Genomic DNA, 57,064 nt, shown 5'->3' with positions numbered 1-57,064 from the left:
CCAGCGCCGGGCCTGTTCCAGCGGATCATCATGGAGAGAGGCTTCCGTCAGCCCGTCGGCATGATACTCTTCGCGCACATCTTTCATGTCTGTTCCCATTGCCCGTCAGAATGTGCGGCCAGTATAGCGCCCCCATCGTGAAGGGAACGAACCGGGATCAATTTCATGCTGGACACCTCAGAAGAAAATCGCCGTCGGCACACTCTCGACCCTCACCAACCAGTGTGGTTGTTTGGCTACGGATCACTGATCTACAAGGCGGACTTTCCTTTTCTCGAGCGCCGCCCCGCCACCATCCAGGGCTGGACACGCCGGTTCTGGCAGGGCTCACATGACCACCGAGGCACTCCGGAGCTTCCCGGCCGGGTCGTTACCCTGATCGAGAGCCCCGGCACCGCCTGCGTGGGCATGGCCTACCGCATCACCCCGGACACATTCGGGCATCTGGATCATCGGGAGAAAAACGGCTATCTGCGCTTCCAGACGACCATGACCTTTGCAGACAACCAGCAGGCCGAGGGGCTGGTGTATATCGCTACGGCAGATAACGCTGCCTTCCTTGGGGAGTCCGATGAGAAGGCCATTGCCGAGCATATTGCCCGCAGCCACGGCCCCAGTGGCAGCAACCGTGATTACCTGCTGCAGCTGGCAGACGCGCTGCGGCAACTGGAGGCCAGCGATGAGCATGTCTTTGCCATCGAGAAATACCTGCGGGAGACAAACCAATGACTCGGTGTGAATGCCGCTCCGGTCGTGACTATGCCGACTGCTGCCAGCCACTCCACCAGGGGCACCCCGCCAGCCATCCGGAAGCGCTTATGCGTTCACGATTCTGCGCCTTTGCCCGGGGAGACACCGATTACCTGAGCCGCAGCTGGCATACCGAGACTCGCCCCACCAACCTGTCGCTGGATAGCGACGAGCACTGGGTCAATCTTGATATCCTGGACAGCGATGAAGACGGCGACAATGGCAGCGTCCACTTTCGCGCCATCTGCCGGATCGGGCAAACATTCAGTGTACTGGAAGAAATTTCACGCTTTGTTCGCGAAGGCGGGCACTGGTTTTATCTGGCGGGCAAGCCTTCTGTCACCCCCCTGAAGCCAGGCCGCAATGACCCCTGCCCCTGTGGCAGCGGGAAAAAATTCAAGAAATGCTGTGGCTAGCTCCCGCACGAGCCCGCCTCCATTTCAATAAAAATGGAGCGCACCGTCCTCCACCGGTTCTTCCAGCAGCATGTGCCGGTCACGGGCATAGTGGTTCATGACTTTCCAGGGATGGTGTCGCCCCTGACGCGGCAGCTTGTGGCTGGAACGCTTCACATACCCCGACGCAAGCGCATCCATGATAGAGGTGTCATCCCGTTTCAGGGTGTCATCGGCGTTTGGCACCGCCACCCCGTGCCCCTCCAGCTCCATATGATTCAACAAGCGGCAAACATAGGCCGAGGCGATATCTGCCTTCAGGGTCCAGGAGGCATTGGTATACCCGAATATCCAGGCCATGTTCGGCATGCCTTCCAGCAACACGCCTTTGTAGGTCAGCCGCTCACTGACGTCAGCCGGGGCTCCGTCAAGACTCAACGTCATCCCTCCCAGCACCTGTAAATTCAGACCGGTAGCCGTGACGATGATATCGGCCTCCAGCTGCCGCCCGGACTGCAACTGGATGCCCGTTTCGGTAAAGGTCTCAATCTGGTCCGTGACCACCGACGCCTTGCCTTCTCTCAAGGCGTTGAACAGGTCACCATCCGGCACCGCGCACAGCCGCTCATCCCAGGGCATATAGCGGGGGGAAAAATGGGCCATGTCGACCTGCCCCTTGAGTTGCCGTTTCACATTTCCCAGCAACACACGTCGCACCGGGTTGGGATAGCGTTTTGCTGCCCGGTACAGCAATCGTTGCAGTTTGATATTGCGCCAGCGAGCCAGCCCAAAGACCCAATCGGGAGGCAGAAACTTTTCCAGCCACTCAGACAGCTTGTCCTGCGAAGGCAGTGAAAAAATATACGATGGAGAGCGCTGCAACATGGTCACATGAGCCGCCTCGCCAGCCATGGCAGGCACCAACGTCACCGCGGTGGCACCACTGCCAATCACCACCACTTTCTTGCCGGCATAGTCCAGCCCCTCAGGCCACTGCTGGGGGTGAATGCATTGCCCGGCAAAACGTTCCTGTCCCGGGAAATCCGGCAAATAGCCTTTGTCATAGTTGTAATAGCCAGTACAACCAATCAGAAAACGGGCCGTCACCGTCTCGTCTTCGCCGTTATCTTCATTCACCATCGACACCGTCCAGCATTGCTGCTCCGCGGACCAGTCGGCGTTGAGGGTTTTGCGGCCAAAACGAATGTGCGGGGTGATCTCAAAAGTATCAGAGGTATTGCGAATATAATCCCGAATCGAAGCACCATCGGCCAGCACCTTGAATTCATTCCAGGGTCGAAATCCGTAGCCAAAACTGAACATATCGGAATCAGACCGGATACCCGGATAGCGGAACAGGTCCCAGGTGCCACCGATGGCCTTGCGCCGCTCGATCAGCATGAAGGTTTTTTGCGGGCATTCGCGCTGCAGGTGGCAAGCCGCACCGACTCCGGACAGGCCCGCACCAATGATAAGAACATCCACCTCCGGCTTCTTGTGGTTCGCCATACCGCTCTCCCGACCGTTTTCTGGAATGTACTGCCTATAGCAACGCAACCACCTGAGCGCGACAACTGTTTTTTGTAACCGCGCCCCGACCAGAAGGATCCCAGACAACGGCCTCCAGACCAACACGCCAATCGCGACACTCTCCAGGCAAAATCGGCCTTTTTGGCACAATTGCCACATACATTCACAGCAACAATGGGTAGGCTGACTTTCTTTGTATTCATTCGCCAAGGGAGTTCTCATGAGTGATTCAACCTATGACGTGATTGTCTTCGGTGCCACCAGCTTTGTGGGCCAGATTCTGTGCCAGTACCTGACTGATACCTATGGTGTGGATGGCGAACTCAAATGGGCTGCGGCAGGACGCTCTGAAACCAAATTGCAGCAGGTCAAAGAAGCTCTCGGCAGCAAGGCGGACAAACTTGCACTGATCACCGCCGACGCCAATGACGATGCCAGCCTGGAAGCATTGTGTGCGAACACCGCCGTGGTGATTTCCACGGTAGGACCCTACGCACTGTACGGCGAACCCATGATTCGTGCCTGCACGAGCACGGGCACGGATTACTGCGATCTCACCGGCGAAGCGCAATGGATCGCCGACATGCTGGAAAAATACGAAGCCGCCGCCAAAGCCAGCGGAGCCCGCATTGTGCATTGCTGTGGTTTCGACTCCATTCCTTCTGACATGGGCGTCTTTTTCCTTCAGCAACAGGCGAAAAAGCAATTCAACGCACCGGCGACGCGCGTTGGCATGCGCGTCAAGGTAGCCAAAGGCGGCGTATCGGGTGGCACCGTGGCCAGCATGATGAACATTGCCGAAGAAGCCGCTGGCGACCCGGAGCTGCGCCGCAAGCTGGCTAACCCTTACCTGCTATGCCCGGCGGACCATGGCCTGACGGCCCGCCAGCACAGTATTGCCATGCCCGAATACGACGACGACTTTCGCGCCTGGGTGGCTCCGTTTGTCATGGATGCCATCAACAGTCGTATCGTGCATCGCTCCAATGCCCTCAACGGCTACAGCCCCGCCATGACCTATAACGAGGGTATGCTTACCGGCGATGGTATCGGCGGGCGGCTAAAAGCCCTGGGTATCGGCGTCGGAACCGGTCTGTTCTTCGGTGCGGCCGCGCTGGCACCCACCCGCTGGGCGCTGAACAAGTTTGTGGTGCCTCAGCCCGGAGAAGGTCCCAGCCCGGAAGCCCAGAAAGCCGGTTTTTATGATATTCGTCTGGCCGGACACACGGATCAGGGCGACACCCTTACCGTCAAGGTCACTGGCGATGCGGATCCGGGTTACGGCTCCACTGCCAAGTTGTTGGGACAAGCCGGCGCCTGTCTGGCCAAGGACATCCCGGACGATGCCCCCGGCGGCTTCTGGACCACCTCTTCGCTGCTGGGCGAAAAACTGCTGTCACGGTTGCAAGCCCACGCCGGCATGACCTTTGAGGTCATCTGATCACTGCCTTGCACCGCTTGCCTGGACATCGCCCTCGGCAGTCAGGCAAGCGGCTGTACCGGAGCCTTTCTGACAGACATCCGTGGTTAACGGATTACTGCAGTTGGAAATCCTTTACTGGCAACGGCTCCGGTGCCGTGTCTCCCAACGCTTCGGCCACCGAGATTTCGTGGATCCGGCACAGCGCATCCAGCGGTAAATCATTCGGGTCCCGGCCAAACGGGGTTTCAAGATGTTCTGACAATCGGTCAATGCCGAAGAAGGTATACGCGACCACTGCCACCATCACCGGCGTCGCCCACCCCAACGCCCCGACCAGAACAAACGGCAGCAGGTAGCAATAGACGTAGGCAGTGCGGTGCACCAACAGGGTGTAGGCAAACGGCAGAGGGGTAGAGGCAATGCGCTCGCAGGCCGCCTGGATGCCACTGATCGCAGTCAGTCTCTCATCCAGCACCTTGAACGCCACACTGTCGAGCGCGCCGCTCTGGTGTTGCACTGCCAGCCCCTCACCGGCAAGTGCCAGAATTGCATCGGCCCGGTTCTGCTTGCCGGCCAGTGTCTCGCTGTCCTGCTCCGACAACCAGCGCGCCGCCTCTGCCGTGCCATCTTCTTCCCGCAGCTGGCCTTTCAGCGCATGGGCATGGGCAAGCATCTGGTGCAATAACCGCCGTCGTGGCGCCTCTGCCAGCAACGCCCGACTGGCCCGGGCCAGACTGCGAATCTCGTAGACCATCTGCCCCCACTGTTTGCGCGCTTCCCACCAACGGTCATAGGAAGCGTTGTTGCGAAAGCCCAGCAAGATGGACAGCACAATCCCGAGCAATGTCACCGGCATGATCGTCAGACTGCCCAGCTCCACCACATGCCAGCGACTGAGCGCAGTCCATACCACCGAGAACAACGCCACACAGAAAATGTGCGGCAGGATTTCCGGCACCACTGATCCTCGCAGGGTAAACAGCAGGGCAATAGCATTGGGGCGATCACGAACAATCATGGGGCGGGTCCGTCAGCAATAAAAAAGGCGAGCAGCGAACCCATGATACGGGATTCGCTCGCGGCTCGCCTTTTGCGGTCAGCGCTGCCAGCGCCGTGATCTATGTCTTGGGCACGGCCGGGGCCGGCGCCCCCGCCAGGGCACGATAGACATCCACCATGGCCTTGACCTGATCGGTGCGGCTGCGCACCTCTGCGTCACGGATTTCGGTCAGCTCCTGCTCCGCATCGAGCACTTCAAAGTAGCCAATAAAGCCCCGCTCGTAGCGGGTGCGGGCCAGTGCGGCGGCCTGCCGGGCATCCTCTGACGCCGAGGCAAGACGCGAAACCCGTGTCTGCAGTTGCTGATAACGGACCAACCGGTTTTCTGTTTCTTCCAGTGCCGCCAGCACGGCTTGCTGATAGGACGCCAGCGCGGCCTGGCCTTCGGCATCCCGTGCATCAATACGCGCCCGCACCTTGCCGTAATCCAGAAAGGTCCAGTCCACCCCCAGTGCCACTCGGCGCGACTCCGACGCTCCCTGAAACAGGTCGCCCGGTTCGGCGGCCACCGAGCCCAACAACCCGCTTAGCGTGAAACGCGGATACAGGTCAGCGGTGGCGATACCAATGCGTGCCGTTGCCGCCGCAAGGCGACGTTCGGCAGCGATGATGTCCGGCCGCCGGCGCAGCACATCACCGGGGCTGTCCACCGGAATCACCGGGACACTGCCGGGCAACGGCTTGAGCGGCACTAAACGCTCCAGCAAGGCCGCCGGGGGCTGCCCGGTCAGAACGGCAAGACGATGCATGTCCGCGCGCAGCGCCGCCTCCAGCTCCGGGAGGGCGGCTCGTGTGCGCGCCAGCTGGGCCCGCGCCCGAACCTTGTCGAATTCCGTCGCCCGACCGGCATCGGCCCGGGCCGTGACAATGGCCAACGTCTCTTCCTGCAACGTCACGTTCTGGTTGGCCACCTGTAAACGCTGCTGCAAGCCACGCATGTTGAAGTAGGTGTTGGCCACCTGTCCTGCCAGGACCACCTGTAGCGCCGCCAGATCCGCACCGGTGGCCTGCAGTTCTGCCGCCTGCGATTCACTGGCCCGACGTAAGCGCCCAAACAGGTCCAGCTCCCAGCTGGCATTCAGTCCTGCCTGGTAGCGCTCCACCCGCTCTGGGCCACCCAGCTGCTCCACCGCTGACAGGTGCTGCTCTGCCCCCGCTGCCGACGCCGTCAGTGACGGCCACTGCTCACGGCGGGCACCGTACAGCAACGCCGCAGAGCGCTCGTATCGTGCCAGTGCCACCTGCAAATCCAGGTTGTCGGCCAGGGTCAGGTCGAGCAGCTCTGACAGTAGCGGGTCATCAAACCCCTGCCAGAATTGCTGCTCGACGTCCGCGAAGGCCCCGCCATCGTGAAGCGCCTGAAAATGGGCCGGCGCCGGCGTCTCCGGCACCTGGTAGTCCGGACCCACCGCGCAACCTGACAACAGCAGGAACGCCGCAAGCATTGATGATCTAGTCATGTTGCTTTCCTTCATCATGTCTCAGTGATTGCCGTCAGAAAGGGCAGGCGTAGTGTCAGGGTCATGGGCTACCGGCGGCTTGCTGCCAGCGAGCTTGCGCAACACCACATAGAAAACCGGTGTCAGGAACAGACCGAACAGGGTCACCCCCAGCATGCCGAAGAACAGCGCGATACCCAGGGCCTGACGCACTTCAGACCCGGCACCACTGCCCAGCACCAGCGGCAGCACCGCGGCAGTGAACGTGATGGAAGTCATGATGATCGGCCGTAAGCGCAGGCGGCAGGCTTCCAGCGCGGCATCCACCACACTTTTGCCTTCCATCTCCAGTTCGCGGGCGAACTCCACAATCAGGATGGCGTTCTTGCAAGCCAATGCGATCAACACCACCAGGCCCACCTGGACGAAAATGTTGTTGTCGCCACCGAAGAACCACACCCCCATCAACGCAGACAGCATGCACATCGGTACGATCAGGATCACCGCCAGTGGCAACGTCCAGCTTTCGTAAAGAGCCGCCAGCACCAGAAACACCAGCAGGATCGAAAGCGGGAAGACCAGCAAGGCGGCATTGCCCTGGGTGGCCTGCTGGTAACTCAGGTCGGTCCACTCAAAACTCATCCCCGCAGGCAGAACCTGCTCGGCAATGCCATTGAGAACCGCCATGGCCTGAGCCGATGACAGCAACCGCGGGTCTGCTTCGCCGGCCAGGTCAGCGGCCGGGTAACCGTTGTAGCGCAACACCGGATCCGGTCCGAAATCTTCGCTGATAGTGACCATGGAACCGATCGGCACCATCTCGCCGTTCACATTGCGGGTCTTGAGGTTGGCGATATCCTCGACGCTGTCACGGAACGGCGCATCGGCCTGGGCCACGACCTGCCAGGTACGGCCAAAGCGGTTGAAGTCGTTCACGTAGCTGGACCCGAGATAGGTCTGCAAGGTATCGAACAACTCCGTCAACGGCACTCCCTGGGCCTTGGCTTTGAGACGATCCACCTCGGCATTCAGCTGCGGCACATTGGCCTGGTAACTGGTAATCGGGAACCCCATGCCCGGGGTCTGGGATACCGCCCCCTGGAAGGCATTAACCGCATCCTGTAGCGCGCCATAGCCCAGGTTGCCGCGGTCCTCGATAAACATCTGGTACCCGGATCCGTTACCCAGGCCCAGAATCGGTGGCGGCATGAAGGAAAACGCAAACCCTTCTTTCAACGCGCCCACTTTCTGGTTGATCTCTGCATTGATCTGTTCCGCAGTGCGGCTGCGTTCTGAAAAAGGCGCCAGCGGAAAGAACACCAAACCGGTATTGGAGGTGTTGGTGAACTGCAGGGCATTCAGCCCGGGAAACGCCACCGCATGGGCGACGCCCTCGGTGTCCAGGCCGATATCCACCACCTGTTGCAGCAGTTGATCAGTTCGTTCCAGCGATGCCCCTTCCGGTAATTTCACCCCGGCAATCAGATACAGTTTGTCCTGAATGGGAATAAAGCCAGGCGGAACAGCCTTGAACATCAAACCGGTGCTGGCCAGCAGCAAGGCATAAATCACAAACACCACGCCACGATGATGCAACGAGCGCGAAACACCGCTCTCGTAGCGCTGTGAACTGGCATTGAAGAACCGGTTGAAGGGCCGGAAGATCCAGCCAAACAAGCTATCGATAATGCGCGTCAGTCGGTCCTTGGACGCGTCATGAGGCTTGAGCAACATGGCCGCCAGCGCCGGTGACAGGGTCAGGGAATTAATGGTGGAAATCACCGTGGAGATGGCAATGGTCACCGCAAACTGCCGGTAGAATTGCCCGGTCACCCCATCCAGAAACGCCATCGGCACAAAGACCGCACACAGCACCAAACCAATGGCCACAATGGGCCCGGACACTTCTTTCATGGCCTGGTGCGCAGCGGCCAGGGGCGCCAGGCCCTCTTCGATATTGCGCTCCACGTTCTCCACGACCACGATGGCGTCATCCACCACGATGCCAATGGCAAGCACCAGTCCGAACAGGGTCAGGGTATTGATCGAGTACCCCAGCAAATAAAGCGCAGCGAAAGTCCCGACCACCGACACAGGTACCGCCAGCAATGGAATGATCGAGGCTCGCCAGGTCTGTAAAAACAGGGTGACCACCAGCACTACCAGCAACACGGCTTCCAGCAGGGTCTGGATAACCGACTTGATGGAATCACTGACGAAAATCGTGGTGTCATACACCGTTTCGTACTTCACCCCCTCAGGAAAGCGGGTGGCGATTTCGTCCATGGCGGCAATCACCTGCTCACGGATCTCCAGCGCATTGGCTCCGGGGGACTGGAAAATACCAATGGCCACGGCATCCTTGCTGTCCAGTTGCGAGCGCAGCGTGTAATCCCCTGCCCCCAGTTCCAGCCGGGCCACATCCGACAGCCGCACGATTTCGCCCGAGGCACCACTCTTGATCACGATATCGGAAAATTCTTCCGGCGTGCTTAACCGCCCCTGCGCGTTGATCAGAGTCAGGAAGTCACTGCCGGGCATGGGTTCCGCGCCCAGCTGACCGGCGGACACCTGCACATTCTGTTCGCGCATGGCGCCGACCACATCGCTGGCGGTCAGCCCCCGTGCGGCAACCTTGTCGGGGTCCAGCCAGGCACGCATGGCGTAATCGCCACCCCCGAAAATCTGCGCTTCGCCCACGCCGCGAATCCGGGCCAGCACATCACGCACATGCAAGCGCGCATAGTTGCGAAGATAAAGCGTATCGTAACGGCCATCCGGCGAGGTCAGATGCACCACCATCAGGAAGGTGGGCGACTGTTTCTGCGTGGTAACGCCTTGCCGGCGAACATCTTCCGGCAACCGGGCCAGGGCCTGGCTGACCCGGTTCTGCACCCGCACGGTGGCATCATCGGCATCAATATCCGGACGGAATGTCACCGTCATCTGCAGCACCCCGTCGGAGCCCGCTACCGACTTCAGGTACATCATGCCTTCCACCCCGGTGATCGCTTCTTCCAGGGGCGTTGCCACGGTTTCCGCAATGACCTTGGGGTTGGCGCCCGGATACACCGTACGCACCACCACGGAAGGTGGCACCACTTCCGGGTACTCACTGATGGGCAGACTGGGGATCGAGATGGCCCCTACCGCAAAAATGATGATCGACAACACCGCGGCAAAAATCGGCCTGTCGACAAAGAATCGTGAAAAATTCATGGCAATACGCCTCCTGCCGGCCAGGCGCGAGCCTGCCGGATTGTGTCGTTCCCGGAGTTATTGCGTCAGGCCGGCAAGGGCCAGCCTGATCGCCAATGTGGATGAGAAGTTATGGGGTCGCGTGTCTCAGGGTTGTGCTGCGGCGATGGCACTGGCCTGGCCAGCCGGGGCGGCAGGTTCACGCATCGCTACCTGTCTGGGCTGTACCGGCATGCCATCACCAAACACTTTCTGGAGACCGTTGACGATCACCTGGTCACCCTGCTGCAAACCACGACGAATCACCTGCAGATCATCGACCTGCCGTCCGGTTTCGACCTGCCGCCTCGCCACGGTATTGTCGCTGGCCACCACGTAGACGAAACGACGGTTCTGGTCAGTCAACACCGCCTTGCGGTTCACCATCACGGCCTGATCCAGCTTTGCCACAGGCATTTCAACACGGGCGAACTGGCCGGGCTTAAAAATGCCATCCGGATTGGCCAGCTCCGCGCGGAACTGCAAGGTCCCGGTGCTGCGATCCAGACGGTTGTCGATAAAATCCAGCGTGCCCCGATGGGGATAGCCACTTTCCCCTGCCAGCCCGATGCGTACCGTCGGCGACGGAGCCAACGCTAGCACCGGCTGACTTTCCAGGGCAGATTGTTCGTCGGCCTCGAAATACACGTGCAAAGGGTCCACCGATACCACTGTGGTCAGCAGTGTCTGGTCCGCGTTGGCCAGGTTGCCACGAGTGACCATGGCGCGGCCTGCCCGGCCACTCACCGGCGCCGTCACACGGGTGTACTGAAGATCCAGCTCGGCGGTATCCAGCGCCGCCTGCGCCGCATTGACCAACGCCTTGGCACTCAGCAACGCGGTGCTGCGTTGGTCATACTCTTCCTGGGAAATGGCCCGGCTTTCCAGCAAGGTGCTGGCTCGCACTGCCTCACTACGCGCCTGGGTCAAACGGCTACGCGCCTGTTCCAGCTGCGCACGAGCGGCTTGCACCCGTGCCTGGTAAGGGCGGGGATCAATCTGGAAAAGCAGATCGCCCTCCTCGACCAGCGCCCCTTCCTCAAAGGCAACCTTGTCAATATACCCACTGACCCGGGGCCGTAACTCCACCGTTTCCGGTGACACCACCCGCCCGGTAAAGGACTCCCACAGGGTCACCGGTTCTGCTATCACGTTTGCCACATCAACCTCCGGTGCCGGCATTGGCTGTTGCCCGGCTTCACTTCGGGCATCACAACCCGCCAGAAAAATCACCGCCATCAGTGCCGCGAAAACACCCCAGTACAACCCGGCCCCAGTGGCCGTTTCTCCACTTATCGTTTCCATTTCCGTGACTCCCGCTATCACTCTTTGTGAGTCCAACCGGACTGTCCATTTCGACAATCCCGATCACCCACGTACAAAGCAGACCAATCTGCTATGACTGCGCACTCTATTTCCTCAAGCTAACTTGAGGTCAACATTGTTTTTGCCTGTTGCTGTGACGGGCAAAAACATGGAAAGCATGTCGAAGAGGCGAAGAATGGCTGCGCAGGCTGCGGCAAGAATTTCCAACCGCCCGTCGTGCAACCCTGGAGCGAAAGCGTAGGCCCGGGAGCAGGAATCCGGGTAGCGGGTTCCTGTTCTATGATTGCCCATTTCTGTTTTGGCAAAGGATCAGCACCTCATCAGGGGACCAGGTTTGTCCCGAGTTACGCCACGGTGACGGTAGAGTTTCAGGTAAGTGACCACGGCCGGCGCCGTCTTTCTTAGACGGAAAACCGTTAAAAAACCGGAAAATCCCGCTAAAAATGGGGCATACGGACACAAGAAAGGAAATCCACGTGCGAAATCGAGACACAGGCGCCAGACACAATCGACTGCCCATTCCTGCGGCCAGATAAAGTCCACTTGCCAGTTTCTGCGCAGTCATTGCCTATTTCTGCAGAAAATGTCTGAATGGGGACACAGCCCGACCCTGCCAGCCCTATACTGGCTGCCACAGGAGGCCACCATGACATCACGCACCCCTGAATTACCCAGAAACCTCAGCGCCACGCCTCAGCAGCAACTGACCCAGGTAGTCGAACGATGGGCCCGTGAGCCCGGCATGCACGAGACCCCGATTGAAGGTGTCTCCCTGTACCGTTCAGATGGCCTCACCAGCTGCAATTCCACGGTGTACGATCCCTCGCTGATTTTTATTCTCCAGGGCACCAAGACCGTTACGCTGGGCGACCGGGAAATTGTCTACGGCCCCATGAGCTATTTAGCCAACTCGGTGCATCTGCCGGTGCTGGGCCAGATTGTGGATGCCTGTGAAGCCCGTCCCTATCTGGCCGCCAAAATCAGCATTGATCCCCAGGAAGTCACCGATCTGGTGCTGGAGCTCGGTGACCGGGTGGCACAGATGGATCCCGATGCCAGCTGCTCCGAAATGGGCTGCAGCCTGTGCATGACACAGATGGACCCGGCCATGCAGGGCGCCCTGTACCGCCTGCTCGGATTACTGGATTCACCTGAAGACGTTCCGGTACTGGCACCACTGGCTCGGCGGGAAATCATTTACCGTTCCCTGATCGGCGAACTGGGACCACGGATGCGCAAGTTTGTTGCTGCCGATTCCCAGGCCAATCGCATTTCCCGGGTTATTTCGACCCTCAAGGATCGCTACGCTGAACCCCTGCGGGTCAAGGAACTGGCCGACTCTGCCAACATGAGCGAGTCCAGCCTGTTTCACAGTTTCAAACAGGTTACCCGCATGTCACCGCTGCAGTTCCAGAAGAAACTGCGCCTTCATGAAGCCCGTCGCCTGATGCTGACGGAAGGGCTGGAGGCGGCCACCGCCAGCTACCGGGTCGGCTATGAAAGCCCCTCCCATTTCAGCCGTGAGTACAGCCGGATGTTCGGCGCCCCGCCCAAAGCGGACGTTTCGAAATTACGTGGCGAACAGATCAGCGCCTGATCTGGCCCATGGCAAACGCAAGAGGCCGCCTCCATCCCTGGACGCGGCCTCTTTTTTATCGGTCCGAATCTGGCTCGGCTTGTGCCCGAACCGCAATACTCAGCTCTTGAGCCGATAACCGGTTTTGAAGATCCACCACACCAGGCCAAGACAAATGGCCAGGAACAACCCGGTCATCCCCAGACTGACGGCGATATGGACATCAGCAGTCCCAAAAAAGCTGTAGCGGAAACCGCTGATCAGGTACACCACGGGATTGAAAAGCGTCACCGTTTGCCAGAATGGCGGCAGCATATCGATGGAATAAAAACTCCCACCGAGGAAGGTAAGCGGGGTAATGATCATCAATGGGATGATTTGCAGTTTTTCAAACGTATCAGCCCATACCCCAATGATAAAACCGAACAGGCTGAAGGTGATCGCAGTCAACAACAAAAAGCTGATCATCAGCACCGGATACTGCACTTCATAATCCACAAACAACCGGGCAGTGATCAGAATCAGGATACCCAGGATAGTGGACTTGGTCGCCGCGGCGCCCACATAGCCAATAACAATTTCCACGTAGGAAACCGGTGCCGAAAGCACTTCATAAATGGTACCCGAGAAGGTAGGCATATAAATGCCGAATGACGCATTGGAAATGCTCTGTGTCATCAGGGACAGCATGATCAACCCGGGAATGATGAACGCACCGTAGCTGACACCATCAATCTCGACCATGCGCGAACCAATGGCAGAGCCGAACACCACGAAGTAGAGCGACGTGGAAATCACTGGCGAGGCAATACTCTGCATCAAGGTTCGCCAGGTACGCGCCATTTCAAACGTATAAATCGCCTTGATGGAGTAAAAATTCACTTTCATTGGGCGCTCCCCGATTGTGCTGACGCGGTGCTGTTCACCAGATCCACAAAGATATCTTCCAGTGAGCTCTGCCGGGAATGCAGGTCCTTGAACTCGATGCCTTCATCACTGAGCTTGCGCAGCAGCTCGGCAATCCCGGTGCTCTCCTGATTGGCATCGTAGGTGTACACCATGGCATAGCCGTCATCGCTGAGCTCAAGGGATTCGTAATTCAGCGAGCCCGGCAAAGCGGACAGAGGCTCGGCCAACTGCACCGTCAATTGTTTTCGGCCCAGCTTTTCCATCAGGCGCGCCTTGTCATCCACCAGAATGATTTGCCCCCGGTTGATAATCCCGACCCGGTCCGCCATTTCTTCGGCTTCCTCAATGTAGTGGGTCGTCAGGATAATCGTCACGCCCTGCTCGCGGAGCTGGCGTACCATCTCCCACATTTCACGGCGCAACTCCACATCCACACCGGCGGTAGGCTCGTCCAGAAACAGGATTTTCGGCTCGTGGGACAACGCCTTGGCAATCATCACACGACGCTTCATGCCGCCGGACAAGGTGATGATCTTGTTGTCCTTCTTGTCCCACAACGACAAGGATTTAAGAACTTTCTCGATGTGCGCATCGTTGCGCGGTTTGCCGAACAGACCGCGACTGAAACTCACCGTGGCCCACACCGTTTCAAACGCATCGGTGGACAACTCCTGTGGCACCAGGCCAATGGCACTGCGCGCCGCCCGGTAGTCCTTGACGATATCGTGGCCATCGGCAAGCACCGTGCCTTCAGACGGATTCACAATGCCGCAGATAATACTGATCAGGGTAGTCTTGCCTGCCCCGTTGGGGCCCAGCAGAGCAAAGATTTCACCGGCCTGGATATCCAGATCCACATTCTTCAGGGCCTGAAACCCGGAACCATAAACCTTGTTGAGGCCTTGAACGGAAATAACAGCTGTCATGGCTTTTCTCCTCGGGCGCACATTATGTCATGGATCCGAGGGAACCTCTGAATAACGTCTTACATGCTCAGTCTTTCAGGCTGGTTCGCCCCCTCTATGGGCCAAAAGGTAAAGAGGGGCGTGCTTTTGAAGGTGTATGTCCATCCATCGGCTCTTCACCTTCGAAGGAAGCACAACAACGAGTGCGGGCCAGCCTGGAAGACCCGAAGGGCGCGACCTGAAGCGCCCATCTGCTGCGCTTTGTCGCCAGGAAAGGGAACCACCCTGCCCGTTGCGACAAAACACAACAGCTGAACGCTTCAGGTCACGCTGAGCATGCAAGACGTTAATCAGAGGTTCCCCAGTCAGCGCGGTGCGAATCACACTCGCGTGGAGGATAAGGCAAGGCCTGAGGCCTGACCTGAATATCGGTGGTCACCACCTGCTGGTTGATTGCCAGCCAACCACCAAAACGCGCCTCGACAAACCAGGCCTGGTAGCCCTTGTCCGGGTCAGGCAGGTCAACCCGGTAACGCCCGTCACCATCCGCATCCAGCTCAGTGGCGCGCCAGCCATTGCTGATACTCTGCTGGCGAAAATCCCGTGCGGAGGGGTTCACCGCCTGCCACAGCAGCATGGATCGCGGCGGTTCTGACGGGGTGATGACCCACTGCGGGTTCTCCAGCTGTGCGCTCACATTGGGGGGCGTTCGCCCCTCCAGAATAACGTCCAGCCAGTTGGCCACCTGACTGAGTCGCACCACCCGGTCGAGGCTATCACCCTGGCGATGGCCGCTATTGGGGGTATAGCGCAGCCAGCGATTCGGCCCCATGTCGGCAAAATAAAACTGGCGGCTGTCGCTGACAAAGTAGGCGTCCCCGGACGCGTTGATCACCAGCTTTGGCAAGGACAATCGATCCCGTAACGCATAAGGATCCACCGTTGCCAACATGGCCTTGCCGGGCCCTGTCCGGATCAGGCAATCAATGCCCTGCTCACTGAAAGCGCGTAATGCCGGGGTGTATTCACCGTAAGCGCGATGCTGATGGTCGAACTGCTTCGCCAGGTTGAGCATATCGATGGAGACCGGCACCAGCGCGCGAATACGCGGGTCCTCGGCGGCCACCAGCCAGGCGGTCCAGCCGCGCTTGGATGACCCCAGCAGGGCAAAATCCACTACCGGCTCGAGCCCCGGCTGCTGCGCACTGAAGGCCTGCACCGCATCCAGAGAGCGTCGTACCGCTGTGACCATGGCGTGCTGGACAGGCGCCATATCGCCCACTCGCGCGGCGCGATCCATGGTCCAGGCCAGCAGGCTGTCTTCGCGGCGGGGGGTCGCCGTGGCATCGGCACTGAAGACCAACGGCTGATTCGGCACCTGGCGTATCTCGACTACCGGCCGGCAGAAGATCAGCGCCAATGCCGTGGACAAGCTGCCGGGCGATTCCCGCAGCACCGCTCCGGGCCGGTCACCACCACTGATGATCACCAGCGCTGTGTGGTCGTCCCGTTCGCGGCCGGGACAAGCGGCAGACCACGGCACGGAAATCGAGACCTCATGCTGCCACGCCGGCTGATCCACCTGCGATGGCGTCAACCACTGCTGGGACTCTACCAGCAGAAAATGGTGGTCCACCCACCAGCCATCCTTGCTGTGGTAATGCTGCCAGTCGACCGGTGCCGCCGGCTTGCCTGATACCCCCATCGGCAGGGCCATCACCAACCACACAGCCATCATCCATTTCATTGCGTTACCCCAGCCTCCTGTTTGCCCGCCCGTACCCTACACCAATCTCCCACAACGGGATGCGCCGCCATCGCGGTTTGCGCAACGACCGGGATCCTTGCATCCTCCCGGTCACCCGCGTAAAACCTCAATATTCATTGAGGTTTTACGCGAACAGCATGGCCCGGAGACCAGACTATGCGTATCAATCCGGAAGATCACGGCAAGGCACTTACCGTAGGTGAAGTGGCGGAACGCAGTGGGGTGGCGGTGTCTGCCCTGCACTTCTACGAAACCAAAGGCCTGATTCAAAGCCAGCGTAGTGCCGGCAACCAGCGACGCTACCATCGGGACGTCTTGCGCCGGGTGGCGGTGATCAAGGTGGCACAACGCATTGGCATTCCACTGGCAGAAATCGCCGGGGCCCTGAGCGAACTCCCCGATGGCAGAACGCCCACCGCCCGGGACTGGAAACGGCTGTCCGCCCGCTGGCGCGTGCAGCTGGATGAGCGCATCAATGATCTGACCGTCCTGCGTCACCAGCTGGATCAGTGCATCGGTTGTGGCTGTCTTTCCATCAAGGCCTGCCGACTGCGCAACCCCTGTGACGAGCTATCCGAAAAGGGTCCCGGTCCACATATATAGCCTCTCACAACACTGGCCCCCTCTTTCTCCGAGCGCCCTGCGACCTTTGTCGGCATTCATTTTGCAACCTTGAGCGGGCAAAATGGTCACACCCGTCACCTTTCCCGCAATCAGGAGGCAGCATGAATGACAACACCGTAACCGTGATTCCCGGCGATGGAATTGGACCGGATATCGTGGATGCCACGGTACGCGTACTGGACGCCCTCGATTGTGGACTCAAGTTTGAATACGCCATCGCCGGCCAGACAGCCCTGGATCAGGGACTTGACCTGGTGCCTGCAGAAACGCTGGAGACCCTTAAGCGTAATCCCCTGGCCCTGAAAGGCCCGATCACCACTCCGGTAGGTGGCGGCTTTACTTCTGTGAACGTGACCTTGCGCAAAACCTTTGACCTGTTTGCCAATGTGCGGCCCGCGCTCTCCATTCCCGGCGTCAATTCCCGCTATGACAACGTGGACATCATGACCGTGCGCGAGAACATCGAAGGCATCTATTCCGGTCTGGGTCAGACCGTCAGCGAGGATGGGGAAACCGCTGAACTGCGCAGCCGCATCACACGCACAGAATCCGAGCGCCTGCTGCGTTTTGCCTATGACACCGCCATGAAACAGGGCCGCAAGAAAGTCACCGTGGTGCACAAGGCCAACATCATGAAATCCACATCCGGGTTGTTTCTGGATGTCGCGCGCAACGTGCGTGAGGACTACCCGGACCTGGAACACGAAGAAATGATCGTGGATGCCTGCGCCATGCAGCTGGCCATGAATCCGCACCGCTTCGATGTGATCGTCACCACCAACCTGTTCGGCGATATTCTTTCCGACCTGTGCGCTGGCCTGATCGGCGGCCTGGGTGTGGCACCCGGCGCCAACATTGGCGAACACGGCGGTCTGTTCGAGGCAGTGCATGGCAGCGCACCGGATATTGCCGGCAAGGGTATCGCCAACCCCACCGCCATCATTCTGGCCGGTGCCATGATGCTCGATTACATGGAAATGCACGACAAGGCGAAACAGCTACGCCGCACGGTACGGCAAGTGGTTGGCGCAGGTGAAGTAGTGACAGCGGACCTGGGCGGCAGAGCCAGCACCACCGAGTTTACCGATGAGCTGATCCGGCATCTTACTGCCTGATTGCATACAACACCCTGCAGTGACTGGCCGCTCGCCCCGCTGTCAAAGAGGGGGCATCCACCGAGGACACTGAGTTCAACGTGAAAAATCCGGTTTGACTCGCGATGGCTCAGTGTTCCCCGTGAGCTGGCTACCCGTCAGCGCGTAACGACCAGCCCTGCAGGTTATCCTCGATCAGCTGGGTCAGTGCATCCAGATGTACCGGCTCCGCATTCAGCGCCGGGATATAGGCAAACGACTCCCCCCCAGCCTCTTCGAAGTACTCACGGTTTTCTTCGTCAATTTCTTCCACGGTTTCCAGACAGTCCGCGGAGAATCCCGGGCAGAACACCTGTACGGACTTCACCCCCTCACCAGGCAACGCCTTCATGGTGGCATCGGTATAGGGCTGCAACCATTCTTCCGCACCGAAGCGGGACTGGAAGGTGGTCATCCACTCATGCTCTTGCAGACCAAGTGCCCGAGCCAGCAATTGCGAGCTTTGGTGACACTCATGGAAGTACGGGTCGCCCTTGAGCAGAAAGCGCTTGGGCACACCGTGGTAGCTGAAGACCAGCTTGTCCGCGCCGCCATGCTGGTCGCGCCAGGCACGAATGTGGTCAGCCATGGCCTGAATGTAGGACGGGTAGTCCGGGTAATGACTGATAAAGCGCAGGTCCGGCAGCAGGCGGCGCTTCATGAAATCCCGGGCAAGGGCATCAAAGGTCGATGCATTGGTAGAGGCCGAGTACTGGGGATACAGCGGCAGCACCAGCAGCTTGCGAATGCCTGCATCCTCAAAGGCTTGCAGTTGGCCGGGGATGGAGGGGTTGCCATAACGCATGGCGACACGAACCTCCACCGCATCCCCGTACTTGCGCTGCAGGCGCTCGCGAATCCCGTCGCCCTGGGCAAGGCTGTGAAACAGCAACGGGGAACCTTGCTCGGTCCAAATGCCCTTGTAGGCCTCGGCCGATTTGGGAGGACGAATGACCAGAATCACCAGATTGAGAATGAAGAACCAGATAAACCGGGGAATCTCGACCACCCGGGGATCAGACAAGAATTCGCGCAGGTAACGGCGCAACGCCCCGGTTTCCGGTGCATCCGGCGTTCCCAGATTAGTGATTAGCACCCCGACCTTGTGGGGCTGAAGGTGGTCAAGATTGTCCTGTCCCTTGTAGGCCATCCCTATTTCTCTCACTCAGCAAATCGTCAAAGGGCTAGTGTAGCGAGATCGCGTCAAGACGCCATGATGACTGTATCTATGGGGGAGATAGGGCCTGACGACTGACGCCAAATTCAAAACCTGGCCCTTCCAGCATCGCGCCCCTATCAGTGGGAGCGGTGGTTCCACCGCGATCCGGGAAGGCGCTACGCGCCATCGTGGTCGAACGACTACTCCCACAAAGCCCTCTCCACCCTAAACGCCCTGGCTTTTGACCTTCCTCGTAGCTCGTGGCTCAAAGCTCACCGCTGCTCTTCCTCCGGCAACGCTCCCAAATGCTGCTCCAGCACCTGACGGAATGTGGCCGGGATCGGCGAGGACGCCTGCTTGTCGTGCTCGAAATGCACTTGCACGGCCTTGCCCCGCGCCACCAGCTTGCCGTTCTGCCATGCCTGATGCAGCACCACGAAGGAACTGTTCCCCAGCCGCTCAATGCCGGTGCGCAGCAGCACGTCGCTGCCGTAGTAGATCTGCCCGACAAAATCCACTTCGATACGGGCCAGGATCAGGGGCAACTCTGCAGGCTTGTTGCCTTCGGTGTTGAACAGCTCAAACAGCGGGGAGCGGGCGGTTTCAAACCAACCCGTCACCACCGTGTTATTCACGTGGCCAAAGGCGTCGGTTTCGTAGAAACGGGGCGTCACAGTCAGTTCAAACATGGGATCCTCAGTGGTTCAGCGCAAAGGCATCAATCATACCCGTGAGTAGGTGCAAATCGAACACCTGCCCGCGATCTGCCCGGCGGGCCTGTGTTTTGCTGCCCGAGCCGGTACAATGCCGCCTCTTTCACCCCCGTGCAGGCCCGCCTGCCGCTGCGTTTCTACAGGATTGTCTCTTGATTTCTACTGCCAACATCACCATGCAGTTTGGTGCCAAGCCGCTGTTCGAAAACGTCTCCGTGAAATTCGGCAACGGTAACCGCTACGGCCTGATTGGCGCCAACGGTTGCGGCAAATCCACCTTCATGAAAATTCTGGGAGGCGAACTGCAACCCAGCAGTGGCCAGGTCATGATTGATACCAATGACCGCCTCGGCAAGCTGCGCCAGGACCAGTTCGCGTTTGAAGAGCACACCGTGCTGGATACCGTGATCATGGGGCACACGGAACTGGCCGAGGTCAAAGCCGAGCGCGATCGTATCTATAGCCAGCCGGAAATGAGCGAAGAAGACGGCATGCGGGTGGCCGATCTGGAAATGAAATTTGCCGAGATGGACGGCTATACCGCAGAGGCTCGGGCAGGGGATCTGCTACTTGGGCTAGGGATTCCAGAAGAACAGCACGCCGGCCCCATGACCGCCGTGGCCCCCGGCTGGAAACTGCGGGTATTGCTTGCCCAGGCACTGTTCTCTGACCCGGACGTGCTGTTGCTGGACGAACCGACCAACCACCTCGACATCCACACCATTCGCTGGCTGGAAAATATTCTGGTGGCGCGTTCCAGCACCATGATCATCATCTCTCACGACCGCCACTTCCTGAACAGCGTCTGTACCCACATGGCGGATCTGGACTATGGCGAGCTTCGCCTGTTCCCGGGTAACTACGATGAGTATATGACTGCTGCCACCGCTGCACGCGAACGCCTGCATGCGGACAACGCCAAGAAGAAGAAGGAAATCGCCGAGCTGCAAAGCTTCGTGAGCCGCTTCTCTGCCAATGCCTCCAAGGCAAAGCAGGCCACCAGCCGGGCCCGCCAGATCGACAAGATCCAGCTCGAAGAGGTCAAACCCTCCAGCCGGGTCAGCCCTTACATCCGCTTTGAGCAAACCAAAAAACTGCACCGCCAGGCCGTGACTGTGGAAGGGCTGGGCAAGGGCTTTGAGGACCTGACCCTGTTCCAGGATCTCAACCTGCAGATCGAAGCCGGTGAACGGGTCGCGATCATCGGCCCCAACGGCATCGGCAAGACCACCCTGCTACGCTGCCTGGCCGGCGATCTGAACGCCGACAGCGGCATAGTCAAATGGGCAGAAGCCGCCGAGCTGGGTTACTTTGCCCAGGATCACAGCCATGACTTTGCCGACGACATGATCCTGTTCGACTGGATGGCACAATGGACCGCCGACGGCGAACAGGCCGTGCGTGCGGCTCTGGGGCGTATGCTGTTTTCCAACGACGAGGTAAAAAAATCCGTCAAGGTAATTTCCGGTGGCGAACAGGGCCGCATGCTGTTCGGCAAACTGACACTGACCAAGCCCAACGTACTGTTGCTCGATGAGCCCACCAACCACCTGGACATGGAATCCATCGAGTCCCTGAACCTGGCACTGGAAAACTACCCAGGCACACTGATTTTCGTGAGTCACGACCGGGAGTTCGTCAGTTCCCTGGCCACGCGCATTCTGGAAATTACCCCGCAAGGCATTCGTGACTTCAGTGGCAGCTACGATGACTACCTGCGTAGCATAGACGTCTGAAAACAGAGCAGGAGCCCCCATGACCGATATCGACCAGACCACCAGAACCGAACTGGAAGCCGCCGCTTTTCGGCGTTTGCTGCAGCATCTGGATGAACACAAGGACGTACAGAATATCGACCTGATGATCCTGGCGGACTTTTGCCGAAACTGTTTGTCCAAGTGGCTCTCTGCGGCCGCCAGCGAACGGCAAGTAGAACTGGATTATGAGCAGGCCAGGGAATGGGTCTACGGCATGCCCTACAACGAATGGAAGGACAAGTTTCAAGCACCCGCCACACCGGAACAACTGGCGGCGTTTGAAGCCAAACAAAAAGCCAAATCGTGATAAAAATCTGGTCGGTGGTCTGACGTCGGACGACTGCTAGAGGCTGAAAACCGGCCAAAAGCATCGCCGTGGAACCACAGCTCCCACGGCAGACCAGAGCCGGTCACTACGGGATTCCCGGGAAAACCCGATCTAAACCTCCCCTCCCTTTCCGTAGGAGCGTTGCTCGCGGCGCGATAGCCGTTGTTAAATACAGATCCACCAAAGAGGGCACAGTGCTCAGGAAGGAAAACGGGGTTTTCTCCGTGAACTCTGCGCCCTCTGTGGTGAAAACGCTTTTGATCCTGGTCTTAAATCGCGCCGCGAGCGACGCTCCTACGGAATGGGCATTGCTATGAGGCATTCCCGTTGATCCGTATGAACCAAACCATGCCCACCGAATCGCAGTGGACTTAGCGCCTTACTCTTCTGACACCAGCACCTCATACACCGCGGTGGTACCGCTGACCTCATTACCCACTACCAGTAGCGGCTTGCCTTGCGGCGCATCGCTGGCGGGAATGAAGACCAGCCCTTCCGGACCCAGATCACCAAAACCGGCCAGGTTACCATTGTCCGGGTCTTCCCCGTCCCACAGTTCACGGCTGTTCAGGTAGTCCTGGAAAATCGGTGCGGTCGGATCCGTGATGTCATACACCATCACGCCCCCCATGCGTTCCAGCCCCAGGAACAGGAAGGTTTTTTCCCCCATCACACCAATGGTCAGGCCTTCCGGCTCCGGCCCCTTGGCATCACTGCGGCTATCCATGGCGCCACTTTCGTCATGACCACTGTTGAACCAGGTCTTGCAGTCGATGGACCGGTCACTCCCCAGCTTGCAATCGTCGCCTGCGAGGAACTGCTCAATGGCATCACCACTATCGAACACCTGCACACCGTCTTCATCCCAGATGGAGAAAGAACGGCCGCCGTAGCTGTACAGCGTGTCGTACATGATGCGGTCACCCGCATCATCCTGAACCCCTGCAGCGTTGTACATCACCGGGTCGCCTGCCGCATCGGTTTTGTAGCCGGCCGTCCAGGTAATGTTCAATCGGCCGAGTACATCATCATCACGGCAACCTTCCGGGTCACCCGCGACAGCACCACAGTAACCGAACACCGTCGGATCCAGCAGTGCACCTGCTGCCAGTTCACGCAGCTGGGGAGGCATGTCATCACCACAGCGACGGTCGAAGCCATCGGTGTGAACAAGGTGTTTTACACGAAACTCTTCCACAAAGCCCTGGCTGGCATCCGGCTCACACAGCACCGGCGGATCTTCCGAATCATCGGCCTCTTCACCCCAATAGGCATCGTTATCCTCACCCCAGGCACGGGCATCCCCTTCGTTGGCGGTCACCAGGTAGGTGCTGCCATTGGCGCTGTAAGCATGGATCGCATCGGGCTGGTAAAGCCCCACAACTCCGCCCCAGGTCTTGATATCAATCACTTCATCATCATCGCTGGCATCAATACCCTTGCCGGCCTGGCTGCGGTCAATCTCGCCAAGGGGGAGAATGTCGGTGACGGTGGCCGTGGCGATGTCGAGCTTGGCCAGCGCATTGTTTTCCTGCAGCGTGACCCATGCGGTTGCCCCATCGGCAGAAACTGCAATGTACTCCGGCTCCAAGTCCTGGGCAGCAGACGCACCCGGTCCATAAATACGCACCCCGGCTTCACGCAGGTCAGCGGCATTAAAACCAGAAAAGTCGGCATGGGTGACGACCGGAGAACCGGTGTCTGTCACGTTGATAATGCTGATGGAACCTTCCGGGTCCACGCTGTAGTCGTCACTGGGCTCGCCTTCGTTAGCGGTCAGCACCGTCATGCCATCCGGCGTAAAGGTGATCATATCTGGCTGCGGGCCGACTTCGGTGCTGCCCAACAGGGTCAGGTCGTCCGCTTGATACAGCGCGACAAAACCGTTATCGGTTTTAGGGTCCGCTTCAATGGCGACGGCGACCAGGCCATTTTTTACCGCCACACTATTCACTTTGGCACCTGCCGCGATGGCAGACACATTGATACTGCTCAATTTCACCGGCGCAGAAGGATCACTCAGATCCAGCACATCCAGCTCCCCGGCTTCAGCATTAACCACAAACAACCGCTGGCTGGCCGCATCATAGGCCGGAATTTCAGCTGCAGAGGCATCAAAGCTGCCGGCCTGATAACGGCCGGAAAACGCCAGCTTGATGGAAGCCGGGGTCACCTCTGCCACCGGGTCACCGGTTTCGTTCGTGCTGTTATTGTCATTACTGTCATCGCCGCCACAGGCAGCCAGCATCGCTGCCAGCGTGGCAGCCCCCAAAAAATGCCAGGATTTCATCGGTATCCCCTTCGGTTGTATTGGTACGCAATGGTGAACACTGCGTTTTACCGATCAGGGGTTAAGGTTGAACGACATTCGTGTGACAGTTTTTTGGCTCACTTCGGTACGCCATGGCTGGCAACACACAAGGGGCATCGCGGAGGAGAAGAAAACCCGATTGCCGCAACCCGCGATCCACCATAAAAAAACGCGGGCCAAAGGCCCGCGTTCACCGGAAAAACCAGGGGAGCACTCCACTCCCTACCCAATTCTCATCAGGCGGTTTGGTAATCTTCTTCTTTGAATTCCGACATCTGGGCGGCGTACTGGGTCGCAAACCCCGGATACATGGTGGCATTGAACCCGTCTTCAGTGAGGTACCAGCTCTTGCAGCCGGAGTTCCAGTTGGTTTTCGCCAGCCGCTTCTGGATACTCTTGTTGTAACGGGCCTGCACCTCCTCTTTCACATCCAGCACCTTCAAATCTTCGCCCACAATCTTGCGAATTCCCTTGAGTGCGTACTCCAGCTGAGACTCCATGTACACCAGCGCAGAGTTGTGCCCAGGGCCAGAGTTAGGTCCGAAGGTCAGGAACAGGTTGGGGAAGCCGGACACATTGATACTTTTATAGGCCTGCGCACCGCCCTTCCATTCATCCCCCATGACTCGGCCGTTCAGCCCCTTCACCGTAAACGGAGTACTGGCATTGCAAACCTTGTAGCCGGTGGCAAACACGACGCAATCCACCTGGTGCTCAATACCCTCCACGGTACGAATACCGTTATCGCTGATGCGAGCGATGGGCCAGGTAATCAGCTTGGCGTTCTCTTTCTGCAGTGCTGGGTAATAGTCATTGGACATGAGCACCCGTTTACAGCCGATGGTGAAATCCGGCGTCAGCTGACGACGCAGCCAGCGGTCTTTCACCTGGGTGCGCAGATGCAACTTGGACAATCGCTCGGTCAGACGCGTCAGCGGCGAGTTCCAGATAAACGCCAGCGCCATGCTTTCATGACCCCAGTAGAGAAGATTGCGCATGGCCTGCTGACTGGCAGGGAGCTTACGGAACAACTGCTTGTTCCACTCCGGCGTGACAAAGTTTGGCCGTGGCAACACCCAGCCGGGAGTGCGCTGGAACACCTTCACATGCTTGGCCACCTTGACCAGCTCGGGAATGATCTGCACGGCACTGGCACCGGTGCCAATCACCGCCACATTTTTGCCGCTGAAATCATAATCATGATCCCAATCAGCACTGTGGATTTTCTTGCCCTTGAAGTCGTCGATACCGGTAATGTCCGGGAAGCCGAAAGTGGACAACGGACCCTGCGCCATCAAGGCGGCACGACCGGCAAACATTTCCTTCTTGTCAGTGGTCGCTGTCCAGAGACCCGCCTTCTCATCGAAGCTCAGGTCGGCCACGTTCTGCTGGAAACGGATGTGTTTTTCCAGACCGAACTCGGCCACCATATGCTGGATGTAACCAAGAATTTCCTGGCTGCCTGAGAAACTGCGTGACCAGTTGGGGTTGGGCGCAAAGGAATAGGAATACAGGTTGGACGGAATATCACAGGCCGCACCGGGATATTGATTATCCCTCCAGGTACCGCCGACAGCCGTATCCCGCTCAAGAATCAGAAAATCCTCGATGCCGGCCTGCTTGAGCCGGATCGCCATACCAATGCCCGCAAACCCGGCGCCAACGATCAATACCGATACCGGTTTGATTACTGGCTTGCGCTTGACTGCACTCTTTCGCGCAGCCTTTTTGGGCGTTGCCGCTGTCTTTTTGCGCGCGGCGACATTGCCGGTCGCAGCGCGCTTGCTGGCCGTTTTTTTCGCAGCCGATTTCTTGCGCGCAGGGGCCTTGGTAGCAGCCGCCTTGCCTTCAGCGATTACCTTGCTATTTGGAGTGTCAGACATAGGATTGGGCTCTTGCTGTGACTCAATACAGGTTAGGGGACTGGCTGGGCCAGCCCCATGACCGGTTGTTCCATGAATTGATCGCGAAGATCAGCGAGTGGCGGTGGGCTCGTAGGTCAACTCCTTCACCCAGGACGGCACTGCCGGCAGTGCCCGACGCGGCACGTACTGGGTCAACTTCACCAACCCGTCCACCGGCACGTGATAGAGACGATTGGAGCGGTTGGTCACCCAGCGCCCATGTTGCTTGATGATCTGGAACCAGGGGTTACGACGACCGTCTTCGGTGCGTCCGCCAATGCGCTCGAACTTGTTCATGGCCTTGTACAAACGCTCTTCCGGCAACCCCATCTCTACAATGTTGTCACGCATCTTGTTGAGCAAGGGAACATAAGAGGCAATGCCCAGCATCAATCGCGGATCCAGCAACGGCGCCAGCATTTTGGTGGCAGCAATAAAGGTTTTGCCACGCCCCTGCATTTCCATGACGGTAAAGCCCACTCCAAGATGCCGCGACTCATCATCGTTGATTTTTTCGAAGGCCTGGTGGCACACCGGGTCTTTCACCGATTCCAGCAGGAAGGTACACAGGGCGCCGTCAAGGGCAATTTCCAGCATGGGAATCACCGTACCCAGCACATACAGCGGCATTTCATCGGCATAGCGATCCAGCCATTCGATGACGATACGCAGGTTGATGTTGGGCTCAGGAATTTCATCCCCCTCCAGCATGCCCCAGCGTTTCATCAGGGCCATCTCGGCATTCGCATGGCGCTGCTCTTCCGCATGGAAGTAGGTGTAAATTTCGCGCAGGGTATCGTTGGGCGCCTTCTTTGCCAGCGCCGCAAAACCGCGTGCCCCCACATGCTCAATCCACATCAGATCGGCCATGAACTCTTTCAGTTTTGGCCACTGCTCTTCGGTAATCAGTTCCGCCCCCGGGGCATCCCAGTCAATGTCTGACAGGGCCCACTGGGTGCTCTTGATTTTGGCAAGCATTTTGTCGAGGTCGATGGAAGCCATGATGCATTCCTCCCGGGTACAGGGTAAAAAATTAAAGTTTGGCAGCGGCCAGACGGCTGAGCAGTCCGGCGCCACGGGTATAGGTTGCGGGCAGCAAACGCTTGGCGCGCCAGATCATGCGCGCATCGAACTGGGGCAGCACATGCAGCTGGCCGCGGGCCAGTGCCTTGAGGGTGGTATCCGCTACCCCCTCGGCAGACACGCCCGTGAGTTCGATAATGCGATTGAGCACCGGCGGCACGCCGCCATGAATGCGCCCTGCGCTAAAGATGTTGGTGTTGACCACCGTGGGACACAGCACCGTCACATTGACGCCGGTGCCAGCAGTTTCCGCGGCCAGTGTCTCGGACAGGGCCAGCACCCCCGCCTTGGTCACGTTATAGGGCCCCATCAGTGGCGCGGCGGCAAAACTGGCCGAGGATGCCACGTTGATAATCCCGCCCCGCCCCTGCTGCTTCAGCAGGGGCGAAAACGTGACAGCCGTAGATCACGCCCCACAGGTTGATGCCCATGGTCCATTCCCAATCTTCCAGGGAAATCTCGCCGATGTTCTTGCCACCCACACCCACGCCGGCGTTATTGATGACCAGGCTAACCGGTTCAGGCAACAGCGCCTGGGCCTGCTCCGCCAGAGCCTCTACCTCTGCACGTACACTGACATCGCAACGCAGCGCCCACGCCCGTCCGCCGGCCGCGGTAATCCGGTCCACCGTTTGCTGGGCGGTCTCCAGGTTGATATCGGCACACACCACCGCGCCGCCGCGCGCCGCCAGCGCTTCTGCAAACGCCCGGCCAATGCCGCTGCCCGCGCCGGTGACTACGGCCATGGCGTGGTTAATCAGTTTGTCTTGTTTACCGAACATGGTGTCCGATCCTCGTTGGAAGGCTGCCGCCGATACGGGGCCGATGGCACAGCCAAACGTTTACTGTTACATTCACTGATGTAACAGTAAAGCGAATGCTCGTTCGGATACAATTCGGATTACCCCCATGGCCAGAAAACCCAAACAACAACGCTCCAAAGCCACTGTAGACGCCATCATTGAGGCCACTCTGCTGACCATTGCCGACCAGGGACCAGCGGGTATTACGGCCCGTCACATTGCTGAGCGGGCAGGGATCGGCGTGGGTTCACTGTACGAATATTTCGACGACAAGAACGCCATCGTGCAGGCCGCATCAGAGCGTTTTGTGGAAGACACCGTGGCCATGATTCATCCACTGGTGCCAAAGATGGTGCGCATGGATATTCGCGGTGCCATCCATACCCTGCTCTTCAACTTCCGCGACTTTCTGGAAGAGAACAACGAGCTCTACCTGCGTTTTGCCCGCCACGCGTTCAGCATGGACATGGTGATCTATCAGGCCCCCATCTCCCGCACGTTGATGGACTTCTTTACCCAGTATCTGATGCACCACCCGGAACTGCTGAAACTGCCCAACATCCCCGGCCTCGCCTATTTCTATATCAACGGCGGCATCTACACGGTGATTCGTCACCTGTCCGCCCGAAACCCCACCCAGACCTTTGAGGAACTGGTGGCGGTGCTGGGGGACACGCTCAGTGGCTACGCCGAGTACACCCTCAGCCAGAAGGAATAAAGAACACGCAGTAACAGGGGAAAGAAAAAAGGCTCATCGCGGATTAAAGGGAATCGTCTACAGAAAAGCCCCCTTCCGTAGGAGCGTCGCTGGCGGCGCGATAACCCACGTCGTTAAAGACTATTTACCACAGAGAGTATAGGATCCACAGAGGAAAACCGTCCTCCTCAGTGAACCCTGTGCCCTCTGTGATTAAAATGCTTTTGATCCTGGTCTGGGATCGCGCCGCCAGCGACGCTCCTACGGCAAGGGAGGGAATGAAATTCGGCTTTTCCCGGAAACCCGCGATGAACCAGAAAAAAGGGGCTGAATCAGCCCCTTCCTGCAACAGTGTTACGCCGCCTTGCGGTTGGCTTTCTGTTGCTGATACACCACCTCGTAATCCTTGAGCCGGAAACGGGACAGGCGCTTTTTCAGGGCTTTCAGTGACCAGGGCCAGGCCGCAAAATTTCGGCCATTCTGGTCCAGGTAGTAGCTCTTGCAGCCACCACTGTTGAACACCGTCCCCTTCAGGTGTTTCTGCACTTTCTGGTTGTGCTGTTCGATCACCGAAGGGCGAATGGTAAGGCGACTGATCCCGCGATCACGGATTTTTTTCAGCCCATCGATGATGTAATCCAGCTGAGCCTCGGCCAGCACAATGAAAGAGTCATACACCAACACGTTAGGCCCCAGCACCAGGAAGGCATTGGGCACATCGGCCAGAGCTGCGCCCAGATAAGCTTCCGGCGAGCTGTCTTTCCACAGGTCGGACAGGCGCTCACCCTTGGCGTTGAAGACCTTGCGGCCTATCGGCGGATGAGACACATCAAAACCGGTACCCCAGATAATCACATCGACCTCATGGCGTTCACCGTTGGCGGCAATCACCGTGTTGCCGTCGACCTCCACCAGACCATGGGGAATCAGACTCGTATTTTCCGCCTGCAAGGCGGGATAATAGTTGTTGGCAAACAGAATCCGCTTGCAGCCCAGGGTGAAGTCCGGTGTCACGGCCTTGCGCAACACCGGGTCATGCACCTGCAGCCTGAGCAGCTGCCTGGCGGCACTGCTCACCGGCTTGAGCACGTTCGGATTGCGCAGCCCGAAGTTGATCACATTCAGGGAGCCCGCTACCGCTTTGCGCCAGCCGTGCTGGATCGCGGGTAACCGCTCGATCACGCTTTTGCTGGTCTCACTCAACGGCAGGTCCGGCTTGGGCAGCACCCAGGGGGCCGTGCGCTGAAACACGAACAGCTCTTTTACCCTGGGCTGAATTTCCGGCACAAACTGGATCGCAGACGCACCGGTGCCAATCACCGCAACCCGTTTTCCGGTCAGATCATAATCATGGTTCCACTTGGCAGAATGGAACATTTCGCCCTTGAAGGTCTCCAGCCCCGGCAGCGAGGGAATCTGCGATTCGGTGATCGGCCCGGTGGCAAACACCACGGTGCGGGCCAGGTATTCCCCCTTGCTGGTATTGAGCACCCACAGGTCACGGCTGTCATCCCAGCGCGCCTGTTCCAGGTCCGTGTTGAATTCAATCAGCGGGGTGATGCCGAAATCGTCGCTCACCTCTTTCAGGTAGGCGAGGATTTCCGGCTGCTTGGCAAACAGGCGACTCCATTTGCTGCTCAACGCAAACGAATAGGAATACAGTGACGACGGCACATCACAACCGCAACCGGGATAGGTATTCTCACGCCAGGTACCGCCGACCTGGCTGGCCTTCTCGATAATCTTGAAGTCGGTATAGCCTTCTTTACGCAGCTTGATCGCTGCCGCCAGGCCGGAAATGCCGGCGCCGACAATCAGGGAATCATAAACAGGCGACACCGGGGACGCTGCCTTGTTCTGAGCCTTGTTCTCAGCCATAGGGTCTCTGCCTCTTTTCTTTTCGTGTTCGGGTGGTTCGCGGTTCAAGTCCGGCCGCATCAGCCAAGAAACCGGTAAGAGAAACCCAGGAATCGGGCATACAGATCCGGCGAAGCACGCTTCATCAACCAGAACAGCTTCGCGTCTACCTGCGGCGTGGTGTACAGCTCCCCTTTATCGAGCCGGTTCAGGGTCAGTTTTGCCACACTGTCACTGGTAGTCATCGCGTAGTTCATCAACGCATGGTCTGCCAATCTGGAATACCGCTCCGGGATACGGCCATCCTTGATGATGTTGGTGGGCACCAGGGTCGGGCACAGCACATTGACGCGAATGTTGTCCTTTTTCAGTTCCGCATACAGGGTTTCGGACAGGGCGCGCACCCCGGCCTTGGTGACGTTATAGGCGCTCATTTCCGGCGCAGCCGTAAAGGATGCCGCCGACGCCACATTGATGATGGCCCCGCCACCCTGCTTTTTCAGGCCGGGTACGAAATAATGGCAGCCGTGGACCACACCCCACAGATTCACATCCATTACCCATTTCCAGTCCTGCAGGGACAACTCATCAAACTTGCCACCAATGCCGACGCCGGCATTGTTGACCACCAGAGTCGCCGGGCCGCCCAGCAAGGTCTCGGCCTCCTTCGCCAGCGCTTCCACCTGCTTTGCCTTGCCCACATCACAGGCAACCGCCCACCCCTGCGCACCCAATTCCCGAATCATGGCGACCGTTTCTTCGGCATTGGCCAGATTCAGATCCGCACACACCACCGCACCACCGCGGCGAGCCAGCTCCAGGGCAAAGCTGCGACCAATGCCACTGCCTGCGCCGGTGACTACCGCCCGGGCGTTAGTGCTGGGCCGGGAAAAGCGTTGTTTGATCAGCTTCAACATAATGTTCCACTCAAGAAGGCGTGTTCAGGGGAAATCAGGCCCGCACCGGCGGGACGAATTCCTTGGTCAGGTAAGGGGTCAGCAAACCGGTTTCCGGGTTCAGCAGCTTTTCCTTGTAGTACTCCAGATACGCTGAGGTGTCGTGATCATTGGGGTGAAAGTCCGGACGCAGGTAATCCATGATGTGATTCATGGTGCTACCAAAAACGCCATCCTTCGGCCCCGCCAACAAGGCAAGGCTATGCCGCACATCCTTCCAGTAGCGCGGGCGGACCATGTTTAGCGGGTTGCGAAAAATCGGGATAAAGACACCGCCCAACGGCACCAGGAACATGATGGTGAAGGTGGCCAACGCAAAACCGGATATCCGCAACGCATAGTTACCGGACAACTCCTGGAACACGTCGTAGGCAATGTCCTTGTGCTCGGATTCTTCCAGCATGTGCCACATCCACAGGGCACGCTGCTTTTCATCTTCCGTTTCAAAGAAAATATCTTCGTGCTTCATCATGTATTCCGACAGCACCGCGGTGAAATGCTCGATGCCCGCCATCAGGGACAGCTGCATGCGATTGGGCAACCGCTTGAAACCGTATTCAAAGACGTTGTCTGCCAGAAAGCGGTAGAAGCCCACCGGAAAACGATGCTTGGCCAGCGCATCATTGAACTCGTTATGCATTTTCGAGTGGATCGCTTCCTGGCCAATCAGAGACGTTACCTGCCGTTTCAGCTCCGGGTCCTTCACGAACTGGCGGTGATAGCGGGCGGTGTCGATGACCAGGTCTTCGCCAAAAGTCAGGAAGATGGACAGCGCCTCGAAGATTGCTGTGGCCAGCTCGGTGTTGCGGAAAAACTGGGTATCCACCCCGTCGGCTGAAAACTGGAAATCCATATGACGGATCGGCACTTCGGCACGGGGCTTGGCGGTTTTCGGCACGTACTGATGAATGGTTGCGGTCTGCATCTGGGTCACCTGTCGATGGCAGGGGGCAGCGCCATCTGGTAGCCACCCCGATAACTGTTACATTTTCTGGTGGCAACATTAGATCGAATGCTTGTTCGGCTTCAACTCGGCTAAATGGCCCCTTTGGCCCCGGATACCGCAACCCTCCAAGGCACCTCAAAATTATCACCAAAAAACAGCAAGCCACTGATTTTTATAGAGTTAAACAAAGCCCAGGCGATTCCTTCCGTCTCCCCCTCCGAACCACTCTCTCCATCTTATCCACAAAAGCCGTCCCTGCGTTCGGATATAGAACAGATAAAACCGACCCGAATCAGAGCCTGGGGTTACTCAAACGCAGCAGAATTCTGCGCCACAGAGGCACACTTTTGCCCCCTACTCCCCTAGACTGAATACACAACAAGAATCACAGGACGCCGCATGCGCACGCCCAACCCGGACCATCCCAATCCCTCTACCTCCCGCATCCCCAACCTGGCGGACTGGCGCTTTAACCGTTATCTGACCATGCAGCTGATGCCGCTGTTTTATCTGCTGTTGATACTTGGCGCGCTGGTGGTTGTGGTCACGGTCGTGGGGGTCTGTTTCTGGTGGTCCATGCCCGCCGGCATCATCGCCGCCGCCATTGCCCCGCTGGCCTTGCTGGTGATTGTTGCGGTGATTCGCGCGGCCCTGGAATACCTGATCATGGCCCATCGCATCATGCGCATTATCGAGCGCATGGACGCCTTGCCGGACCAGGTCTCGGATCTCTCTGTCAGGGTGGATGGCATTACCGGCCACGTGGATGAACTGACCGAGCAGGTGCGCGACATTCATGAAGGGCTAATGCATGTGAGCCCGATATTACGTTCGGCAGGCTTTCCCGCCCGCCTGCTGAAAGCGCTGCGCGGGCGCGAAGGAAATGACAGGGATTGACCGTTTTTCTGTCACCTGCGGCCTACCGCAGCAATGACAGTTTTCGCGCTTTTATCGCAGTATGTAAGGCAGCATGTAATTGAGGATTCACCATGACACTGCCCACCCTGCTGAAGGCGCGACTGCAACTGCCCGTCGTTGCCTCTCCCATGTTCATTGTCTCCAGCCCTGCACTGGTGATTGCCCAGTGCAAGGCGGGCATTGTCGGCTCCTTCCCAGCCTTGAACGCCCGCGAAGACTGGCAACTTGAGGACTGGTTGATCCAGATCCGGGAAGCACTCGAGGCCTGGGATCAGGACAACCCCTCGCAACCCTCGGCCCCCTTTGCCGTCAACCTGATCGTGCACAAGTCCAATGCACGGCTGGAGCAGGATCTCGCCCTGTGTGTGAAGCACCAGGTACCGCTGATCATTACCTCGCTGGGCGCCCGGGAGGATGTCAACGAGGCCATCCACGGCTACGGCGGCCTGGTGTTTCACGACATCATCAACAACGCCTTTGCCCGCAAGGCTATCGATAAAGGTGCCGATGGTTTGATTGCCGTTGCCACCGGTGCCGGTGGTCATGCAGGAGTGCAGTCCCCGTTTGCCCTGGTGCAGGAAATTCGTGAATGGTTTGACGGCCCGCTGCTGCTGTCCGGCGCGATCGGCAATGGCGCCGCCATTCTTGCCGCCCAGGCCATGGGGGCAGATCTGGCCTATATCGGCTCCATTTTCATTGCCACCGAAGAAGCCAATGCCGCGGACAATTACAAGCAGGCAGTGGTGGATAGCGGCGCCAGCGACATCGTCTATTCCAACCTGTTCACCGGCGTCCATGGCAACTATCTGCGCAGCTCCATTGCCGCCGCAGGCATGGACCCGGACAACCTGCCAAGCAGCGATCCGTCGTCCATGAGCTTTGCCGAGAAAACCGATAACAGCAAAACCCGCGGCGCCAAACCCTGGAAAGATATCTGGGGCAGCGGTCAGGGCATTGGTGCCGTCAAGGCGGTCCTGCCCGCCCATCAGCGCATTGATCAATTGAAGCAGGAATACCAGAGCGCCCGACAACGACTGCTGGCGCAATAGCCGTCGCGGCTAGCGGGCCAACGCCTGGCACAGGCGAGCCCGCGCAGCCTCATCCCCCGGCAACCCGAACCGGAGCGCCGATGGCGTATCAAAGGCGCGCACCAGAATGCCCTGGCGCGCCAGCCGCTCAGCCCAGACACCCGCTTTAGCCTCCGGGCACCAGGCAAACAAATCACACCCGCCCGCAGGCACAAACCCCGCGTCGCTCAAGACTCGATCCAGTGCAACCCGCGCCAGCCGCAACCGCGCTTGTTGCTGCGCCTGCCAGTGCCGGTCCAGCAGGGCTCTGGCCATGATATGGCGGGCGGGGTGGCTCAATGCCCAGGGGCCCAGGCTCCTTTGCACAGCATCACACAGGGCCGGCTCCGCCAGCATCAACCCTGCACGCGCGCCGGCCAGACCGTAAAACTTGCCCAGTGAGCGAAACACGATCAGGCCGGGACGCCCCACCTCACCGACCAGAGACGGCGCCGCTGAGGCTTCTACAAACGCCTCGTCCACCACAAGCCAGCCCCCCCGTGCCGCTAATTGCTCCTGCCAGGCCAGCAAGCGCTCAAGAGGTAACCACTGCCCGGTAGGGTTGTTGGGCTGCAGCCACACCAGCACATCCAGCCCCTGAAGAGCGCCCTCTATGGTGTCCGGCGCCAGCGGCACGACCGTGTGGCCCTGGCGCTGCCAGGCGAGTGCGTGCTCACGGTAGCCCGGCACGGGCACCCCCACCCGGCACGGGCGCCGCAGGGACGGCAGTGTCTGCAACGCCGCCTGACTGCCTGCCACCGGCAAACAACCGGCCTCGGGAGACAACGACAATGCCTCACGACAGCTGGCCACCAGACCGTCCTCTTCATCGGGCAAGCGCTGCCAGACTGTCTCGGGCAACGACGGCACAGGCCAGGACCAGGGGCTGATGCCAGTGGACAAATCCAGCCAGTCGGTGACCGGAATGCCGTAACGGGCTGCCGCGCGATGCAACTGCCCACCATGCTCGCCGCTCATGTCAGCCACACCAGGCATGCCATCGCTCCCAGCCACAGCAGCAAGGTGCGATGCAGCAAGCGTATCGCCGCGCCAATACTCTCGGCCGTGGCCGGCCGCCCTTCACCCAGCACCGGCTTGTCCTTGTATTGCCCATGATAGTGCGCAGGCCCACCCAGCAGGACGCCCAACGCCCCGGCACCCGCGGCCATCACGGGACCGGCATTGGGGCTGTCACAGGCCGGCGCCTGGCGACGCCAACAACGCCGCGCCCGGGGCAAATGGCCACACAGGGCATACCCCCATGCCGTCAGCCTGGCGGGCAGCCAGCCCATGACATCATCGAGCCGCGCCGCCACCTTGCCAAACCGTTCGAAGCGCGCATTACGGTAGCCCCACATGGCATCGAGGGTGTTGACCAGGCGGTGCAAAAGCGCCCCCGGCAACCCTGCCACCACGAACCAGAAGAGCGACGCGAACAGGGCATCGGCACCGTTCTCCAGCACCGACTCGGTGGCCGCTCTGGCGATGCCCGCCTCATCCAGCGCAGAGCAATCCCGGCTGACAATCCTGCCCACCTGCTCACGCGCCAACGCGGATTCACCGGCTTGCAATGGCACCTGCACCGCCAATGCATGCTCCACCAGGCTGCGACGCCCGACCACCAGCCACAGTCCGATAACAGAGACCATCCCATCGCCCCACGCGGGCAACAGTGCAAACACCACCACCAGCATCGCCAGCACCGGCACGGTCAGCAGGACGACCGCCAGCCCACCCGCCGCCACCGCCCAGCGACCCGGCGGGTTCCGGTTCAACCGCTGTGCCAGAGCGTCGGCGAGCTTGCCAAAGCCCACCAGCGGGTGCCACCGACGGGGCTCGCCCACAACGGCATCCAGCAGCAGGCCCAACAGACAGAACAGATACAGGGTCAGGGACACGATTCTTCCTTGCGATACCACCCGTGAAGCCCGGCAGTGTACTTGACACTCCCCCGATGGGGGCAGAGGATTTGCCGCTTCCCCTCTGCTGTCACCCTGCCGGGAGCACCCATTGACCACCTCATCCCCCTGGCTCGCCGAGCTTGCCTCCCCCAGCGACACCCACCGCCAGCGGGCACTGGCACGCCAATCACAACTGACCAAACCTGCCGGCTCGCTGGGCGAACTGGAAAACGTGGCCGTTCGGCTTGCCGCCCTGCAAGGCACCGACACCCCCAACGCAGAGCGGGTACAGATTGCGGTTTTTGCCGGTGACCATGGTGTCTGTGACGAGGGCATTTCCCTGTTTCCCCAGGCGGTCACCGGACAGATGATTGCCAACTTCGTCACCGGCGGCGCCGCCATCAGCGTGATGGCCCGGCAGCTGGGCGCGGCTCTGGAAGTGATCAATACCGGTACCGTCTGCGCACCACCCCTGAGCGACGGCGTGGTAGACGAACAGGTCGCTGCCGGCACCGCCAACCTGGCCAGGGAATCCGCCATGGATGCCCAACAACTTGCCGCTGCGCTGGCGGCCGGGGACCGCAGTGCCGCCCGGGCTCTTGAGCGCGGTTGTCAGCTGTTTATCGCCGGCGAGATGGGCATCGGCAATACCACCAGCGCCAGCGCACTGGCCTGCGCGCTGCTGGCAGAACACCCAACCCATCTGACCGGCCCCGGCACCGGCCTTGATCGCCAGGGCGTCCAGCACAAGGCGGCGGTCATCCAGCAGGCGCTGGCGCGACATCAGCAGCAGCACGGCGATGACGCCACGCCCCTGACCTGCCTGCAGTCCCTTGGGGGCTTTGAAATTGCGGCCATCACCGGCGCCCTGATCGGCTGCGCCGCTCGCGGCATTCCGGTGCTGGTAGACGGGTTTATCGTCTCCGTGGCAGCCCTGTGTGCCGTGCAGCTCCGCCCGGCGCTGTCTTGCTGGCTGCTGTTTGCCCACCGCTCCCGGGAGCCAGGACACCAACGCATCCTGGACGCCCTTGAGGCAACGCCGCTGCTGGATCTGGGTATGCGCCTTGGGGAAGGCAGCGGTGCCGCCGTCGCGGTCCCCCTGATTCGCAGCGCCTGCGCCCTGCACAACCAGATGGCCACCTTTGCCGATGCCGGCGTCAGCAACGCAGACGGATAACCCCATGACAACCACCTTTTTCGATTTGATCCGCCACGGCGAACCCGCCGGTGGCCACAAGTATCGCGGCCACAGGGATGACCCACTCAGTGAAGTGGGCTGGCAGCAAATGCGAGACGCTATTGGCCAACACGAACAGTGGGATCACATCCTCACGTCGCCTTTGCTGCGCTGTCGCGAGTTCGCCTGCGAGCTGTCAGAACAACGGAACATTCCCGTTACTGTCGCAGAGGGTTTCAAGGAAATCAGTTTTGGCGATTGGGAAGGCAAAACGCGAGAGCAGGTGGCCCGGGAATACGGTGACCATCAGGCCGACTTCTGGCGCGATGCAGAAAATTTTCCGCCTCCGAATGCGGAGGCCATTCAGGATTTTCACCACCGCATCGGTACAGCCTGGCAACACTGGAGTGACGCACTGGCAGGAAAGCAGGTGTTACTGGTCTGCCACGGCGGCGTCATTCGAATGGTGCTGGCGCATGTGCTTGGCCTCACCCCCAGCAACGCCATGGCGGGCTTTCAGGTTCCGTTTGCCTGCCGCTCACAGGTGCGCATTGATGACACCCCGCACGGCACCCTGAGCTGTTTGGTCAGGCTCGGGGATTAAAGGAACCTCTGAATAACTCCGGAATAACACCGCTGGCTGGGGGCGCGAATAACCAGCGCGCCTACAGCCGGACTTATCCCTTTAACGTCTGGGCGATGCCTGCCACAGACAGCAAGACCCGGTCACACTGGCGCGCCAAAGACTGGTTCAACCAACCCAACTCATCGGCGAAACGGCGGGTCAGGGGATCCATGCCGATAATTCCCAAGCCCACTTCGTTGCTGACCACCACGACACGGCCGGGGTAACGGGAAAGGGCGGCCAGAAAACTGTCCCGCTCGCGCACAAACACCGTGTCCCCGGCGTGCAGCAGATTGCTCACCCACAGACTCATGCAATCAATCAACACACAAGGAGGCGGTGTCAGCGTGGCCTGACGGTTCAGCAACGCCCCCAGGGCAAGCGGCTCTTCCACCAGCCCCCATTGCGGCGGACGACGCAACTGGTGGCGGCGGATCCGGTCACTCATTTCGCCATCACCGGCCGTGGCGGTCGCCACATACACCACCGGGTCGGCCTGCTCAGTGACCAGACGTTCTGCCAGCGAACTTTTACCGGAGCGAATCCCGCCGAGGATCAGTGAACGCCTCATCCGGTCTTCTTCACGAACTGGGTCAGGATGACGATCCGCTGGCCTTCTACCCGGCCTTCGATCTGCTCGGGGTTATCCTGCACCAATGAAATATTTCTCACCGCCGTGCCCCGCTTGGCGGTGAAATTGGCGCCTTTGACATTCAGGTCCTTGATCAGGGTAACCGTATCGCCGGCGTGCAGCGCCGCGCCATTGCTGTCGCGATGCTCCACCATTGCCACGGCGTCTTGCCCCTCCCCCGTGGCCTGCGCCCAGGTCTGCACATCGTCTTCGAGATACAGCATATCCAGCAGATCCTGCGGCCAGCCCTCCGCCCGCAACCGGGTGAGCATTCGCCAGGCCAGTACCTGCACGGCCGGCACCTGACTCCACATGCTGTCATTCAGGCAACGCCAGTGATTGGCGTCTTCGTTACCCGGGTTATCGATCTGGTACTGGCAGGTTTCACACAGCAAGGCGCTTTGCGCTTCACTGCCATCAGACGCCGGGGGCACGGCATACACCGAAAGCGCGCTACCGGCACCACAAAGCTCGCACGCTGAATCGGCACGGGCCAACAAGGTGAATTCCAGGGACATGAACATTTTCTCCAAAACGTACCGGCGTCACGCGCTGGCATAAATTTGGTTCATCGCAGATTTTAGGGAATGGCTCGCCACGCCCCATGCTGTAGGAGCGTCGGTTATTCGCTCCGCTCACCCCTTCGGGGCCGCCCTGCGGGCGTTCCTTCGCTGCGCTCGGTCGCGGCGCGATAATCAGAACCGTTAAAAAAGCAATGTTTATCACAGAGCTCAAGAGCGTCTTTTCTCAGTGGTCTCTGTGCCCTCTATGCTTTGATCCAGGCTTGGGCTATCGCGCCGCGAGCGACGCTCCTACGGCAAGCAGGGAGGAGTCAATCAGGCTTTTCCCGCAAATCCGCGATGAACCATAAATTAGCCGCCCAGCAAGTCAGCAAACGAAAAATACGCCAACCGATCTCCGGGGGACACGGTACGCCCCACCGGCACCACTGCCAGGCCATCCGCCCACACGGCAGAACTGAGCATGCCTGAGCTTTGATTGGGGTGTTGCTGCAATCGCAACTCACCGTCTTCCTGCATGCATCGCACACGCAAATATTCCTGACGCTTGCCCGGTTTATTAACTGAAAAATTCACCGGTAATCTCTGCGGCGCAGGCAGCACCGTTTGCGCCCCACAGGCACGACGCAGTGCCGGCAAGACCAGCGTCAGGTAACAGACCAGCACGGCAGAGGGGTTACCCGGCAACCCAAAGAAAGGAATCCCATCGACCTGGCCAAAGGTAAACGGCTTGCCCGGTTTGATTGCCAACCGCCAGAAGTCCAGCGAGCCCTTGGCCTCCAGCACCGCACGCAGGTGATCTTCCTCCCCCACCGATACCCCGCCGGTTGAAATGATCACGTCCGGGCGCTGACTGGCATCAGTAAGATAGCGGGTCAGGGTATCGCTGATAATCGCGGGATCATCGGGCAAGTGCTCCCGCTGTACCGAAGGGAAACCGCTTTGCACCACCAGCTGTTCCAGCTGAGGGCCGTTACTGTCGTAAATCTTGCCCGGTAGCGGCGACTCATCGGCACGCTGCAATTCATCACCACTGGTCAGGATCAGAACCCGCGGTGCACTCACCGTTACCTGGGGCACCCCCACCGACGCAATCAAGCCGACAGCCTGGGGCGTCAGGCGCTGGCCGCGCTCAATCACAATGGCGTCACGACGGGCATCCTGACCCGCAGGACGAATGTTCTGACCTTGGGTGACGCCATCCCTGCCTGGCAACCGCACCCGGCCATCGGCGATCTCGCAGTCTTCCTGCATCAACACCGTGTCTGCGCCAGTGGGCACCGGCGCGCCCGTAAAGATACGGGCCACCTGACCAGGCATCAGGGTGCAGGGCGGATCACCCGCCGCCACCCGCAAGGGCATCGGTAATGTCAGGCCGGGCTCAGCCAGATCCTGATAGCGCAACGCCACACCATCGACCGCGGCATTATCAAACGCCGGCACATCCACCCGTGCCGCCACATCCGAGGCCAGGTACTGCCCCCGGGTTTCACCCAACACCAGATCCTGCACGGCAGAAAACGGGCGCATGCTGTCCAGCAGCCGGGACAACGCGTCCTCTACCGGCATCAGCTGCGCAGGAATCTGGCTCATCGACGCACCTGGGCGACAAAATTACAGGGACGGTGGCGGGCATCCAGTTGCTCACTGATGATGCGATCCCAGCCGGTGGCACAGGCATTGTTGGAACCCGGCAGGCAAAAGATCACGGTGCGGTTGGCCAACCCGGCCAGACAGCGGGACTGAATGGTGGAAGAACCGATCTCTTCCAGGCTGACCTGGCGAAACAATTCCCCAAACCCTTCAATGTGCTTGTCGAACAACACCGACAGCGCTTCCGGGGTGGAATCACGGCCAGAAAACCCGGTGCCGCCGGTGGTCAAAACGATCTGGATCTGCTCATCGGCAATCCAGTCCGACACCACTTTTCGCAACTGGTAGACATTGTCCTTGACGATCTCTCGGGCAACCAAGGTATGGCCCGCCTCCTGGAGACGCTGCACCAACAGATCGCCAGAAGTATCGGTTTCCGGGGTGCGGGTATCACTGACGGTCAACACCGCCACGGCCAGGGGCTCGAATTGTGCCGCAGGCTTGGACATAGGTTCTCTCCTTGCAGATGCGCAGATACTACCACGCCTCAACCCCGGGGCTGGACAGGACAGCACCGATTGACCGTTGCCGACAGGCCTCTGTTCACCCTGGCACACCAGGGGTAGATTCAACCTATACAAAGTGTTTATCGGGAGTGCCGTCATGAACCGTATGGAAGCCGCCCAGCAAGAGGCAGCGCAACTACCACGTATGCCCCAGCGAAAGCTGGATAATATCCCCGGGGACTACGGCTGGCCGTTGCTTGGCGCCACCGTGCCTTTCCTGAAGGACTACCACAAGCTGGTGACCGAGCGGGCCGAGAAATACGGTCTGGTGTCCAAGGGCTCAGTGTTGTTTCAGCGGGGCGTCACCCTGCTTGGCCCAGACGCCAACGAGTTTGTCCTCAAGGACCCGGAGCATGCGTTTTCCAGCCGGGCGGCATGGAACCCCATCCTGGAAAAGCTGTTTACCGATGGGTTGATGCTGCGGGACTTTGCCGACCACAAGTTCCATCGCCGCATCATGCAGCAGGCCTTCAAGAAACCGGCACTGGCCAGTTACCTGGATCGCATGAACCAACACATCGGCACGGAAATTCAGGACTGGCCCGCCGGCACAGAACTGAAATTTCTGGAGCACATCAAGACACTGCTGCTGGATGTGGGGGCGCAGATCTTCTTCGGTCTGGAAATGGGCCCGGAATCCGACAAGGTCAACCAGTCGTTCATTGATACCACCGAAGCCTCACTGGCCGTGGTCCGGCTGAAAATCCCCGGCCTGTTGTGGCACCGGGGCATGAAAGGGCGCCGCTATCTGGAAGACTTTGTCACCGGTTTGATCCCGCAAAAACGCAACAGCGACACCCCGGATTTCTTCAGCGAACTGTGTAAGGCGGCGGATGAAGAAGGCGGCCTGACCGATCGGGACGTGATGAACCACATGATCTTCCTGTTGTTCGCCGCCCACGACACCACCACCAGCACCCTGTGCTCGATCATCTACATGCTCGCCAAACACCCCGAGTGGCAGGAAATCCTGGTAGAAGAAATGAAGGGCTTGGGCAAAACCGCGCTGGATTATGATGATCTGGGCAAACTGGAAAAAACCGGCTGGGTATTCCGCGAAACACTGCGTATGCGCCCCCCGCTCACCACTTTCCCTCGCCGTACGGTGAAAGAGGTGGAATACCAGGGCTACGTACTGCCGAAAAATACGCTGGTGAACATCTCCACCCTGTACACCCATTACATGGAAGAATACTGGAGCCAACCGCTCCGCTTTGATCCGGAACGTTTCAGTGACGACCGGGCAGAACACAAGAAACACTTTTATCAGTGGGTCCCCTTCGGCGGTGGCCATCACAAATGTCTGGGGCTGAATTTTGCCGAGCTGCAGACCAAAACCTTCCTGTTCCACTTCCTGCAGCGCTACCGGGTAAGCGTGAAAGAAGGCTATGAACTGCCCACCCAGCAAGTGCCCCTCATCATGCCCAAGGATGGATTGCCGGTGACGATCGAGAAGCGATAAATCAGCACGGCTTCGCCTACAGCTACGAGCTACCAGCCACGAGTTTTTACTCAAAGCTGACAGCTCATAGCTCATGGCGGCCTTTATGACTGCGGGTACAAATGCACATCCCGCTGCGGGAACGGAATGGTAATCCCGGCCTGGTCGAACGCGTACTTCACCTGCTCAAAGAGCCCGAAATACACCGGCCAGTAATCCTCGGAATTCACCCACACTCGGGTCAGCATGTTGATGCTGCTATCGGCATGGGCTGACACAAAGATATTCGGATCAAAACTGCCACCGGAAAGAATGCGGTCATCACTGTCGATGACCGACTGAATGGCCTTGCGCGCCTCTTCGATGTTGTCGCCATAACTGATACCGAACTCGATATCCACACGGCGCTGGGGCTCACAGAAAATATTCTTGATGCAACCGTTGGACATCAACCCGTTGGGAATCACGATACGCTGGTTATCGTAAGTAATCAGAATCGTGGTAAAAATCTGGATATCGTGAACCCGGCCGGTATATCCCTGCGCCTCGATAATGTCGCCCAGCCGATAGGGTTTGAAAAACAGGATCAGCACCCCGCCCGCCAGATTACCCAGACTTCCCTGCAAGGCCAGCCCCACTGCCAGGCCAATCGCACCCAGCATGGCAATAAAGGAGGTAGTCTCCACGCCGACCATGCCCGCCACGGCCACCAACAACAGAATCTTCAGCAACACATCCAGAAAGCTGGAAAGAAACTTCTGCAGGGAATCATCAATCGCCTTGTGCCCCAGCATCCGGTTCATGCCACCGACAATCCGCTTGATGATCCAGAACCCCACCACCAGCGTAATTACCGCCAGCACCACCTTGGGCAGATATGCCATGCCCAGCTCAATCGCCTTGTCCATATATGGCTGGATTTGTTCCATGTCCATGATTCCCTTCCTCGGGGTATATTGTTGGAAACCTTAAAATAGCACTCGGCCGCAAACCGCAAACCCCACCCAGGTCTGAATTTGCAAATATTTTTACTGGTCCGGACATGCAGCCCGGACGGGGAACCGGCTATACTGCCGGTCACATTCACCCCCAGACAGCCGAACAGACAGCCATGAAGTACGCCATCCTGCCGGTGACCCCGTTTCAGCAGAACTGCTCTTTCCTCAAGTGCGAATCCACCGACAAGGTTGCCATCGTCGACCCCGGCGGCGACCTCAACAACATTCTGGATGCACTAAAACAGGTCGGCGGCACCCCCGAGAAGATTCTGGTGACCCATGCCCATCTGGATCATGTGGGCGCGGTGGCCGAACTCGCCGAGACCCTGGGGCTTCCGATTGAAGGTCCCCACCGGGACGACCAGTTCTGGATCGACATGCTGCCTCAGCAGGCACAGATGATGGGTTTTCCGGCCTCCCGCCCCTTCACTCCCAACCGCTGGCTGGAAGACGGCGATACCGTCACCGTGGGTGAAACACACTTTGAAGTGCGCCACTGTCCCGGGCATACCCCGGGGCATGTGGTGTTCTACCAGCCCGACAGCAAACTGGTGGTGGTTGGGGATGTGCTGTTTAACGGCTCCATCGGCCGCACGGATTTCCCCAAAGGCGACTTCGACACCCTGATCGCTGCCATCAAGGACAAGCTGCTCACCCTGGATGACGACGTTTCATTTATCCCGGGCCATGGCCCCATGTCGACCATTGGCCACGAGCGTGCCAACAATCCCTTTGTCTCAGGCAAACACGGTTAACTATGGAATCCATTGTCATGAAGTGGGGGCTCACTGTGGTGATCGCCCTGCTCGGCTGGGCGTTGTCCATCTTGCTGCGCGGTATCACCAAGCGGTTGGGGCGCCGCCGCAACTACACCCGCGCCCGAATTTTTCAAACCGCGGTGGTCATCAACAGCGCCAGTCTGGTCATCAGCCTGATTGCCATCGGTGTACTGTGGGGACTGAAAGGCGATGGCCTGATGGTTTTCGCGACCTCATTGATGGCCCTGCTGGGTGTCGCCCTGTTCGCCAGCTGGTCCATGCTCAGCAACGCCACCGCGGCCATCATCCTGTTCTTCAGCGCCCCTTACCGGGTGGGTGATCGCATTCGCCTGCTGGATGGAGACAATACCGTGACAGGGCAGATTCGGCATATGGGCCTGATCTTCATCACCGTGCAGGATGAGCTTGGCCACCGCTACACCCTGCCCAACAACCTGCTGCTACAGAAAACCGTCATCCGTCTGAGAAATGACACCCTGCCCCGGGACCAGAAGCACATGCGGGCAGATTGAGGAAAGAGCAAGCTGCAAGCTGCAACGCGACAACCGTTGACAGGTCCTGAAAGCAATGAAGCCGCGCCCATGATTTGAGCGCGGCCTCTAACCTTTCAAGACAAAATTAACCCGCCCCGCGTTGTAGCTTGCAGCTTGAAGCTTGCCCCTCATAGCTCATGGCTCATGTCTGACAGCTAACAACCCACCCTACATCCGATAACCAAAGCTGAGCATGTACTGGGTACCATCGTAGGGAAAGTCCGCGATGGCATCATTAAAATCCATCTCAACGGCCTGCTCGCGTACCACCAGCCCAAATTCGGATTTGCCGCCCACCGAGAAGATCAGCCCCAGTGAGGCATAGGCACCATAACCGAAGCTGAAATCACGCTCATCGCCATTGATCACTACCGCCGACGACAACGGCTGGGGGTAGGGCTTTTCCTGGTCCTGCTTCAAGGAGGCCATCAGCAACATGGGGCCACCCGACAAGAACAGCCTCGCCCGGTCACCAAAGTTGATATCGCCATACCCCCCCAGCATGGTGCCAAACAGGAACATTTCATTCTCAACCTTGATATTGACCGTAGCCCCGCCATTCACCACGCCGGAGTAGCTCACTGAATCATTCTGCCAGCTGATCACCGCACCGCCTTCATAGCCATAGCGAACGCGATCAGAACCCCCGAGAATCTTCTGCACCCCGCCGGTAAAGAAAGGCAGATCATCATAGTCCCCGCTCAGGGTCGTGCCGTTGGCCGTCACCGTCGTATCCGCATCACTCAGCTGCAGCTTGCCAGCCTGCAAAAACATGTACTGGGTATCCTGTGCCCAGCACAGGCCCGTTACGAACAAGCCCATCACATAGAAACCTGCTGCGACCCGTTTCACCCGCCACCCCACTGTCGTATTTCGGTAAAACCAGCATAAAGGACAATGCTGGTGGATAACATGAACCGGTTACCGCCAGTCGCAGAGTCCGGTAAAGTAGTCGTCATATTTTTATACCGCTTACCTCGCAATAGACAAGGAACAGCCATGCGATACCTGATTTTCCCCTTCATTCTCGCGTTTACCCTGCTGGCAGGATGCCAGAACGGCAACGATCCCGGCACGGCCAAGCTACCAGACGCCTGCTACCAACCCCCGGAATCAGGCATGTGCAAGGCCTCCATTCCCCGCTACTACTATGATGCCGACACAGGCGCCTGCCAGAGTTTTATCTGGGGAGGCTGCCAGGGTAGCGTACCGTTCGAGACCATGGACGCCTGCGTCACCACCTGTAACGCCACGGCCACCAACGCACCGGCGAAAGCACCGGTCAAAGAGGCTCCCTGATGTCCGACACCAGCCAGACCAGCCTGGTCCGCATCATTTATGTGCTGCACCTGGTGGGATTGATCACCGGCGGCATTACCGCCATTGCCGGCGTGATACTGGCCCACCTGAATGCCGGTGATGCCCCACCGCCATTACGCGAACATTTTCGTTTCCAGTACCGAACGTTCTGGATCGGGTTGCTCTATTCCGTTATCGCCGGCATCACCACTCTGGCCTTCATTGGCTGGCTGGTGATGGTCTTTGCCACTGTCTGGTGGATAATCCGTTGTGCCAGAGGGCTCACCGCCCTGAACCGGGATGTGGCGCCCGCCCGCGTTGACAGTTGGGGCTTCTGATATCCCTGTCACCGCTTTGCCATCTTCGCCCGCCAGACTGGCGGGTCTGCCAATCAGGAGAAGTCATGTTGTTCCGCGTATCCATCCTTGCCTTGCTCACCCTGCTGCTGGCCGCCTGCGCCCGTAGTCCGGTCGTCCAGCTGTACGATGGCCCCGCCCGATCTGACAGCAATGTCGTCACCGTGCGAGTCCCCAGCGAACTGGAAGTATTCACCATCAATGGCGAAGAAGTCGAAGGCGTTAACACCTTCTTTTCGACTGAATACAAGGATCTGAAGTTTGCACCGGGACGCTACAAGATTCTGGCCTATTACAAGGAACTCTGGCAGCTGGATGCAGACAATCACGAGATTGTGAAAACCAATCCTGCCAATTTCGTGGTCGATGGCAAACCCGGTGACATGTGGATTCTCGGTTTCGAAAAACCACAGGATGTGGCACAAGCACGTGCCATGGAAGACAGCTTTCATGGCTGGGTAGAAAACCCCGTCAGCGGAGAGAAAGTAGCGGCAGAAGAAAGCAAGCTGGTCCTGAAGCGCGGCTTCATGGCGCCCATCACCGGTGAAGAAGTGACCACCGCGACCACCAACAGCGTTGCACCTCAAGCCGCAGCCGGTGTTACCGCTGGCGCATCGGCAGCCGCGGCCACGGAGAAGACCTCCTCCGTGGCCCCCCAGGCGCCACCGGCAAGCTACCTGGATACCCTGAAAGCACAATGGAATCAGGCCACGGCGGAAGAGCGCCGCGAATTCCTGCAGTGGATATCGCAGTAACGCAACACGAAAGGCGTTTCGGGGTTCGAAGAGCAAAACCACCCGCCTCACCGGCGCGGTGGTCTTCCCTTTGATTTTCGCAACTCGAAACTCGTAGCGCGAAACGGCGCTTCCCTTTATTCCCCCTGAATCGTCGCCACCAGCCTGCGCGTCCCACCCTGATCACGGTGCTCGCACAAATAGATCCCCTGCCAGGTTCCCAGCGCCAGTCGGCCATCGGTGATGGGGACACTGAGAGACGGGCCAATCAGCACACTCTTGATATGCGCGGGCATGTCGTCCGGGCCTTCCAGGGTATGCGCATAGTAGGGCGCGTTTTCGGGCACCATCACATTCAGGTGACGTTCCAGATCCCCCCGAACATCCGGGTCCGCATTCTCGTTGATGGTCAAAGACGCCGATGTGTGCTGGATGAAAAGATGCAGCAGCCCCACTTGCAAATCGGCCAACTCCGGCAATTGCTCCAGCACCTCACGCGTCACCAGATGACAGCCCCGGCGTTTAGCTGAAAGGGTGAGCGTTTTCTGTTTCCACATAGTGCCAACTCTTCGTCCTGTTTTGACCTTGGCGTTCCCGGGAATCACCGGCACACTTTTCGTTTACCGACAAAACCGGGAACGCCAATGAAATTGAAAGGCCAGACCATTGTACTCACCGGCTCCTCCAGTGGCATTGGTGCGCAAGCTGCAGTCTTGATGGCCCGTCGTGGCGCGAGGCTGTGCCTTGTCGCTCGCCGGGAAGAACAGTTGCGCGAGGTCCAGCAGCGCGTAGAAGCGGAAGGCGCCTACTGCGCCATCTACCCCTGTGACCTCAGCAGCAGCGAAGCGATTGAAGCCTGTGCCGACCAGATTCTGCGTGAGCAGCAGGACATTCATGCGCTGGTGAACAATGCCGCTCACTCTATCCGGCGCCCCATTGAGCAGTCACTGGACCGCCTGCACGACTTTCAACGCACCGTACAGCTGAACTATATCGGCGCAGTGGCCATGACGCTGAAACTGCTGCCCCGTTTTCTCGAGCAGGGGCACGGGCATGTGGTGAACATTTCCAGTCTCTCCACCCAGATTCCCATCCCGCTGTTCTCGGCCTACCTGGCCAGCAAGAGCGCGCTGGAGTCCTTCACCCGCTCCCTGCAGGCGGAGATGGGCCATCAAGGGATCACCACGACTGTGGTGTATTTCCCCATGGTCCGCACCCCCATGTCATCGCGGACGGCCATCTATAAATACATGCCCATGATGCACGTGCAGAAGGCCGCAGGCTGGATCGTGGAAGCCTGCGAGAAACGACCATCCCGTATCGCCCGCCCCATGGGCAAGCTCGGCAGCGTACTGCTCGCCGCCGCGCCCGGGCCGATCACCAACCTGCCGCAACCGCTGTTCAGGGGCATGGACAAACTGCTGGCCAGTCGGCTAAAGAAGAAAGGATAAAACCAACCCTGGCCGTAGGAGCGTCGCTCGCGGCGCGATAACAGACCATGGGCAAAACCTTTTTCACCACAGAGCACACAGAGGAGCAGAGCAATCACTTTGTTTTATCTGCGTGACCTTGGTGAGCCCTGTGGTAAATCGTTCTTTTCGGGGTTTGGGATCGCGCCGCCAGCGACGCTCCTACAGCAGGGCTAGTTCACCACATTGGTCGCCGCGCCCGCCTGCCAGCTCCTGATATTGCTGACAACGCCATCCAGCAATCGCTGGCGACATTCCCGGGTGCCCCAGGCGTTGTGCGGGGTAATGATCAGGTTGGGAATATCGTCGGCCAGCAGCACATGATCGCGGGAAGGGGGTTCGCTGCTCAGCACATCCAGCCCGGCACCGCCCAGATGCCCCGAGCGCAGGGCGTCCGCCAGGGCCGATTCATCAATCAGGCCACCGCGGGCGGTATTGATCAGCAGCGCCCCTGCTTTCATCTGCGCCAGAAACGCCGCATTCACCAGCTTCTCGGTCTGTGCCGTCAGCGGACAGTGCAGGCTCAGCACATCGGCCCGGGGCAGCAGCTCGTTGAGCGGCAGGCGCCCCTCATGGCTCGCTCCGCTGAATGATTGCGCCACGGCAATCTCCATACCGAAGGCCTCCGCCAGCCGAGCCGTTTCCCGGCCCAGATCTCCGAAACCAATGATCCCCAGAGTTTTACCTGCCAGCTCCATGATCGGGTAATCCAGCAGGCAAAACTGCCGTGCGGCACTCCATTCACCCCGTTTCACCGCCGCATCGTACTGCACGCAGTGGGTGGCAAGGGTCAACATCAACATCAGGCTATGCTGCGCCACAGACGCCCGCGCATAGCCGCTCACGTTGCACACGGTAATGCCCTGGGCTTTCGCCGCCGGTAGATCCACATTATTGGTACCCGTGGCACAAATGCAGATAAGCTTGAGGGACGGACAGGCCGCCAGGGTGTCAGCATCGAGCACCACCTTGTTGGTGATGACGACCTCGGCCCCCTGCAAACGCGCAATGCGCTCCGCAGGCGCAGTGAAAGGATGGAAGGTCCAGGACATCAATGCCTCTAGCGCAGAGAAGTCCAGTTGCTCGGGGTTAACGGTTTCCGTATCGAGAAAGACGCCTTGCATGATCAAAGTCCTTCAGCGGAGAAAAAGGAGAAGGCCCATGCTAACGGATCTGCTGCAACAAGTGGGGATCGTCTTGCCACAGCAGGAATGGCAGAAACCGGTGATTGGTGTCAGCGCCTGTCTCACCGGGCAGAACGTCCGCTACGACGGCGACCACAAACGCAACGGCATCGTCATGCACCAGCTCGCACCGCTGTTGCGTTTTCGGGAAACCTGCCCGGAAGTGAGTATCGGGCTGGGCATTCCGCGTGCCCCCATCCAGGTGGTTCAGACCGAACAGGGCCAACGGGTCAAGGCCGTTGACGATCCCTCACGGGATTTTACCGACGCGCTGGAGGACGTTGCCAGCACACTGGGCGAGCCGCTGTGCGGTTTTATTCTCAAAGCCCGCTCACCCAGTTGCGGCCATCTCACCACACCATTGCATGACGAATACGGCAACGATAATGGTATCGGCTCCGGCGCCTTCGCCCGAAAGCTGCACGAACTGTATCCCCGCATTGCCCTGGCCAACGAAACCGACCTGGAAAAACCCGCCTTCCTGCAACAGTTCGTGCTACAGGTATTCTGCTACCAGCAGTGGCACCACAACGACCATCAGGGCAGCTGGTTACAGGAACGGCTAACACAAAGCGACGCCCTTAATGAGCCACTGAAAACACACTTTCAGCATTACCTTTCCCGGCTGAGTCAGGCGATGCACTAGAAGATCTAGTGAACAGTTAACAGCGAAAACCGCATTAAAGAATCAACGTCAACCCGCCGGTCAGAATCGCAAACAGTACGGATAACCAGATGAGGGTCCACCAGGGGAAGGGTTTGGGGGGCGGTTCGACTTCCAGTTGTTTTTCCAGATAGTTTCGCAGCAACTCGGTGTTTCGGGTGTTGGCCTTATAGATCGCATCGAAGGCATCCCCGACTACTGGCAGCAGGCCCCCGAGAAAATCGATCAGCATGTTTCTCAACATACGCAGCTTCACGGCCTTGCTGGCGCCGGCGCGTTGCGCTTCCAGCAGCACATAACTGGCCAGCGCCAGACCCGCCGCATCACCAATGCCCGGGATCAGGCCAATCAGCGCTTCGGCTCCGAAACGGAACCGGGTAAAGGGAATGCCAATACTGCTGTCGGTGAAGCGGCTGAATTTCTCCAGCCGCTCCAGTGCGGCTCGCTGTTGCTCTTCCTTGCTGAGGGCCATCAAATCTCCACGTAAAGCTGGCCGTTTTCTTCTGACACGGGCCAGGTATCCAGGGGTTTTTCGCCACGCACCACATTCAGCATCTGCACCCCCGGCGGAAAGTTTGCCCACTTCACCACCTCTCCCGTACGGATATCAAACTCCGCCCGGTGCAGCGGGCATTGCACACATTTATCCTTGAGAATCTTGCCTTTGCCTAACGAAGCAAAGACATGGGGGCAACGGGCCTGGGTGGCATAAAAGCCATCACTCAAGTGGTATACCACCAGTTTGGTTTCCCCGGCTTTCATTGCCTTGCTCTGGCCTTCGGGGATCTCCTGGCTGGCACAGAGTTCATAACGCATGGCGCTCTCCTTGCTGGCTGGAAAATCAAAAATCTGACGTATGGACGGTTTATATGACCTTTGTCGATACGCCTCGCTTTTCGTTACTCAAGATAGGTATACCCTGCCAGACCATCCCGTACCAGTTCGATGAATCCCTCTTGCTCATCATCGCTGAGATGGGCCTGGCGGCAGTGTTGCTCCAGCGACTCAAGCAAACGGTCCGGGTCATAGTTCACGTAGCGCAGCACCGAACTGACGGTATCGCCCTGTATGGCATGATCGAGAACAATCTCGCCGGCATCGGTGACATCCACATCCACCGAATCGGTATCTCCAAACAGGTTGTGCATGTCGCCAAGGATTTCCTGATACGCCCCTACCATGAAAATGCCGAGGTGACCGTTAATCTCAGCGGGCAACGGCAAGGATGACTCCACCCCTTCGCCGTCCACGAACTGGTCAATACGCCCGTCGGAATCACAGGTAATGTCCTGCAACACGGCACGACGCGTCACCGGCTGATTCAACCCGGACAATGGCAGTACCGGGAACACCTGATTGATGCCCCACACATCAGGCACCGACTGGAACACTGAAAAGTTCACAAACAGCTTGTCCGCCAGTGTTTCGTTAAGGTTATCCAGCAGCTCCCGTTGCTGTTTGCGCAACGGATTCAGGCGGCTGCGCAGGGCCAGCAAGCCGTTCACATACAGCTGCTCCCCCCGGGCGCGGGCATCCAGCCCCAAATCGCCGGCGATGTAGCGCTGGTGGATATCCTGCCAGGCTCCCACCACTTCGGAAAACCGCTCCAGCAAATTCCCGGCCTCGCCCTGCAGGGCAACCTGAAGATCCCACAGCTGTTGCAGCTCCGGGATAGAGTCGTCGCCTGGCTGCAAGGTGACCGCGACCGGCTTCTGGGCTTCCTGGTCGGTAATGTTCACCAGCAATACCGCATGGTGCGCCGTCAGTGCGCGCCCGGACTCGGAAATGATGTGCGGCTCAGGAACGCCATGTTGCTGACATTGCTGCTGCAGGGTCTGGACGATATGACGGGCATAATCCGCCACACCATAGTTCATGGAACAGTAGGAACGTGAGTGGGTGCCTTCATAGTCCACACCCAGACCGCCGCCCACATCCACGGTCTCCACCTGCGCGCCCAGCGCACGCATTTCGGTGTAATACCGGGCCGCCTCACGCATACCTGCCTTGATATCCTGGATATTCGCCACCTGGGAACCCAGATGGAAATGCAGCAGTTTCACACAGTCGAGTCGACCCGCCTCACGGCAGTGCGCCAGCGCACTCATCAGCTGCGGGGCACTCAAGCCAAACTTGGACTTCTCGCCCCCGGTGTTCTGCCAGTTGCCCTTGCTGATGCTCATCAACCGCACCCGCAGACCAATCCGCGGGGCCACACCCAGCTCATCGGCAATACGAAGCAGCGCAGGCAGCTCGGACATCTTTTCCACCACGATATTCACGTGGAAGCCCAGCTTTTCGCCCATCAACGCCAGACGCAGGTATTCGGCATCCTTGTAACCATTACAGACGATCGTGTCGCCCGGATTGGACAACGCCAGTACCGCCAGCAGTTCTGGCTTGGAGCCTGCCTCGAGCCCGATACGCTCGCCCTCTTCGCGAGCCCGAATGATTTCGTGCACTACCCGGCGCTGCTGGTTCACCTTGATCGGATAGACCGGGGTGTATTGCCCGTCGTAGCGATGGCCATCGATAGCCTCACGGAAGGCCCCTGCCAACAGTTTGACCCGTTGGCGCAGAATGCCGGAAAAGCGCGCCAGCACCGGCGCCCGCAGCCCCGCCTCACGACAGGCCTGCAACACGGCTTCCAGCGTCGCCTGGCCACCCTGCTCACCATTGGGACGAACACACAGCTCGCCATGCTCATCGATACGGAAGTAACTGTCGCCCCAGCGATCCACGTTGTAGATCTCACTGGCGGGAATGGAGCTTGAATCGGTCATTACCTGTCCTGAAACGGGCGAGGCCGTCACCGGCCACCGCAAAGGGGAAAACTGTCGCCATTATGCCTGCCTGCCACCGCTTGTCGCATCCCTTTTTGGGGCAAGGAATCAGGCTTTGACAGGGGGGCCACAGGTCTTACAATCGCGACTATTGTCCACCTCGGGAGCCCACTGGCTCCCACCCACTGGAAAGGCCCATGAGCAGCACCCAAAACAACTGGTTTTACGAGCACTTTGACACCGCTGGCACCGCTTTCGGCCTGCGTTTGAAGCAGAAGCTGGAAGAAGTGCAGACCGAGTATCAGCACATCGAAATGTGGGAAACCGACAGCTTCGGTTACCTGATGACCATCGATGGCGCCACCATGCTCACCACCCGTGACAACTTCCTTTACCACGAGATGATGTCGCACCCGGTGCTGTTCAGCCACGCCAATCCGAAACGGGTCGTCATCATCGGTGGTGGCGACTGCGGCACCCTGCGCGAAGTGCTGCGTCATCCCGGCGTAGAAAAAGCCACCCAGATCGATATTGACGAGATGGTCACCCGCTACTCGGAGAAGTATTTCCCGGAACTGTGCGAGTCCAACGACGACCCACGGGCGGAACTGCTGTTTGAAGATGGCGTGCAATACATGCGCAACTGCGCAGATGGCAGCGTGGACGTGATCATCGTTGATTCCACCGACCCGGTAGGCCCGGCGGAAGGGTTGTTCAAGGCCGATTTCTTCCGCGATTGCCACCGTGTACTGGCCGAGGGCGGCATCATTGTGCAGCAATCGGAATCCCCGCTGCTGCACAGCGACACCATCATCAAGGACCTTCACGCCAACATGCGCGAAGCGGGTTTCACCAGCACCCAGACACTGCCCTTCCCGCAGCCGGTTTATCCCAGTGGCTGGTGGAGCTGCACGATGGCGGGCAAGAACACGCAAGTGGGCGAGTTCCGCGAAACGGATGCCTCAGACAAAGGCTTCGACACCCGGTACTACTCTGCCGCAATTCACAAGGGCGCGCTGGTGCTGCCGCCATTTATGCAGGCCGCAATCAACCGCTAACTGCTACAAGCTACAAGCCACAAAAAAGAATGCCCTTGTCTTCGCTGGAAGCAAGGGCATTTTCGTTTAGGCATACCAACCACCAGGAACCTGACATGTACAAGGGAAGATCTTTCCCCCTTTCACTGATGGCGGCTTTTCTGCCTGCTCGTAAACTACCGACAGCCAAATCCGTAAGTAAAGGTGCCGAACTTGTCTACGCTGTACTTCTGCATCCCCACGTTCATGTCATATTTTGACAAGTACTTGTTCATATCTTTTCGCGTAAACACCTTGCCTTCTGGATTACGGGCAGAAAGGTAATAAACCCCGTTTCCGGTATCAAATACCGGCATTTCATGCTTGGGTTTCAATAACATGAAACCTCCTGCACGCCAATCTCCTGCATGGGTTTTATAATTGTAGGCGATGTAAAGATCTTCATCGCTGCACTCGTTTCGAGCGTAGACATAGATCTTATTTTGATTGACATAATCCATCTGAATCCAGGGCTCGACAATTCCTTCAGATTGATAGGCCGCCGACGCGAACTCCCCTTTCGTGATATAGCGAAATATTTTTGCCCTTTCCGGTGAGATTCGGGACCCAAAATTCATTTTGGCAGATTCACTCTGAATCACAGCCTGCACATGGAACGTGTCATACTCCCCGGAGTAAATCAGTACTGGGCTCCCGCTTTGCCCTTGAAATACATCGCAGTCAATCCACAGATCGTTGTGATTGTAAGGGTTACGATTTACCGCCTGACAACCTTCCTGAAAGTATTGATGCCCATCCTGCTTGTCACCAGGGTAGCCGATGGTAGACACCTCTCCATCCGGGAAATCGGCACGCCCCCAAAAGCCGAACCAACCTGCAACCTGCCCGGCATGCCGCCCGTTATCTGCCGGCTCCAATTCCATGATTGCTATATCCCTGCCCGTATCCTCGTTCGCATCATGGGTATAGCTGGCGGGTAGAAAGACCCTAGCAACCCGGTACTTGTCGTAGTTCACCCTGCCTTCCTGAATACCAGGATAGAAGAACTGGTTCTCGTGAAGCTTGCCTTGACTGTCGAATGCGCAATGCGCCGCTGTCACGATATAGTTCTTCTGGATCAGCGAGCCGGTACAGGTCGTTTTTGCAGTTTCACCCGACTCCAGATGGTTATAGGTAATGAGCTCCCCCACCCGGCGGGTATATTTTTTCAGGTAATAAGGCACCTCACGGGTGCTTCTGCGATCATCTTGGCCAAGGATGCCACGGCTTTTCACTTCATCCGCCAGATCCTCAGGCACATGCTCGATAGTGGGCTCACCAACAGGCTGCGCCGCAGCGACAAGCGGCCAACCAACGAGCATCGCAGCCAGCAATCCCGCTATTTTCATATCCAATCCCCATCACTGATTACAGAACCCTGTTCCTGATTGTGATGGACAATCTCGACAAAACAACTTTTTTTGTGACTGGAAGAAAAATTGATATAAACAAAAAAGGCCATACCCGTCGCCGGATACGGCCTTTTCGCTTTGATCTACTTCGTTTTTTGATTGTCGTTATTTACTGCCTTTGAGGGCATCTTCGACAAAATCCAATCTATCCTGCCCAAAGAACATTTCATTGCCCACAAACATCGTCGGCGCGCCAAACACACCGCGCTTTACCGCGGCTTCGGTATTGGCTTTGAGCTGCTCTTTGACAGTCTCATCGCTGGCACGGGCCAACCAATCTTCTGCGTCCAGCCCCGCCTCCGTCAGCACGCGCGTCATCTCGTCTACTTCCGACAATTTACACGGCGCTTTCCACATGGCGTTAAACATGACATCCACCATGTGCTGCTCCTGCTCTGTACCCAGAGCAGCAGTGATGACGCGCATGGGAGTAATGGTGTTCACCGGGAAGTGCGGGTTCATGGTCAATGGCACCTGGTAACGGCTCGCGTAGCGAGCCAGATCGCGCATCATGTACATGCCCTTGGCGGGGACGGCGCCGGGAGGCGCATTGCCGGTGGCCTTGAACACGCCTCCCAGCAGGATCGGCTTGAGTTCCAGTTGCGCCCCGGTTCGCTCGGCAATGGCCGGAAGCTGGCTCCAGGCCAGGTACGCCGTAGGGCTACCCACATCAAACAGAAATTCAATTTTTTGAGTCATGATATTGTCCTTTCAGAAATGTCCGTAGGAGCGTCGCTCGCGGCGCGATT

Annotated in this window: 54 protein-coding genes and 1 pseudogene (1 of these 55 cut by a window edge); 22 read left to right on the top strand and 33 right to left on the bottom strand. The window is 58.7% G+C overall.

The genetic code is table 11. From position 1 onward, the window contains the following. Positions 1-87, bottom strand: partial view of a pyridoxamine 5'-phosphate oxidase gene (gene pdxH, locus A15D_RS10185; protein ID WP_022984777.1) — the beginning only. 543 nt of this gene lie to the left of the window's left edge; 87 of the gene's 630 nt are visible here — the first part of the coding sequence; it begins with the start codon at positions 85-87; the stop codon falls past the left edge of the window. A gap of 78 nt (positions 88-165) precedes the next feature. On the opposite strand from pdxH, the gene A15D_RS10180 reads away from it, so the two are divergent. Continuing rightward, positions 166-729, top strand: a complete 564-nt coding sequence (locus tag A15D_RS10180; RefSeq protein ID WP_022984778.1) for a gamma-glutamylcyclotransferase — start codon at positions 166-168, stop codon at positions 727-729. 89 nt (positions 730-818) lie between these two features. Further along, positions 819-1,166 carry a YchJ family protein gene (locus A15D_RS10175; RefSeq protein WP_022984779.1) on the top strand — a complete coding sequence of 116 codons (348 nt, stop codon included), beginning with the start codon at positions 819-821 and terminating at the stop codon, positions 1,164-1,166. Positions 1,167-1,190: 24 nt separating this feature from the next. Here A15D_RS10175 and A15D_RS10170 read toward each other — a convergent pair whose 3' ends face one another. Further along, positions 1,191-2,654 (bottom strand): NAD(P)/FAD-dependent oxidoreductase, encoded by a 1,464-nt coding sequence (locus A15D_RS10170; RefSeq protein WP_102791851.1) that lies wholly within the window; start codon positions 2,652-2,654, stop codon positions 1,191-1,193. A gap of 241 nt (positions 2,655-2,895) precedes the next feature. On the opposite strand from A15D_RS10170, the gene A15D_RS10165 reads away from it, so the two are divergent. Further along, positions 2,896-4,116 (top strand): trans-acting enoyl reductase family protein, encoded by a 1,221-nt coding sequence (locus tag A15D_RS10165; protein ID WP_102791850.1) that lies wholly within the window; start codon positions 2,896-2,898, stop codon positions 4,114-4,116. A 94-nt stretch (positions 4,117-4,210) separates the two neighbouring features. On the opposite strand, the gene A15D_RS10160 is transcribed toward A15D_RS10165, so the two are convergent. The 4 genes from A15D_RS10160 to A15D_RS10145 form a co-directional block, all read right to left on the bottom strand. Then, positions 4,211-5,116 (bottom strand): bestrophin family protein, encoded by a 906-nt coding sequence (locus tag A15D_RS10160; RefSeq protein ID WP_102791849.1) that lies wholly within the window; start codon positions 5,114-5,116, stop codon positions 4,211-4,213. Between the two features lie 100 nt (positions 5,117-5,216). Then, a complete protein-coding gene (locus tag A15D_RS10155) occupies positions 5,217-6,617 on the bottom strand; it encodes an efflux transporter outer membrane subunit (RefSeq protein WP_102791848.1) in 1,401 nt (466 codons plus the stop codon). Positions 6,618-6,638: 21 nt separating this feature from the next. Continuing rightward, the gene (locus A15D_RS10150; RefSeq protein WP_102791847.1) at positions 6,639-9,815 is read right to left on the bottom strand and encodes an efflux RND transporter permease subunit; all 3,177 of its coding nucleotides are present in this window, start codon (positions 9,813-9,815) and stop codon (positions 6,639-6,641) included. Between the two features lie 126 nt (positions 9,816-9,941). Continuing rightward, positions 9,942-11,138 (bottom strand): efflux RND transporter periplasmic adaptor subunit, encoded by a 1,197-nt coding sequence (locus tag A15D_RS10145; RefSeq protein ID WP_102791846.1) that lies wholly within the window; start codon positions 11,136-11,138, stop codon positions 9,942-9,944. Positions 11,139-11,805: 667 nt separating this feature from the next. On the opposite strand from A15D_RS10145, the gene A15D_RS10140 reads away from it, so the two are divergent. Beyond that, complete coding sequence (locus tag A15D_RS10140) at positions 11,806-12,756, top strand: AraC family transcriptional regulator (RefSeq protein WP_022984786.1); 951 nt, start codon at positions 11,806-11,808, stop codon at positions 12,754-12,756. A gap of 99 nt (positions 12,757-12,855) precedes the next feature. On the opposite strand, the gene A15D_RS10135 is transcribed toward A15D_RS10140, so the two are convergent. From A15D_RS10135 to A15D_RS10125, 3 genes are all read right to left on the bottom strand, one after another. Further along, a complete protein-coding gene (locus A15D_RS10135; RefSeq protein WP_031226193.1) occupies positions 12,856-13,617 on the bottom strand; it encodes an ABC transporter permease in 762 nt (253 codons plus the stop codon). Positions 13,618-13,619: 2 nt separating this feature from the next. Next, a complete protein-coding gene (locus A15D_RS10130; RefSeq protein WP_102791845.1) occupies positions 13,620-14,570 on the bottom strand; it encodes an ABC transporter ATP-binding protein in 951 nt (316 codons plus the stop codon). A gap of 325 nt (positions 14,571-14,895) precedes the next feature. After that, positions 14,896-16,296 (bottom strand): PhoPQ-activated protein PqaA family protein, encoded by a 1,401-nt coding sequence (locus A15D_RS10125; protein WP_102791844.1) that lies wholly within the window; start codon positions 16,294-16,296, stop codon positions 14,896-14,898. Between the two features lie 177 nt (positions 16,297-16,473). On the opposite strand from A15D_RS10125, the gene soxR reads away from it, so the two are divergent. Together soxR and A15D_RS10115 are read left to right on the top strand one after the other, a co-directional pair. Next, positions 16,474-16,920 carry a redox-sensitive transcriptional activator SoxR gene (gene soxR / locus A15D_RS10120; protein ID WP_022984790.1) on the top strand — a complete coding sequence of 149 codons (447 nt, stop codon included), beginning with the start codon at positions 16,474-16,476 and terminating at the stop codon, positions 16,918-16,920. A 122-nt stretch (positions 16,921-17,042) separates the two neighbouring features. Continuing rightward, positions 17,043-18,056 (top strand): isocitrate dehydrogenase, encoded by a 1,014-nt coding sequence (locus A15D_RS10115; protein ID WP_102791843.1) that lies wholly within the window; start codon positions 17,043-17,045, stop codon positions 18,054-18,056. 130 nt (positions 18,057-18,186) lie between these two features. Here the strand turns inward: A15D_RS10115 and hemH are convergent, their stop codons facing one another. Further along, on the bottom strand, positions 18,187-19,224 hold the full coding sequence (gene hemH / locus A15D_RS10110; protein ID WP_102791842.1) for a ferrochelatase: 1,038 nt from the start codon (positions 19,222-19,224) through the stop codon (positions 18,187-18,189). A 281-nt stretch (positions 19,225-19,505) separates the two neighbouring features. Further along, positions 19,506-19,922, bottom strand: a complete 417-nt coding sequence (locus tag A15D_RS10105) for a thioesterase family protein (protein ID WP_102791841.1) — start codon at positions 19,920-19,922, stop codon at positions 19,506-19,508. A gap of 176 nt (positions 19,923-20,098) precedes the next feature. Between A15D_RS10105 and A15D_RS10100 the strand changes: the two genes are divergently transcribed. Together A15D_RS10100 and A15D_RS10095 are read left to right on the top strand one after the other, a co-directional pair. Then, positions 20,099-21,682 (top strand): ABC-F family ATPase, encoded by a 1,584-nt coding sequence (locus tag A15D_RS10100; protein WP_102791840.1) that lies wholly within the window; start codon positions 20,099-20,101, stop codon positions 21,680-21,682. A 19-nt stretch (positions 21,683-21,701) separates the two neighbouring features. Beyond that, positions 21,702-22,010, top strand: a complete 309-nt coding sequence (locus A15D_RS10095; RefSeq protein WP_102791839.1) for a DUF1244 domain-containing protein — start codon at positions 21,702-21,704, stop codon at positions 22,008-22,010. A gap of 400 nt (positions 22,011-22,410) precedes the next feature. Here A15D_RS10095 and A15D_RS10090 read toward each other — a convergent pair whose 3' ends face one another. From A15D_RS10090 to A15D_RS10075, 4 genes and pseudogenes are all read right to left on the bottom strand, one after another. Continuing rightward, on the bottom strand, positions 22,411-24,321 hold the full coding sequence (locus A15D_RS10090; RefSeq protein WP_102791838.1) for a choice-of-anchor I family protein: 1,911 nt from the start codon (positions 24,319-24,321) through the stop codon (positions 22,411-22,413). A gap of 257 nt (positions 24,322-24,578) precedes the next feature. Beyond that, positions 24,579-26,225 (bottom strand): NAD(P)/FAD-dependent oxidoreductase, encoded by a 1,647-nt coding sequence (locus tag A15D_RS10085; RefSeq protein ID WP_102791837.1) that lies wholly within the window; start codon positions 26,223-26,225, stop codon positions 24,579-24,581. A 90-nt stretch (positions 26,226-26,315) separates the two neighbouring features. Further along, complete coding sequence (locus A15D_RS10080; protein WP_102791836.1) at positions 26,316-27,248, bottom strand: reductase; 933 nt, start codon at positions 27,246-27,248, stop codon at positions 26,316-26,318. 31 nt (positions 27,249-27,279) lie between these two features. After that, positions 27,280-28,075 (bottom strand): annotated as a pseudogene (locus A15D_RS10075) (SDR family NAD(P)-dependent oxidoreductase). Between the two features lie 163 nt (positions 28,076-28,238). On the opposite strand from A15D_RS10075, the gene A15D_RS10070 reads away from it, so the two are divergent. Then, on the top strand, positions 28,239-28,850 hold the full coding sequence (locus tag A15D_RS10070) for a TetR/AcrR family transcriptional regulator (RefSeq protein WP_022984800.1): 612 nt from the start codon (positions 28,239-28,241) through the stop codon (positions 28,848-28,850). A 333-nt stretch (positions 28,851-29,183) separates the two neighbouring features. Here A15D_RS10070 and A15D_RS10060 read toward each other — a convergent pair whose 3' ends face one another. Genes A15D_RS10060 through A15D_RS10050 form a run of 3 tightly spaced genes read right to left on the bottom strand, consistent with a single transcriptional unit; the run spans position 29,184 to position 32,567 of the window. Continuing rightward, on the bottom strand, positions 29,184-30,707 hold the full coding sequence (locus A15D_RS10060; RefSeq protein WP_102791834.1) for an NAD(P)/FAD-dependent oxidoreductase: 1,524 nt from the start codon (positions 30,705-30,707) through the stop codon (positions 29,184-29,186). A gap of 59 nt (positions 30,708-30,766) precedes the next feature. After that, positions 30,767-31,603 carry an SDR family NAD(P)-dependent oxidoreductase gene (locus A15D_RS10055; protein ID WP_102791833.1) on the bottom strand — a complete coding sequence of 279 codons (837 nt, stop codon included), beginning with the start codon at positions 31,601-31,603 and terminating at the stop codon, positions 30,767-30,769. Positions 31,604-31,637: 34 nt separating this feature from the next. Then, the gene (locus tag A15D_RS10050) at positions 31,638-32,567 is read right to left on the bottom strand and encodes a metal-dependent hydrolase (protein ID WP_022984803.1); all 930 of its coding nucleotides are present in this window, start codon (positions 32,565-32,567) and stop codon (positions 31,638-31,640) included. Positions 32,568-32,987: 420 nt separating this feature from the next. Here A15D_RS10050 and A15D_RS10045 point away from each other — a divergent pair, with 420 nt between their 5' ends. Together A15D_RS10045 and A15D_RS10040 are read left to right on the top strand one after the other, a co-directional pair. Continuing rightward, the gene (locus A15D_RS10045) at positions 32,988-33,485 is read left to right on the top strand and encodes a DUF4282 domain-containing protein (RefSeq protein ID WP_022984804.1); all 498 of its coding nucleotides are present in this window, start codon (positions 32,988-32,990) and stop codon (positions 33,483-33,485) included. Between the two features lie 92 nt (positions 33,486-33,577). Then, complete coding sequence (locus A15D_RS10040; protein ID WP_102791832.1) at positions 33,578-34,555, top strand: nitronate monooxygenase family protein; 978 nt, start codon at positions 33,578-33,580, stop codon at positions 34,553-34,555. A 9-nt stretch (positions 34,556-34,564) separates the two neighbouring features. On the opposite strand, the gene cobD is transcribed toward A15D_RS10040, so the two are convergent. Continuing rightward, a complete protein-coding gene (gene cobD / locus A15D_RS10035; protein ID WP_199175853.1) occupies positions 34,565-35,569 on the bottom strand; it encodes a threonine-phosphate decarboxylase CobD in 1,005 nt (334 codons plus the stop codon). Further along, entirely contained in the window at positions 35,548-36,471 is a 924-nt protein-coding gene (gene cbiB / locus A15D_RS10030) for an adenosylcobinamide-phosphate synthase CbiB (RefSeq protein ID WP_369825832.1), read from the bottom strand. The genes cobD and cbiB overlap by 22 nt, the downstream gene beginning before the upstream one ends. A 112-nt stretch (positions 36,472-36,583) precedes the next feature. Here cbiB and cobT point away from each other — a divergent pair, with 112 nt between their 5' ends. Both cobT and A15D_RS10020 read left to right on the top strand, forming a co-directional pair. Next, positions 36,584-37,651: a nicotinate-nucleotide--dimethylbenzimidazole phosphoribosyltransferase gene (cobT, locus tag A15D_RS10025; protein WP_102791830.1), complete on the top strand. Its 1,068-nt coding sequence runs from the start codon at positions 36,584-36,586 to the stop codon at positions 37,649-37,651. A gap of 4 nt (positions 37,652-37,655) precedes the next feature. After that, entirely contained in the window at positions 37,656-38,255 is a 600-nt protein-coding gene (locus A15D_RS10020) for a histidine phosphatase family protein (RefSeq protein ID WP_102791829.1), read from the top strand. Between the two features lie 73 nt (positions 38,256-38,328). Here A15D_RS10020 and cobU read toward each other — a convergent pair whose 3' ends face one another. The 4 genes from cobU to moaB form a co-directional block, all read right to left on the bottom strand. Continuing rightward, positions 38,329-38,847 (bottom strand): bifunctional adenosylcobinamide kinase/adenosylcobinamide-phosphate guanylyltransferase, encoded by a 519-nt coding sequence (gene cobU / locus A15D_RS10015; RefSeq protein WP_102791828.1) that lies wholly within the window; start codon positions 38,845-38,847, stop codon positions 38,329-38,331. Then, complete coding sequence (locus A15D_RS10010) at positions 38,844-39,425, bottom strand: alkylphosphonate utilization protein (RefSeq protein ID WP_102791863.1); 582 nt, start codon at positions 39,423-39,425, stop codon at positions 38,844-38,846. Before A15D_RS10010 ends, cobU begins: the two co-directional genes overlap by 4 nt. A gap of 354 nt (positions 39,426-39,779) precedes the next feature. Beyond that, positions 39,780-41,021, bottom strand: a complete 1,242-nt coding sequence (gene glp, locus A15D_RS10005) for a gephyrin-like molybdotransferase Glp (protein ID WP_102791827.1) — start codon at positions 41,019-41,021, stop codon at positions 39,780-39,782. Continuing rightward, a complete protein-coding gene (moaB, locus tag A15D_RS10000; protein WP_102791826.1) occupies positions 41,018-41,530 on the bottom strand; it encodes a molybdenum cofactor biosynthesis protein B in 513 nt (170 codons plus the stop codon). Before moaB ends, glp begins: the two co-directional genes overlap by 4 nt. Before the next feature lie 154 nt (positions 41,531-41,684). Here moaB and A15D_RS09995 point away from each other — a divergent pair, with 154 nt between their 5' ends. Further along, positions 41,685-43,049, top strand: a complete 1,365-nt coding sequence (locus A15D_RS09995; protein WP_102791825.1) for a cytochrome P450 — start codon at positions 41,685-41,687, stop codon at positions 43,047-43,049. 83 nt (positions 43,050-43,132) lie between these two features. On the opposite strand, the gene A15D_RS09990 is transcribed toward A15D_RS09995, so the two are convergent. Beyond that, positions 43,133-43,963: a mechanosensitive ion channel family protein gene (locus A15D_RS09990; RefSeq protein ID WP_102791824.1), complete on the bottom strand. Its 831-nt coding sequence runs from the start codon at positions 43,961-43,963 to the stop codon at positions 43,133-43,135. 176 nt (positions 43,964-44,139) lie between these two features. Here A15D_RS09990 and A15D_RS09985 point away from each other — a divergent pair, with 176 nt between their 5' ends. After that, positions 44,140-44,781, top strand: coding sequence for an MBL fold metallo-hydrolase (locus A15D_RS09985; RefSeq protein WP_102791862.1), 642 nt, complete (start codon positions 44,140-44,142; stop codon positions 44,779-44,781). Between the two features lie 17 nt (positions 44,782-44,798). Next, positions 44,799-45,317, top strand: coding sequence for a mechanosensitive ion channel domain-containing protein (locus A15D_RS09980; protein ID WP_233192197.1), 519 nt, complete (start codon positions 44,799-44,801; stop codon positions 45,315-45,317). A 189-nt stretch (positions 45,318-45,506) separates the two neighbouring features. Here A15D_RS09980 and A15D_RS09975 read toward each other — a convergent pair whose 3' ends face one another. Continuing rightward, positions 45,507-46,190 carry a hypothetical protein gene (locus tag A15D_RS09975; RefSeq protein WP_146026869.1) on the bottom strand — a complete coding sequence of 228 codons (684 nt, stop codon included), beginning with the start codon at positions 46,188-46,190 and terminating at the stop codon, positions 45,507-45,509. Positions 46,191-46,337: 147 nt separating this feature from the next. Between A15D_RS09975 and A15D_RS09970 the strand changes: the two genes are divergently transcribed. The 3 genes from A15D_RS09970 to A15D_RS09960 all read left to right on the top strand — a co-directional run bounded on the left by A15D_RS09970 (position 46,338) and on the right by A15D_RS09960 (position 47,748). After that, the gene (locus tag A15D_RS09970) at positions 46,338-46,637 is read left to right on the top strand and encodes a BPTI/Kunitz domain-containing protein (RefSeq protein ID WP_102791821.1); all 300 of its coding nucleotides are present in this window, start codon (positions 46,338-46,340) and stop codon (positions 46,635-46,637) included. Next, a complete protein-coding gene (locus A15D_RS09965; RefSeq protein WP_102791820.1) occupies positions 46,637-46,975 on the top strand; it encodes a hypothetical protein in 339 nt (112 codons plus the stop codon). Before A15D_RS09970 ends, A15D_RS09965 begins: the two co-directional genes overlap by 1 nt. A gap of 65 nt (positions 46,976-47,040) precedes the next feature. Continuing rightward, complete coding sequence (locus tag A15D_RS09960; RefSeq protein ID WP_102791819.1) at positions 47,041-47,748, top strand: DUF2057 domain-containing protein; 708 nt, start codon at positions 47,041-47,043, stop codon at positions 47,746-47,748. 116 nt (positions 47,749-47,864) lie between these two features. On the opposite strand, the gene A15D_RS09955 is transcribed toward A15D_RS09960, so the two are convergent. After that, complete coding sequence (locus A15D_RS09955; protein ID WP_102791818.1) at positions 47,865-48,284, bottom strand: secondary thiamine-phosphate synthase enzyme YjbQ; 420 nt, start codon at positions 48,282-48,284, stop codon at positions 47,865-47,867. Positions 48,285-48,371: 87 nt separating this feature from the next. On the opposite strand from A15D_RS09955, the gene A15D_RS09950 reads away from it, so the two are divergent. Continuing rightward, positions 48,372-49,178, top strand: a complete 807-nt coding sequence (locus A15D_RS09950; RefSeq protein WP_102791817.1) for an SDR family NAD(P)-dependent oxidoreductase — start codon at positions 48,372-48,374, stop codon at positions 49,176-49,178. Positions 49,179-49,369: 191 nt separating this feature from the next. Here A15D_RS09950 and A15D_RS09945 read toward each other — a convergent pair whose 3' ends face one another. After that, positions 49,370-50,320 carry a 2-hydroxyacid dehydrogenase gene (locus A15D_RS09945; protein WP_102791816.1) on the bottom strand — a complete coding sequence of 317 codons (951 nt, stop codon included), beginning with the start codon at positions 50,318-50,320 and terminating at the stop codon, positions 49,370-49,372. Between the two features lie 37 nt (positions 50,321-50,357). Between A15D_RS09945 and A15D_RS09940 the strand changes: the two genes are divergently transcribed. Further along, positions 50,358-51,026, top strand: coding sequence for a DUF523 domain-containing protein (locus A15D_RS09940; protein ID WP_022984826.1), 669 nt, complete (start codon positions 50,358-50,360; stop codon positions 51,024-51,026). Between the two features lie 34 nt (positions 51,027-51,060). Here A15D_RS09940 and A15D_RS09935 read toward each other — a convergent pair whose 3' ends face one another. From A15D_RS09935 to speA, 3 genes are all read right to left on the bottom strand, one after another. Beyond that, positions 51,061-51,516: a DUF4112 domain-containing protein gene (locus A15D_RS09935; RefSeq protein ID WP_022984827.1), complete on the bottom strand. Its 456-nt coding sequence runs from the start codon at positions 51,514-51,516 to the stop codon at positions 51,061-51,063. After that, positions 51,516-51,860 carry a Rieske 2Fe-2S domain-containing protein gene (locus A15D_RS09930; protein ID WP_022984828.1) on the bottom strand — a complete coding sequence of 115 codons (345 nt, stop codon included), beginning with the start codon at positions 51,858-51,860 and terminating at the stop codon, positions 51,516-51,518. Before A15D_RS09930 ends, A15D_RS09935 begins: the two co-directional genes overlap by 1 nt. Before the next feature lie 83 nt (positions 51,861-51,943). Beyond that, positions 51,944-53,827, bottom strand: a complete 1,884-nt coding sequence (gene speA, locus A15D_RS09925) for a biosynthetic arginine decarboxylase (protein WP_102791815.1) — start codon at positions 53,825-53,827, stop codon at positions 51,944-51,946. 197 nt (positions 53,828-54,024) lie between these two features. Between speA and speE the strand changes: the two genes are divergently transcribed. Continuing rightward, positions 54,025-54,885 carry a polyamine aminopropyltransferase gene (gene speE, locus A15D_RS09920; protein WP_022984830.1) on the top strand — a complete coding sequence of 287 codons (861 nt, stop codon included), beginning with the start codon at positions 54,025-54,027 and terminating at the stop codon, positions 54,883-54,885. A gap of 155 nt (positions 54,886-55,040) precedes the next feature. Here the strand turns inward: speE and A15D_RS09915 are convergent, their stop codons facing one another. Both A15D_RS09915 and A15D_RS09910 read right to left on the bottom strand, forming a co-directional pair. Beyond that, positions 55,041-56,252 (bottom strand): serine protease, encoded by a 1,212-nt coding sequence (locus tag A15D_RS09915; RefSeq protein WP_102791814.1) that lies wholly within the window; start codon positions 56,250-56,252, stop codon positions 55,041-55,043. A 168-nt stretch (positions 56,253-56,420) separates the two neighbouring features. Then, positions 56,421-57,014, bottom strand: a complete 594-nt coding sequence (locus A15D_RS09910) for a 2-hydroxychromene-2-carboxylate isomerase (RefSeq protein WP_102791813.1) — start codon at positions 57,012-57,014, stop codon at positions 56,421-56,423. Between the last annotated feature and the right edge of the window lie 50 nt (positions 57,015-57,064).

The organism is Alcanivorax sp. MD8A (genome assembly GCF_002888555.1).
Taxonomy (GTDB): Bacteria; Pseudomonadota; Gammaproteobacteria; order Pseudomonadales; family Alcanivoracaceae; genus Alcanivorax.
The sequence above is the reverse complement of the archived record's forward strand: the minus strand, read 5'-3'. Positions and strand labels throughout refer to the sequence as shown.

Bases quoted from the DNA above. Each gene is read 5' to 3' on its own strand.
- A15D_RS10080 (WP_102791836.1), bottom strand. From the start codon at position 27,248: ATGGCTTCCATCGACCTCGACAAAATGCTTGCCAAAATCAAGAGCACC.
- cobU (WP_102791828.1), bottom strand. From the start codon at position 38,847: ATGAGGCGTTCACTGATCCTCGGCGGGATTCGCTCCGGTAAAAGTTCG.
- A15D_RS09910 (WP_102791813.1), bottom strand. From the start codon at position 57,014: ATGACTCAAAAAATTGAATTTCTGTTTGATGTGGGTAGCCCTACGGCG.
- hemH (WP_102791842.1), bottom strand. From the start codon at position 19,224: ATGGCCTACAAGGGACAGGACAATCTTGACCACCTTCAGCCCCACAAG.
- A15D_RS10105 (WP_102791841.1), bottom strand. From the start codon at position 19,922: ATGTTTGAACTGACTGTGACGCCCCGTTTCTACGAAACCGACGCCTTT.
- A15D_RS10085 (WP_102791837.1), bottom strand. From the start codon at position 26,225: ATGTCTGACACTCCAAATAGCAAGGTAATCGCTGAAGGCAAGGCGGCT.
- A15D_RS10040 (WP_102791832.1), top strand. From the start codon at position 33,578: ATGACACTGCCCACCCTGCTGAAGGCGCGACTGCAACTGCCCGTCGTT.
- A15D_RS10090 (WP_102791838.1), bottom strand. From the start codon at position 24,321: ATGAAATCCTGGCATTTTTTGGGGGCTGCCACGCTGGCAGCGATGCTG.
- A15D_RS09915 (WP_102791814.1), bottom strand. From the start codon at position 56,252: ATGAAAATAGCGGGATTGCTGGCTGCGATGCTCGTTGGTTGGCCGCTT.
- A15D_RS10170 (WP_102791851.1), bottom strand. From the start codon at position 2,654: ATGGCGAACCACAAGAAGCCGGAGGTGGATGTTCTTATCATTGGTGCG.
- A15D_RS09930 (WP_022984828.1), bottom strand. From the start codon at position 51,860: ATGCGTTATGAACTCTGTGCCAGCCAGGAGATCCCCGAAGGCCAGAGC.
- A15D_RS10175 (WP_022984779.1), top strand. From the start codon at position 819: ATGCGTTCACGATTCTGCGCCTTTGCCCGGGGAGACACCGATTACCTG.
- A15D_RS09940 (WP_022984826.1), top strand. From the start codon at position 50,358: ATGCTAACGGATCTGCTGCAACAAGTGGGGATCGTCTTGCCACAGCAG.
- A15D_RS10050 (WP_022984803.1), bottom strand. From the start codon at position 32,567: ATGCAGACCGCAACCATTCATCAGTACGTGCCGAAAACCGCCAAGCCC.
- A15D_RS09965 (WP_102791820.1), top strand. From the start codon at position 46,637: ATGTCCGACACCAGCCAGACCAGCCTGGTCCGCATCATTTATGTGCTG.
- A15D_RS10140 (WP_022984786.1), top strand. From the start codon at position 11,806: ATGACATCACGCACCCCTGAATTACCCAGAAACCTCAGCGCCACGCCT.
- cobD (WP_199175853.1), bottom strand. From the start codon at position 35,569: ATGCCTGGTGTGGCTGACATGAGCGGCGAGCATGGTGGGCAGTTGCAT.
- A15D_RS09990 (WP_102791824.1), bottom strand. From the start codon at position 43,963: ATGGACATGGAACAAATCCAGCCATATATGGACAAGGCGATTGAGCTG.
- A15D_RS10180 (WP_022984778.1), top strand. From the start codon at position 166: ATGCTGGACACCTCAGAAGAAAATCGCCGTCGGCACACTCTCGACCCT.
- A15D_RS09985 (WP_102791862.1), top strand. From the start codon at position 44,140: ATGAAGTACGCCATCCTGCCGGTGACCCCGTTTCAGCAGAACTGCTCT.
- A15D_RS10020 (WP_102791829.1), top strand. From the start codon at position 37,656: ATGACAACCACCTTTTTCGATTTGATCCGCCACGGCGAACCCGCCGGT.
- A15D_RS09970 (WP_102791821.1), top strand. From the start codon at position 46,338: ATGCGATACCTGATTTTCCCCTTCATTCTCGCGTTTACCCTGCTGGCA.
- speA (WP_102791815.1), bottom strand. From the start codon at position 53,827: ATGACCGATTCAAGCTCCATTCCCGCCAGTGAGATCTACAACGTGGAT.
- A15D_RS10045 (WP_022984804.1), top strand. From the start codon at position 32,988: ATGCGCACGCCCAACCCGGACCATCCCAATCCCTCTACCTCCCGCATC.
- A15D_RS09980 (WP_233192197.1), top strand. From the start codon at position 44,799: ATGAAGTGGGGGCTCACTGTGGTGATCGCCCTGCTCGGCTGGGCGTTG.
- A15D_RS10060 (WP_102791834.1), bottom strand. From the start codon at position 30,707: ATGGCTGAGAACAAGGCTCAGAACAAGGCAGCGTCCCCGGTGTCGCCT.
- A15D_RS09945 (WP_102791816.1), bottom strand. From the start codon at position 50,320: ATGCAAGGCGTCTTTCTCGATACGGAAACCGTTAACCCCGAGCAACTG.
- A15D_RS09960 (WP_102791819.1), top strand. From the start codon at position 47,041: ATGTTGTTCCGCGTATCCATCCTTGCCTTGCTCACCCTGCTGCTGGCC.
- A15D_RS09935 (WP_022984827.1), bottom strand. From the start codon at position 51,516: ATGGCCCTCAGCAAGGAAGAGCAACAGCGAGCCGCACTGGAGCGGCTG.
- speE (WP_022984830.1), top strand. From the start codon at position 54,025: ATGAGCAGCACCCAAAACAACTGGTTTTACGAGCACTTTGACACCGCT.
- A15D_RS10095 (WP_102791839.1), top strand. From the start codon at position 21,702: ATGACCGATATCGACCAGACCACCAGAACCGAACTGGAAGCCGCCGCT.
- glp (WP_102791827.1), bottom strand. From the start codon at position 41,021: ATGAGCCAGATTCCTGCGCAGCTGATGCCGGTAGAGGACGCGTTGTCC.
- A15D_RS10130 (WP_102791845.1), bottom strand. From the start codon at position 14,570: ATGACAGCTGTTATTTCCGTTCAAGGCCTCAACAAGGTTTATGGTTCC.
- A15D_RS10125 (WP_102791844.1), bottom strand. From the start codon at position 16,296: ATGAAATGGATGATGGCTGTGTGGTTGGTGATGGCCCTGCCGATGGGG.
- A15D_RS10010 (WP_102791863.1), bottom strand. From the start codon at position 39,425: ATGTCCCTGGAATTCACCTTGTTGGCCCGTGCCGATTCAGCGTGCGAG.
- A15D_RS09955 (WP_102791818.1), bottom strand. From the start codon at position 48,284: ATGTGGAAACAGAAAACGCTCACCCTTTCAGCTAAACGCCGGGGCTGT.
- moaB (WP_102791826.1), bottom strand. From the start codon at position 41,530: ATGTCCAAGCCTGCGGCACAATTCGAGCCCCTGGCCGTGGCGGTGTTG.
- A15D_RS10055 (WP_102791833.1), bottom strand. From the start codon at position 31,603: ATGTTGAAGCTGATCAAACAACGCTTTTCCCGGCCCAGCACTAACGCC.
- A15D_RS10115 (WP_102791843.1), top strand. From the start codon at position 17,043: ATGAATGACAACACCGTAACCGTGATTCCCGGCGATGGAATTGGACCG.
- A15D_RS10150 (WP_102791847.1), bottom strand. From the start codon at position 9,815: ATGAATTTTTCACGATTCTTTGTCGACAGGCCGATTTTTGCCGCGGTG.
- A15D_RS10165 (WP_102791850.1), top strand. From the start codon at position 2,896: ATGAGTGATTCAACCTATGACGTGATTGTCTTCGGTGCCACCAGCTTT.
- A15D_RS09950 (WP_102791817.1), top strand. From the start codon at position 48,372: ATGAAATTGAAAGGCCAGACCATTGTACTCACCGGCTCCTCCAGTGGC.
- A15D_RS10160 (WP_102791849.1), bottom strand. From the start codon at position 5,116: ATGATTGTTCGTGATCGCCCCAATGCTATTGCCCTGCTGTTTACCCTG.
- A15D_RS10155 (WP_102791848.1), bottom strand. From the start codon at position 6,617: ATGACTAGATCATCAATGCTTGCGGCGTTCCTGCTGTTGTCAGGTTGC.
- A15D_RS10070 (WP_022984800.1), top strand. From the start codon at position 28,239: ATGGCCAGAAAACCCAAACAACAACGCTCCAAAGCCACTGTAGACGCC.
- A15D_RS09995 (WP_102791825.1), top strand. From the start codon at position 41,685: ATGAACCGTATGGAAGCCGCCCAGCAAGAGGCAGCGCAACTACCACGT.
- A15D_RS10145 (WP_102791846.1), bottom strand. From the start codon at position 11,138: ATGGAAACGATAAGTGGAGAAACGGCCACTGGGGCCGGGTTGTACTGG.
- soxR (WP_022984790.1), top strand. From the start codon at position 16,474: ATGCGTATCAATCCGGAAGATCACGGCAAGGCACTTACCGTAGGTGAA.